The organism is Martelella sp. FOR1707 (assembly GCF_053484265.1).
This window is the reverse complement of the sequence record NZ_JBAKFP010000009.1, coordinates 173,015-222,627: the sequence shown is the minus strand read 5'-3', so window position 1 is coordinate 222,627 and position 49,613 is coordinate 173,015. Positions and strand designations below refer to the sequence as shown.

Genomic DNA, 49,613 nt, shown 5'->3' with positions numbered 1-49,613 from the left:
TCCCGGCCAGCGATCCCGTTTCCGCCAGCATCACCACGACGCTTCCCAAAGGCCATACGGGCAGGAACTGATTTGCGCTCAATGCCAGGAACAATTGCCCGGACGCCTGGTTAGGGGCGGGTCAACACGCCAGTAAGGGAGTGGGTGCGCCACTTCGAAGCCCGTCGCTTGCGAGCGGCGGGCTTTTTCGTCGCCGGTTGGTCTCAGCAACAGCGCTGGTGGAATCGGGCCTCAGGAAAACCGGCTACTGCACCTCGCCAAGCTCTTCCAGAAGCAGTTGACGCGCGCGGTTTACCCGACTTTTCACGGTTCCGATCGCGCAGTCGCAAATCTCCGCAGCATCGATATAGCTCTCGCCGAGCACCATCACCAGAACGAACATTTCGCGGTAATGGGGGGGAATGCGCGACAGCGCATCCAGCAGTTCCTGCCCCCTGACCGACCAGTCCTGCGTGGCGTCATTCTGCGGAAGACTGGCGACGCAATCTTCCTCCCCGGGCGCTTCACGGTTCCTCACCTTGATCTGGGTGTAGAAGGTATTGCGCATGATCGTGAACAGCCAGGATTTCAACCTTGTTCCCGGCTTGAACTTATCGAGGTTGGCGATGCCCTTCAGCATCGTCTCCTGAACCAGGTCATCGGCGTCGTTGGGATTGCGGCAGAAGGTTCGGGCGAACGCACGGAGCGCCGGGATGAGGTCCACAATCTCCTGACGTTGCCGGCTCCTCAGTCTCACTTCTTGCTGGTTCATCGTGGACTCCGTCTGGATTTGGTCCCTCTAAAGCTAACGAAGCTGACGGGGCGGCGGTTCCTCTCTTTCTGTCCAAACCGGTGATATTTGCGCGTTCGGCTGCTGACATACCATATGGCCTGCCACATGGCCTGCGATGTGCCGGAGCAGGAGCTGGATGTTTCGCTGAGAACAGCGCCGACCGGCCCTGCAAGCGGTTTATCCTTGAGAATGTGCAAAACGCCGAGAAGCGTCGCATGCCGGAGCGACGACTTTGCCGGCCGGCCGCAAGAATTTCCGGAGCGCCGGGCAATGTTCACCCGCCGCGCCGGAACAAGCAATCTAGAGGATCGGGGAATGATGCGGCCCGGGACTGGTGGCGCCCGGCACGAAATTGCGGGAATGCCTGGAGTGACCGCTGAAAAGCCCGGCCTCCAGGGCGGCGGCGATGAAGGCCTCTCTCGACATCTCTAGCCATCCAGGCTGTGCAACGGCGTGCTCGCAGCAGTTCACGGCCGCATGGTAGTGCCGCCCGCGCCGGTGCGGCCAGTTTTCCGCGAGCAGGTTGCGGGCCTGGGAGGGCCCTTTGACGGCAAGCGGGCCGTCTTCGCCGAAGCCAAGATATACCGGCGCAACCCACCTTGCGAAATGTCCCATTGTGGTTTCCTCCTTCATTTGTCTTCGGCCGGGCCTTCGGAGGGCCGGTCTCTATCGTCACGTCTTGTTTTCATGGCATCGGAAAGATCGCGCTTGCGGGGATGATCGAGATTTTCCCGCATGGCATCGCGGTCCTTGCCGGGGTCGTCCTTGGCGGGCTTGTACGCGCTCGGCCGGCTTTCTTCGGGGCCTTCCCAGCGGGGCCGCTCATCGCTGGTGCCCGGAGCGGCGCCGGATGGTTTATCGGTCATGGTGTGTCCTCGTGTTTCTCCAACCAGCGCCAAACCAATTCAGGCGGGTTTTGTTCCGGTCTCTTTTGCGGGAACAAGCATTGGACGCGCGGGTTGGGCGTCCATGAACGAAGGCACCAGAGAGACACAGGCACCCACGGAAATGCGAACGACCTGACATGCAACCAGAGCACCCAAGCGCTGACGGATATGGCCAGCCAAGCGGTCTTATGGCCGGTGATCCCGGCTATTCGTGGGTTCCGCCGGCCCGAAAACGAAGGGACAGCCCCGCGCGTGCAGATTTGCTTCTGCCAACCGATCGTGCGAAACAGTTTAAATCCACCGGTGCTCCAGAAGCGTAGTGTCATATGACAACCAAAAACATGCCCGGGAAAAGCAAGGCAATAAGATGACGAAAGACAATGACAAGGATCTCGTCTCGGCGGACCGTTCCGACGCGTTTCTGGATAGCAAGACCTCTGAGCTCCTCTCCCAGATCAGGCAGGAGCCGATACCCGACCGGTTGCTCGAGCTTGCCATGAAGCTGCAGCAGGCGCTGAATGAACGGGAAGAAAAACCTTCATAGGGGTCTTTTACCGGTAATATCGGACCAACGCCGTGCAAGCCGCGCGGCGTTTTTTTGTGCCTGGAACTCTTGATTCAAACTTGAAGGGCGCCAGGCGGGCGAGACCGACGCATGTTTCAGCCGCGAACAAAAAGCCGTTTCAGACGTTTGGTCACACGATCGATTGAAAAGTTCGAGAGGACATCCCCATGGCCGACAGTCGCAACAATCAACAGGAAGACCCTCTGCATTCACCGGTTGGCGGAGAAGCCGATGTGGAGAGCCTCGCCGAGGACATCACCTCGCGCCAGATCACCGCGCAAACCTATGGCGGCGACCCGGTTGAGGACCGCCTCAAGCGCCTGAAGGATATCATAACGGAGCTGGAAAGCCGAACAGAGGCCAGCGAACGCGGACAGGATCTCGAACCGCTGCTTCAGGAAGCCCGTTCATCGCTTGAGATCGTCGAGAAACAGGCGGAGAAGGGAGAGCGCTGACGGGTCGAGGCGCTCTGAGCAGCGTTCTGCCGCATTGGCGGCGATTGACGCGCGCCCTTTACCGGTATCGGCTCTCAGTTCTGCCCAATGTTTACTTCATGTCGGCCGGTGGCCGCCGCGACGTGCGGCCGGACCGCGTTTTGGTCCGGCCTCTCTCGGTCACCCCACCGGCTTGAGTACGGCGCAGGCGAGGCGGTCGCCCGCGTCGCCCGACGGCTGCGTGCTGTCGTCGTCGGGACCTGCGTGAATGGTCACCACCGATCCGTCATCATCGAGGATGCGCTGATTGCCGGTCCGCCCGAGCGTGAAGCCGCGGACGAAAACGTCGGCCTTGGCGCTCGGTTCGACATAGGGACAGCCGGAAATCAGTTTCTGGGCCTGATAGAGCGTGGTCTCAAAGCGCCGGGCTACCGGGGAAGACGATGCCGGTCTGAAGGACTCTAATCTGCAGCGCCGAGGGGATAATGGCAGGCCACCTGATGGCCGTCGCCGAAATCCCGCAGTTTTGGGCGCTCGGTGCGGCAGCGATCGGTAGTGAACGGACAGCGGGTACAGAACTTGCAGCCTTTCGGCGGGTCGAGCGGGCTTGGAATTTCGCCTTCCAGCAGGATTCGCTGGCGTTTCCCGCGGTTTTCCGCCTGCGGCACGGCAGATAGCAATGCCTGGGTATAGGGATGCCGGGGCGCGCGATAGAGCGCATCGGTTTTTCCGATTTCCACCAGCGAGCCGAGATACATGACCGCGACGCGTGACGATACCTGGCGGACCACGGCCAGATCATGCGCGATGAAGATGTAGGTGAGGTTCAGCCGTTCGCGCAGGTCCGAAAACAGGTTGACGATCTGGGCCTGAACGGAAACATCCAGCGCGGAGACGGGCTCGTCGGCAACGATCAGCTCCGGCTCAACCGCCAGCGCGCGGGCAATGCCGATACGCTGGCGCTGTCCGCCGGAAAATTCATGCGGATAGCGATCGAGATATTCCGCGCGGAGACCAACGATATCCATCAGCTCCTCGAGCCAGTGATCAACCGCGTTGCCCTTGCGGATGCCATGCACCCGCACCGCCTCGCCAACGATATCGCGCACGCGCCGTTTCGGGTTGAGCGAGGCCGAGGGATCCTGAAAGATCATCTGCATGCGCCGGCGCACCGGCAGGAGGCCGCGCTCGCCGGTGCGGGTGATGTCCCTGCCGTCAAATTCCAGCGTCCCGGAGGTCGGGTCGTAAAGCCGCGTGAGGCAGCGGCCGAGGGTGGATTTGCCTGATCCGGACTCCCCCACGAGCCCGAGCGTTTCGCCCTGATGGACTTCAAGCGTGATGTCGTCCACGGCATTAAGCGTCCGGCCCGAACCGGGCCGCATGGTCTTGCCGACGGTGAAGTGCTTGGAAAGGTCGCGGGTTGCGATCAGCGGCGTCTTCGCCGGCGCCGTCTCGCGGCCCGTCATCTCGCTCATGCGACCACCTCATGCCCCAAAACCGCCCGTCGCGCCGTCGCGCGCTCTTCGCCATCGAGCACGCAGAGCGCGGTATGGTCTCCGTCCCGGCGGGTCGGCGGACGGGCCTCGCATTCCGGCCTTGCAAACCGGCAGCGCGGCGCGAAACCGCAGCCGGTCGGGGCCTGCTGCGGGGTCGGCGGCATGCCGGGAATGGAGGGAAGTCGCGACAGCTTTTCACCGTAAAGCGGCGGGATGGAGGCCATCAGACCCCAGCTATAGGGATGCATCGGCCGGTCGAAGACCTCCGCCGTCGTTCCCTTTTCCACCATACGTCCGGCATACATGACATGCACCCGGTCCGCGACTTCGGCGACCACGCCCATATCATGGGTAATGAGGATGATCGCGGAGCCGAACTCGTCGCGCAGCTTCAAAAGCAGATCCAGAACCTGTGCCTGCACGGTCACGTCCAGCGCCGTCGTCGGCTCGTCGGCCACCAGAAGCGAGGGGCTGCAGGACAGCGCCATGGCGATGACGGCGCGCTGGCGCATGCCGCCGGAAAGCTGATGCGGATAGCGGTCGACGGCCTCGTTCGGATTGGGAAGGCCGACGGATGCGAGGAGTTCGACAGCGCGCAGACGTGCGGCCTTCTTCGAAACATTCTCATGGGTGCGGATCTGCTCGGCAATCTGCCAGCCGATCGTATAGACCGGTGTCAGCGCCGTCATCGGATCCTGCGAAATCAGGCCGATTTCCTTGCCGCGCAAGCGGCGCAGCGCCCGGTCCGGCATTTCGAGCAGGCGCTTGCCCTGAAACGCGACGGAGCCCTCGACGAAGGTGGTCTTCGGATCGTTGAGGCCGAGCAGCGACAGCAAGGTCACCGATTTGCCAGATCCGGATTCGCCGACGATCGACAGGATCTCTCCCTTTTCGACACGGAAGGATACGTCGTCGATTGCCTTTACCCGTCCCCGGTCGGTGGCGAAGGATACCGACAGGCCCTGTACATCGAGCAGCGGCGCGTTTTCGCTCTTGTCCATCAGCGGCCCCTCACGCGCGGATCGATGACGACATAGATGATGTCGACAATGGCATTGGTGACCACGACAAAGAACGAAGCGTACATCACGGTCGCGAGGATCATCGGCAGATCAAGGTTGAGCATGGCCTGATAGGTCAGGCGGCCGACGCCATTGAGACCGAACACGACCTCCGTCAACAGCGCGGCGCCGCCGACGAGAACGCCGAAATCGAGGCCGAACATGGTGACGAACGGGATCATCGACATTCTGAGCGCGTGACGCAGCATGACGCGGCCGGGCGACAGGCCCTTGGCGCGGGCGGTGCGGACGTAATCCTCCTGGTAGGCCTCCACCAGATTGGCCCTCAGAACCCGCCCATAAATGCCGATATAAAGGGCGGCCAGCGTAAACCACGGGATCACGAGCGTCTTGAACCACATCCAGGGACCGTCAAAGAACGGCTTGTAGCCGAGACCCGGCACCCAGGAGAAAAGCCAGGTGTCATGAAACCGGCTCTGGGAAACCAGGTTCATCAGTTCGCCGAGCCAGAACACCGGCATCGACACGCCGATCAGCGCCAGGATCATCAGCCCCTTGTCGATCACCGTACCGCGGTACATCGCCGCCAGAACCCCGACCGCGATCGAGCCGAACACCCATAGCACCGCCGCGCCGAACACCAGCGACAGCGTGATCGGGGCGGCGCGCATCACCTGCGGTACCACTTCGAGTCCGCGATTGACGAAGGAGGTGAGATCGCGGGTGACGAACAGCTTCTTCATCATGACCACATATTGGACGGGCAGCGGCTTGTCGAAGCCGAAATCCTTGCGGATCGCCTGAACCGTTTCCTGGGCGGCGTTGCGCCCTGCAATGCGCGCGGCGGGATCGGAACCGGGCGTTGCAAAGAAGATCAGGAACACGAGCGCCGAAATGCCGAACATCACGAAGATCATCTGGCCGAGGCGCTGGAGGATGGCAAAAAACATCGGATCGGCCCTCAGCGCATCTTGGTTCTGGGATCGAGCGCATCGCGCACGCTGTCGCCGAGCACATTCAGCGCCAGCACGGTCAGCACGATCGCGATACCGGGAGCGAGCGCGACCATTGGCCGGGTGTAGAGCAGGCCCTGGCCGTCCTGAATGATCGTACCCCAGCTCGCATCGGGCGGCTGGACGCCGATGGACAGGAAGGAGAGCGCCGATTCCGTGACGATGTTGAGCGCCATCATGATCGGGATATAGACGATCAGCGTGGTCGTCACATTCGGCAGGATATCCTTGACGAGGATTCGCCAGCGCGGAATGCCAAGGCCGCGGGCGGCAAGCACGAACTCGCTTTCGCGCAGAGACAGAACCCGCCCGCGGATCGGCCTTGCGATATAGGGAACGTAGATGATGCCGATGATCACGATCGGCAGCGCGAGGCTTCCCGAACTGATCTCGATCGGGCCGAGAACGATCGTCTGCGACAGCAGCACGATCGACAGCGAGATGGCGAGAAGATAGACCGGAAACGCCCACAGCACTTCCAGTATCCGCGACAGGACCATATCGACCCAGCCGCCGAAGAAGCCGGCTGAAATGCCTATGGCCGCCGCCAGAACCAGACAGATCAGCGTTGCCGCCGATGAGATCAGCAGCGAGTTGCGCCCGCCGTAAAGCAGGCGGGCTGCGACATCGCGGCCCTGATTATCGGCGCCGAGCATGTATTGGCCATGCCAGGTGGGGCCGATCGGCGTGACGCCGAGGCCGAGGCCGGTGGTCGAGGCCTGCATGATCTTTTCCGCCTTGCCATCAATCTCGATCGTCCCGGAAAGGTTGGAGCGAAACGGATCGGACTTTGCGACATATTTCGCATAGAGCGGCGCGGCGAGACAGGCGAGCACGATCACCACCAGCACGGCGAAGGCAGCGATGGCGGCCTTGTCGCGCGACAGGATCAGCCAGGCGCGCCGCATCGGGCTCTGTCCGGCGCGGCGTGCGGGTTCCGCCGTTGTTGCTGGTATCGCGGCGTCTGTCATGGGCATGAATCTCGTCTGGTCGGCGGCAGGGCGCAAACGCCCTGCCTGTCATGTCTTCCGGGCCCTGCCGTCGCCGGTCGCCGGCCTTGAGGCCATCAGACCGGGAGCGGCAAAGCCGTCCTTGTTACTGCACCCAGGACTGGTCGATGAGCCAGCGGAACTGGTTGGAGAAGATGAAATTGCCAACGCGCTTGGAGGTGAAATCGACATTCTTCGGCGTGAACAGCGGTGCAACCGGCGCCTGTTCCATGAATGCCTTGTCAATCTCGGCCCACATCTTGTTGGCGCTTTCCGGATCGGTCACAGCCGTCTGCATGGCTTCTGCCATCCTGGCGTCGATCTCTTCGTTGCAATAGCCCGCGATGTTGATCGAGGCGTCCGAGCCCTCGTTGAACGAAGCGCAAGACAGGAGAACGTTCAGGAAGTTCGAAGCCTGCGGATAGTCCATGAACCACTGCGAGACCGAGATCTGCACATTGTTGTCGGTGTTCTGGATATAGGTGAACTGGATGTTCGGCGAGATCGCCTGCATCGTGGCATCATAGCCGAGTTCGGCCAGAACGCTCTGCAGATAGGTGCCGACCGCCCGCGAGGTCGCGGTGTCTTCGGCAACCACCGTCACCTTCTGTCCGGCTGTGCCGGATTCCTCGACAAGCTGCTTGGCCTTCTCCATATCGGGCGCCGTCCATGTCGTACCCGGATTTTCGGTATAGAGGCAGCTCTCCTCAAAGCCGGGGAACTCCGGCGGCAGGATCTGGCAGGTGGGCTGGGCGAGAACCGGACCGCCATAGATGTTGACCAGCGCATTGCGGTCGATGGCGTAGTTGACGGCCTGGCGCACCTTGACGTTGTCGAACGGCGCAAGGTTGGTGTTCATCGGCGCGTACCAGAAGGCGGCCAGCGGATTGACGTGAACCTGGTCGGCATATTGCGTGCCGAGTTCGTTCAGCCGGTCTGCCGGCGGCGGATCGAACATCCAGTCGAGCTGTCCGTTCTGGATCGCGTTGATCATCGATTCTTCATTCATGCCGAAGCGGTAGACGATCTCGTCCGGGTAACCCTGCGGCTGGGCGTCGACGCTCCATTCGGAAAATTCCGGATTGCGCTTCATCACCATCTTGTCGTTCGGATCGTAGCTCTCGATCATGTAGGGACCGGTGCCCGGAATATAACTGGTGCCGGCATCCGTCGCAGCCGTTTCGGCGGGCAGGATTGCCGCATGGGGAACGGCGAGCTTGTCGAAGAATTCCGAATCCGGCGCGACCAGATGGAAGGTCACGGTGCCGGCTTCTTCGTCAGCGACAACACCGCCTTCCAGCGTGCAGCTTGCCGCCTCGGCAAGGCATTTGTCGGCGCCGACGATGTTGTTGTAGAACGAGCCGGAGGTCGGGCCGTTGATCTTGAAGATGCGCTGGAACGATGCAACGACATCTTCCGCCGTCACATCTGTGCCATCGGCGAACTTGATGCCGTCACGCAGCTTGAACACGTAGGTCGTGCCGTCATCCTGCGGTTCCGGGATTGCTTCGGCGAGATCGGGGACGATCTCGTAACCTTCCGCGCGCGAGGCCTGTTTGAACTTCACAAGACCATCATAGAGGATCTGGAACACCTGCCAGAATTCGGCGGTGTAGTTGACATGCGGGTCGATGGTGCCGGCTGCCGAAACCGCGCCCAGCATCATGGTGCCGCCGCTGTGCTCTTTCAGAAGCGCGTCGCGATCCTGCGCCTGGGCAAGGCCGCCAAGCGCGGTCTGCGCAAGAAGGCCGACGGCGAGCGCGGCTCCTGCTGTCTTCAAATGCCTGATTGTCTTCATCACTGCTGTTCCTCTTTTGCTTTCTGGTTCAGGGTTGATCGCGCGCCGCTCAGGGGGCCTTTTCATCGAGATAGGCGCAAACCGCCGCCATGCAGGCGTCCCGCTCCTCGACATGCGGCATGTGGGACGACGCGCCGAACACGGTCCAGCGGACATCCGGGATTTCTTCAAGGTAAGGTGTGACGCAGGCCTGGGTCGCCTCGTCGAAACGGCCGGAGATCAGATAGGTCGGGGCTGCGATGGCTGAGAGCTTACCGACCACGGACCAGTTCTTCATCGTTCCGACGACATGGAACTCGTTCGGCCCGTTCATGGTGTGATAGACTGTGGGGTCGGCGTCGATCTGATCGAATGTGTGCTGGACCTCCGGCGGCATCGGCACGATGCGGCAGACATGGTTCTGGTTGAACACGTCGGTGGCGGCCTTGTACTCGGCGCTGTCGGTCGTGCCGGCCTGTTCGTGCTTCAAAAGCGTTTCGTGAACGCCGCCCGGAAGCGCCTTGCGCAGCCGGTTGGCTTCGGAAATCCAGGTTTCCATCGCGGCCGGGGAGTTGGCAATCACCAGCGCCTTGAGGCCTTCGGGGCAATCGATTGCGAATTCCGCCCCCAGCATGCCGCCCCACGACTGGCCAAGCACGCAATAGCCATCGCGAATGCCGAGATGGTCGATCAGATTGTGCAGTTCCTTCTTGAAGAAATCGACGGTCCAGAAATCGGCGCCCTTTTCCGGCAGATGCGTGGACTTGCCGTTTCCGACCTGATCGTAGTGAACGACGGCGCGCCCGTTTTCGGCGACATCCTTGTAGCTGTCGACATAATCATGGGTGCAGCCAGGACCGCCATGGACCACGATCAGCGGCGACTTGCCCGATTTCAGATCGCCGGTGATCCGGTACCAGGTCCGATAGTCGCCATAGGGTGCAAAGCCTTCCGTCACTGACACGTCTTTCTCCTTGTCTTTCATGCGCCGCGTTTGGTGCGGCCCTCATTGTTGCAGATGGCTTCCGCCGCTTCCTCGATCGTCATCCGCCAGGTCATGGCAATGGCGCGCAGGGTCTTCATGGCCGCTTCCTGGTCGCGCGCGCCCTCTTCCATCAGCAGGAGAACGGCATGGACGACCGACGGGCGCTGGCGCAGCCGCCCTTCAAGGGCGCGAATATCATCCGTCTGCCGGCGCATTGTCTCGAAAGCGTGGCTTGCGACAAGCAGCGCGCTGTAAACGCCGGTGGAACCGATCGGCTTCAGGAGATGGGCATCGGCACCCTGTGCAATCGCCCATTCGATCCGGCCGGGCGCTTCAGAGCCGATCAGCGCGATGGTGGGCATGGGGGCACGACCCGGCTCCCAGGGAAACTGGCCTTCATGGCCGCCATCGACATCGAAAAACACGAAGTCGGCCTCGGCATCCGCCAGATCGAGCTGCGGCCAGACCACCCGCGCGGAGATCCTCAGAAGCGCCAGTTGCCGCGCCAGCGCATCGGCGGTTGCATGCGGCGGGTGGAGAATGAGAGCCTTCGTGCCGGCGAGATCCGGTCGCTTGAACGTCTTCATCTGACCACCTTCAAACCTGCGGCGCCTTCGGCGAGCGGCATCGGCCGGAAGGCTTCGCGTGCGGGGTCACCGGAAAGATAGGGGTCGGCCACGATCGGTCCGATGCTGCGGTCGAACAGGCGGAACCGTCCGTCTTGCCCGACCTCCGCCATATGGCACGAAAGCGCTGCGTGCTGTGTCGCGGGATCGACCGTGAGCGCCCCGATCGGCGTATCGAACCGGCGCGAAGTCACGACCCGGCGCACGATCCGCGGATCGTCCGTACCGGCCTCGGCAATGGCATGACCGAGCACCGAAACGGCGGAGTAGACCGAAGCGAAACATGACGAGATCGCCTTGCGGTGGCCCTGACGATCGGCAATCCGGGCCTTGAATGCCCGATTTTCAGGGGTGTCGAGCCCGTCGAAATAACTCGACGTGGTGATGTGTCCGCCGGCGGTCGCGCCAAGCACCTCGATGTCCGCCTCGGTCACGTTGCACGAGACGACCGGACAGCGCTCCGGCGCGAACCGTTCATCCTCCTGCGCAAGCGCATGAAAGGCGCGGACAAAGGCATGAAGGCTTTCGCCAACCAGATTTGACAGGATGAAATCCGGACGGCGCTCGCGGATTTCCGCAATCAGATGGTCGCAGGATGTGTAGCCGAGCGGAAGATAGCGTTCACCGGCAAGGGAGCCGCCGCGCGCTTCCGCAAGCTCGCGGGCGATGCGCGCCACCTCCCAGCCCCAGATATAGTTGGAGCCGATGACGAAGGGCCGGTTGCCATGGCGCGGCATCACATATTCGAACAGCGGCAACAGGTGCTGGTTGGGACACGCGCCGAAATAGAGCGTGCTGTCGCTGGCCTCGTAACCTTCATACGGGAAGGCGTACCATAACAGGCCGCCCTGCCTCTCCACCACCGGAATCACTTCCTTGCGGCCGGACGACGTGATCGTTCCGACGATATGCCGGGCGCCTTCGCCAAGCGCGCCCTCCGCCAGATGCGCGTAGTTCTGGCCCTGCGGATCGGCGATCGAAGGCGCGAGACGAACGGGCAGGCTCTCGTCAGCGTTGATCTCGGCGATGGCCGCAAGCGCGCCGGCAACCGCTTCCCGGCCGAGCGAGGCATAGGTGCCCCCGGCCGAAAACAGCAGCGCAACAGGATAAACAGGGCCTGATCTGGACACGTGCCTGCGATTCCCCAGTCAAAAAATAAAAAACCCCGTCGCGTCCTTGAAGGACGTTCAACGGGGCGCGGTTGCCGATGGCCAGAGGGCCTATATCTAACCCGAAGCCTAAGCATGGATTAAAATTCAGTCAATAGCCGAGATTGCACATTTGTTGATCTTTTGCCGTTTTCACCGCGCGCGTCGACAACCCTTCGGCTTGGAGTATCGGCCCGTTTTCCGGGTTGTTCGGGTCGGCCAGCTTGTTGACATCCCGCCATCACCTGTTTATTTCCAAACGGTCGGAAATAAACAGGTGATGGATGGCGCGACCAAGGAAACATGATCAAGGCAAGATACTGGACGCGGTCGAGCGGGTCGTGGCACGCGATGGCGTGCTGACCGTCGACGCTGTCGCCAAAGAAGCCGGCGTTTCGAAGGCGACCGTGCTTTACGAACATGCCAGCAAGCGCGACCTCATTGCGGCGCTGGTGGATCGCACGATCCGGGCGGACAATGCGTTCAACGAAGCCTGCGCGGCGCCGTTTGAGGGCAAACCCGACGCACCTCTGAAGGGTCGCATCGAGGCAGCCCGACGCAGCCCGCCGGTGCCAGACGGCAACCCGGCGGTGCTGAGCCTCGTCTCCGCCCTGATGCAGGACGCCGAACTGCGTGCCGAATTCCGCCGCAACCAGAAGACACTCTCCCGGCACATTCTGGCCGAGGCGAGCAATCCCCGGACCGCACGGCTCGCCTGGCTGGCGCTTGAAGGCCTGAAATACCAGCAGCACCTCGAACTCCACGACTGGGATGAGGCCGAGCGCGCGGAAATCCTGAGTGATATCGAAACCCTCGCCAGCTTCGGCAAAGACGGCATCGGCACCGACGATGGCTGAGCAACATATTTTCATCACCGGCGCCGCGGGCTATGTCGGCCGCAACCTGCTGCGCCACTTCGTCGCGAACGGCGATCGGGTCACGGGGCTTGTCCGCGGTTCGGAGGCTGCCGAACGTCTTGCCTCCTGGGGCGCTCGTCCGGTTCTGGGCGACATGCTGACCGCCGATCTCGCGCCGCTCTTGGCTGGCGCCGACCGGCTGATCCATGCCGCGGCCAATGTCGATCATGGTGCCGGCTCCGCGGCCGCCTCTGTCAATCCGGCTGGCACGCGGCGTGTCCTGGAGGCATCCGCGGAGGCCGGCATCGATAAGATCGTCCATATCAGCACCGATTCCGTCCTGCAGGACGGCCGTCCGTTGCGCAATGTCGATGAAACAACACCCTATCCGAATCATCCCGCCGGCGCCTATGCGGCGGGCAAGGCCGAGGCGGAGAGGGTCGCGCTGCGCGCCGCGGCCCAGGGACAGCATGTGGTCATCCTGCGCCCGCGCATGGTCTGGGGCCGCGATGACACGACGGCGCTTCCGGTGCTGCTCGAAGCCGTGAAGAGCGGCAGGTTCGCCTGGATTTCCGGCGGCGGCTACCGCTCGTCCAGCCTGCATATCGCCAATCTCTGCCATGCCGTGGATCTGGCTTTCGCCCATGGTCGGCGCGGCGCGATCTATCATGTCACCGACGGCCCGGCCCGCCCGTTTCGCGAAACCGTCAGCGGCCTGCTCGAAAGTCAGGGGCTGGACGCCGGCAGCCGGAGCGTACCGCGCGGTGCGCTCCGCATGATCGCCCGGCTCGGCGATGGCATGCACCGCCTGAGCGGGGGTAGGTTGAAAGGACCGATCAGTTTTCAGGACTATGCGACGAGCGCTGTCGAGATCACGCTCGACACCCAAAAGACAGAACGCGAACTCGGCTATCGACCGGTGATCTCGTTCGAGGAAGGCCTGAGCGAGCTGCGGGCGCGCCGATGATCATGGGGTCGCTGTGGACCTTGCATCAACCCGGACTTCGATCGACGGATCATCAGCATCATCCTGACAGGCCACGCGATCGCGCACGATTTTCACCGGAAGACATGGAGCGCCTTATGCGCCATGCTCCAACCACATTTGGCAACAAGATCGGACGGCTCTGGAGCGCTTGTATGTGGGCTCCTTTGCGCTTTCGTCAGATTCGGGGATCATCTTGACGCAACCGCCTTCACGACCGGCGACAGCCGCCGAAATCACACGGCAATTTTCCGATCTCGGCGTGCGGCCGGGCGACCTGCTCATGGTGCATGCATCGCTCCGATCGGTCGGTCCCGTGGAAGGCGGCGCGGACGCGTTGCTGCATTGCCTGCTGTCGGCGGTCGGGCCCGGCGGGACGCTGATGGGCTACGCCTCGTGGGATCGCTCGCCCTATGAGGAAACGCTGAATGGCGCAACGCTGGCCGACGACGAGCGTTCGAACTGGCCCGCCTTACGGCAAGATCGGCAATGCCGACTGCTTTCTGTTCCCGGCACGCGATATCGTCGACTTCGGCATCGCCTGGCTGGAGCATCGGCACGCTCCACGATAGGCAAAGAGCCTCAAAGGCCGCGATCCCTCCATAGCAAGAGCATTTCGAACAGGCTTCTTCCGCGCGAGGACGATCTCGTGCAACTCAGCTACGCATTGGTCTCGTAAGGACCAATGTCGTCGCCGGGAAACGCTTCAGGATGACGCCACCAATGTGGAGAGCCTTTGGCCGAGGGCGGCCTCAGGGTCGGCAAGGTCGAAGACGACCGAAAGGTGATTGGCGCCGGGTTCCGTTCTGAGCTCCGTTTGCTGCCCGTCCCTGGCGAGCAGGGCATCAAGGGCGATTGCCTGGTCCTGGAAGGGCGCGGTCTCATGTTCCCCGCGCGTGATGATCCGCAGCGGGCCCGGCATGTGCCGGGCGGCGAACGGCGACCATGCCTGCGCCTCATCCGCGCGCATTCCGGCCTCGTCCTTCAGAAAGGAACCGGGAATGTCGGAAAGGTCGTAAATGCCGCTGACCAGCAGCATGCCGCGCAGCGTCGGCACGTCGGGCGGAAGGTTGTCGCCGGGCGCCCTGGAGGCAAGGAGCGACGCCAGATGCGCGCCTGCGGAATGGCCGCTGACGGTGAAGCGTTCCGGGTCCGCGCCGATCTCCGGCGCAAGGTCCACGAGGCGGCAGGCCGCAGCCCGCACTTGCGCAACGATTTCGGCCAGCCGGGTCTGCGGCATCAGATCATAGCCGACCAGCGCCGCGATCCCGCCCGCCGCGACCACGGGTGCTGCGACCAGCGTATGCGTCTCCTTGCTACCCGCGCGCCAGTAGCCGCCGTGAATGAACATGTGCAGCGGCGCGCCGGGAGCGGGCGCCGGCGGAAAGACGAGGTCGAAGCTCTGCCGGGGCGTTTCACCGTAACGCACATTCCGTTCGACGCGCGACCGGTCGGCGAAGGCGCGGCTGCGCGCCTCCGTCTCGGCCATGATCGCGTCGAAATCGGGGATGAAGTCCCGGTTGCGATAGAGATCGCGCTCCGCCATGGTCGTCCTCCCCCTCTCAAAACTCGACGGCGAAATATTTGGGCTCCATGAACTCCAATATGCCGGTAACGCCGCCTTCGCGCCCGAGGCCGCTCTGCTTGGTGCCGCCGAACGGCGCCGCAGGATCGGACATCAAACCGCGATTGATGCCGACCATCCCGGTATCGATCCCGCGCCCGACGCGCATCGCCCGCATGACATCGCCCGAATAGACATAGGCCGCAAGCCCATATTCGGTATCGTTTGCGAGACGCACGGCCTCCTCCTCGGTCTCGAAGCGGTAGACGGCGGCGACGGGACCGAAAATCTCCTCCTGCGCCAGCGCCGCGTCGGTCGGCACGTCCACCAGCACGGTCGGCGGATAATAATATCCGCTACCGTCCGCAGGCGCACCGCCGGTCGTCGCCCTGGCACCGCGGGCCTTGGCCTCCGATACCAGACGGTCGATCTTCTCCACCGCCTTGGTGGTGATCATCGGGCCGCACTGGACATCCGGATCGTAACCCCGCCCCAGTTTCAGCGCCGCCATCCTTTTGGTCAATCCTTCCACGAAAGCGTCGTGAATGCCGGATTGCACGTAGAACCGGTTGGCCGCGGTGCAGGCCTCGCCGCCATTGCGCATCTTGGCAACCATCGCGCCGTCGAGCGCGGCCTCGATATCGGCGTCATCGAACACCAGGAAGGGGGCGTTGCCGCCGAGCTCCATCGAGCAGCTCACCACCGATTTCGCCGCCTCGGCCAGAAGCGTGCGCCCGACGCCGGTGGAGCCGGTGAACGACAGCTTGCGGACCCGCTTGTCGGCGAGCATGGCCGCCGTCACGGGGCCGGGCTTCGAGGTGGTCAGCACGTTCACCACGCCGGGCGGAACGCCGGCCTCCTCGCCGAGCCGGGCCATGGCATAGGCGGTCAGCGGCGTTTCGGAAGCGGGCTTCAGGATCACGGTGCAGCCGGCGGCCAGCGCCGGGCCGATCTTGCGCGTCGCCATCGCGGCCGGGAAATTCCACGGCGTGATGAGAACGGCAATGCCGATCGGCTCGTGATCCACGAGGATATTGTGCGCGCCGGAAGGCGTGTGGCGGAATTCCCCGCCGACCCGCGTCGCCTCTTCGGCATACCAGCGGAAGAACTCGGCGGCATAGGTCACCTCTCCGCGCGCATCCGGAAGCGCCTTGCCGTTTTCGAGCGAAATCAGAAGGGCAAGTTCCTCGGCATGCGCGCGCATCAGCTCGAACCAGCGGCGCAGGATTTCCGAGCGCTCGCGGGAAGACGTGTTGCGCCAGCCTTCGGCGGCAGCCTCCGCGGCATCCACGGCCCGCAAGGCGTCTTCGACGCCGGCATCGGCGACATCGGCAAGCCTGTTTCCCGTCGAGGGGTCATGCACGGAAATAGCTCCGGCGCCGGGCTCCCAGTTGCCGCCGATAAACAGGCCCCTGGCGTGAAGAGCAGGATCGGCATAGCCGGAAAAGGCGGTGGCGTGCGTCATTGGATTTCTCCCTCAATGCGTTGAAAGTGCTGTCAGTTCGCCGTGATAGGCCGCGCCGACCAGCCGCCGCATATCCGGAAGCGGCAGCGGGCGCGGATTGTTCTGGATCAGCCGGGCGATGCCGCAGGACTGCTCGGCCACCCAGTCGAGCCGGTCCTCGGCAAGGCCGAGATCTCTGAGCGTGCGGGGAATGCCGATACGATCGAAAAGCGCGGCGATCGCCGGGATAACCTCCGCCCTGCTCTGCAAGCCGATGACCTCCGCGATCTGGTCGAGCTCGGGTCCGATCGCGGGGGCGTTCCACGCCATCACATAAGGCATCAGGCAGGCCACCCCCGCCCCGTGCGCGGTGTGTGTGAGCGCGCCGACCGGGTACTGGATCGCATGGGCCGCGGCGGTTCCGGCAACGCCGAAGGCGAGACCGGCCGTCGTCGCCCCCAGCATCACATTGGCACGGGCTTCGACATTGCCCCCCTCCGTGCAAGCCTTTTCGAGGCCGTTCCAGAGCAGGCCGATCGCCGTCAGCGCGAAATGATCGGAGGTCGCGTTCTTGCCGACGAAGACCCGTTCCTGCGCCAGCCCCGGCACCGGATCGCGGCGGAGCGCCGTGAAGGCTTCGATGGCGTGGGTCAGGGCGTCGGCGCCGGCAATGGCGGTCAGCGCGGGCGGGCAGGTCAGCGTCAGGTCCGGATCGCAGATCGACACCGTCGGGATAATATAGGGCGAGGAGATCCCGACCTTGAGCTGCCGTTCGGAATCCGAGAGCACCGCGACCGGCGTCGCCTCGGAACCCGTCCCCGCCGTGGTCGGAATGGCGATCAGCGGCATCACCGGGCCGGGCACCTTGAACTCGCCGTAATAATCCTGCGGCCTGCCGCCATGTGTCAGCAGCACCGCCACGCATTTGGCCATGTCGAGGCAGGACCCGCCGCCGACGCCGATCACGAGATCGGGCGCGAAGTCACAGGCCTTGACGGCGCTGGCGGCCGCGGCTTCGACGGGCACATCCGGAAGCGCCGAACCGTCGACCTCTACGGCAAGGCCCGCCGCCTCCAGTTGAGCCACCATGCGTTTGAAATCGCCATCGCCGGCCAGCCGCTCGTCAGTCACCACCAGGGCGCGCTGCCCGAGTTTCGCGGCCACCGCCCCCAGTGCTTCTCGCTGGCCCGAGCCGAAGATCAATTCTCTCGGGGCTCTGATCGTGCCGAATAGGGTCATCCTGTCTCCTTTGATTTTTCCTCAGCCTTCCGAGAGGGCCCGGATTTCTTCATGCAGCGGATCGGACAGGTCGATGCCCTCGGCGAGCGCCCTCATCCTGCGGGCGCGCATCCCGTCGCCTGGAACAGCCACCGGCCGCGAAGGGTCGGCCGCGCGAGAGGCGCGCAGACGATTAAGGTAAGCGGCCAGTCCGGAGGGATGCCCTTCCCCTGCCGCGGGATCGATCAGAATGATGATGTCGCCCTTGTTCGCTTGTCTGGTGGCGTCCAGCGTGCCGCCGACCTCGGGCGCGAAGGCCGATCCCGCCAGCGATGCGACCAGCAGTTCCACGGCGAGACCGAGGCCGTATCCCTTGGCCTCGCCGAAGGGCGCGATCGCGCCGGTCCGCGCCGCTTCGGGATCGGTGGTGCGGCGGCCGTCGGCATCGACGGCCCAGTCATCCGGGATCGGCGCGCCGGTCAGGGCATGGTGATGGATTTTTCCCATAGAAACGCGACTGGTGGCGATGTCGAGGATGAAGGGCTCGGCGTCGGTGGGAATGCCGATGGCGACCGGGTTGGTTCCAAGCATCGCTTCCGTGCCGCCATAGGGATGCACCAGCGCCTCGCTGGTGGTCATCACGATGCCGATCAATCCCCGCTCGGCCGCCGCCTCGACATAATAGGCGAGCATTCCGATGTGATTGGCGTTGCGGATAGATGCCAGCGCGATGCCCTGTTCGGGCGTCACCGCCGCAAGCCGCTCCATGGCGCGCATCATGACGACCGGGCCGAGCCCGCGCTCTCCATCGATGGTGAAAGCACCGGCACCGGCTCTGCGCGCCTTGCCGCCAGCGGCCGGATCGGCAAGGCCGGCGCGCAGGCGCGCAATGAGCCGGGGCAATCTCTGGACGCCATGAGAGGGCAGCCCCCGCAGTTCCGCCTCAATCAGGAGGTCGGCCTGAAGCGATGCGTTGGCGGGCTCGACCTTCTGCGCCAGCAGCGCTTTCTCCGCAATCGCGCGCAGATAATCGGCCGAAACCAACAAATGCCAACCCTCCCAGATCAAATCGTATATGATATTGTATTTGACATTCGATATCATATCGACGATAAAGCGAAGCATGTCAAGAATGCAGCCCGGGGAGGTTCAGATGGCGGTAACGACGGATCACGACCAGAAAGGCGGGTTCGCACGGCCCCTGAGCATTTCCGAAAGCGTCCACGAACAGATTTACCAGCGCATCATGTCACTGGAGATCCTGCCCGGTGCGCGAATCCCGATCGACCAGCTGGCGCGGGAGCTGAATGTCTCCCAGACCCCGGTGCGCGACGCCCTCACCCGGCTGGAACGCGAGGGGCTGGTGCGCAAGGCCCACCTGATCGGCTACTCGGCCGCGCCCCAGCTAACGCCCAAGGAGTTCGACGACCTCTACAGGTTCCGGCTGATGCTGGAGCCGGAGAGCGCCCGGCAGGCCTGCCTCAGGCTGACCCCCGAAAAGCTCGAGCAGCTGGAAAAGGCGGCGGCCGACATGGAGAAGGGCGAGCAGCCCGTGAGCCGCAACAGCCGCTATTCCCGCTTTGCTCGGGCGGATGCGCATTTTCACGAGGAGATCCTGAAGGTCGCGGACAACGAGTTCGCCCGCCAGGCGCTGACCGACAGGCACATCCACCTGCACATTTTCCGCCTGATGTTCCACAGCCGCGTGACCCAGGAAGCGCTGGAGGAGCATGAGCGCCTGCTCGCCGCGTTCCGCGCCGGCGATGCGGATGCGGCCTACCACGCAATGCACGATCACATCGAGCGGTCGCGGGACCGGCTCGCGGCGGCCTTCGAATGAGCTTCGCCGTGACCGATACCGCCGTTGACCGCCCGGCGCAGGAAACGCCTGTGCTGCGCGCCGAGGACCTTTCCAAGGCCTATGGCCCGATCACGGTCTTGAGCGATGTGACGCTGGATATAGTCGCGGGCGAGGTGCACGCGATCATCGGAGAGAACGGCGCCGGCAAGTCGACCCTGATGAAGCTTCTCTCGGGCCACGCCACGCCGACGGGCGGCGCGATGTCGATGGCGGGAACACCGGTCGCCTTCGCCAACGCCGTTCAGGCCGAGGATGCCGGCGTCGTTCTGGTGCATCAGGAAATCCTGCTCGCGCCCGACCTCACCGTAGCGGAGAACCTTTTCCTGGGGCGCGAACTGTCGCGCGGGCTTGCCGTGGATGACCGCATGATGAACCGCCGCACAGCCGAGGTGCTGGCGCGGGTCGGCTCCACCGCGCGCCCGACCACGCTTGTGGGTGATCTGCCGCTCGCGCAGCGCCAGCTCGTGCAGATCGCCCGCGCCCTGCTCGACGATCGCAAGGTCGTGATCCTGGATGAACCGACGGCGATGCTGGCCAATGACGAGGTCGACGCGCTTCTGGAGATTGTCCGGAACCTGCGCGCCCATGGCGTGGCGGTGCTCTACATCTCCCACCGGCTGGAAGAGGTCGAGGCGGTGGCCGATCGCGTCACCGTTCTGCGTGACGGCAAGATGATCGGCACCTGGCCCGCAAGCGAGCTCGACCAGCGCCAGATGGCCGAACTGATGGTCGGGCGGGAACTCTCGATGTTGTACCCGCCGAAACGGGAGCCGGCGACCGCTGAACCGATTCTGAGCGTCGAAGAGCTCTCGGTCGACCACGGCAAGTTCTCAGGTTCCTTCAGAGTCCGACCGGGCGAAGTGCTCGGCATCGGCGGCATGATCGGGGCCGGCCGCACGGAACTGATCGAGGGCTTGATGGGACTTCGCCCCGCACAGGCGCGCGCGATCTCGGTCAACGGCACGCCCGTCGTCAAGCCCGATGTCGGCTCGATGATGGCCGCGGGCGTCGTCTACCTGACCGAGGACCGCAAGGGCAAAGGCCTCCTTCTCAACGAGGGACTGGGCCCGAACCTGACACTCCAGGCGCTCGACATGATCCTTCCCGGCCTGCGCCTCAACCGCAGGAAGGAAGCCGGCGCCGTGCAGTCGGCCGTGCAGGACTACGACATCCGGGTTCGCACGCTCTCGGTGGAGGCCGGGCAGCTTTCGGGCGGCAACCAGCAGAAGCTGCTGCTGGCCAAGGTGATGCTCGCCGAACCCTCGATCGTCATCATCGACGAGCCGACGCGGGGCATCGACATCGGCAACAAGAGCCAAATCTACCACTTCATCGACGAACTCGTCCGGGCCGACAAGGCCTGCGTCGTGATCTCATCCGAACTGCCAGAGCTCGTCGGCCTGTCCGACCGCGTGCTGGTGATGCGTGGAGGACGCTTCGTTGCCGAGCTGACGGGCGACGACATCACCGAGCAGAACGTCGTCTATGCCGCCGCGAGCAGCAGACATGATACCGAGGGGAGGAACCGCGCATGAGCAGCGCAGACATAACAACGCTTCCGGAAAGAGAAGGCTTCAAGATCCGCTGGAGCGATCTCGCTCCGTTCATCGCCCTGGCATTGATCGTGCTTTTGGGCACGATGATCAATTCCAATTTCATGGCGACGAACAACATCCTGAACGTCATCACGCGCAGCGCCTTCATCGCCATTATCGGCGTCGGCGCAACCTTCGTGATCGCGACCGGCGGACTGGATCTGTCGGTGGGTTCGATGCTGGCCTTCGTCGTCGGCATCATGATCATGGCGATGAACGCGCTCGTCCCTTACCTTGGGCCCTGGGCGATCCCGGCGGGCGCGCTGGTCGCGCTGGTCGTGGGTTCGCTCTGCGGCCTGCTGAACGGGTTGATCATCACCGTGGGGCGCATCGAGCCCTTCATCGTCACCCTCGGCACGATGGGGATTTTCCGGGCCTTCATCACCTACATGACCGACGGCGGCTCACTGTCCATCGATCGCAGCCTCAGGAGTGCCTACCGGCCCGTCTATTTCGGCGATTTCCTCGGCATTCCCTATCCGGTGCTGATCACCATCGTGATCGCCCTGCTCGGCGCGTTCATCCTCTACCGGACGAAATACGGCCGCCGCGTTACTGCCGTCGGCTCGAATTCCGACGTTGCGCGGTTTTCCGGCGTTCATGTCGGCCGGATCAGGACCATGGCTTTCGTCATACAAGGCTTCTGCGTCGCCGTTGCCGCCATCTGCTACGTCCCGCGCCTCGGCGCGGCCACGCCGACCACCGGTCAGCTCTGGGAGCTCCAGGTCATCACCGCCGTCGTCATCGGCGGCACGCTTCTGCGTGGCGGCAAGGCCCATATCTGGGGCACCGTTGCCGGCGCGCTCATTCTCGAGGTTATCGCCAACGTCATGGTTCTTTCGGACATGGTGTCGGAATACCTCGTGGCCGCGGTCCAGGGGGCGATCATCATCATCGCCATGCTGGCTCACCGCTTCACCAGCTCTCGCTGAAACGGCGAGGCTCACATCTAAACTGAGGAGGAGGAAACTATGACAATCAAGACCGGAAGGCTGGCGCTCCTGTCGGCCACAGTGGCGGCGGGAACGCTGCTCGGGCAGGCCGCTTTTGCCCAGGACAAGGAATTCACCATCGCCGTTTCCGTGCCGGCGGCCACGCATGGCTGGACCGGTGGCGTGGTCTACCATGCCGAGCAGGCGGAAAAGCAGATCGAGGCCGCTTTCCCGAACATCGACATCATCGTCTCGACGGCCTCTTCGGCGACGGCGCAGGTGTCGTCCCTAGAGGACCTGTCGGCGACGAACGAGCTCGACGCGCTTGTCATCCTGCCCTTCACGTCGGAGGAGCTGACGGGGCCGGTGGAGCAGGTCGCCTCGAACGGCACCTTCATCACCGTGGTCGACCGGGGTCTTTCCGATCCGTCGATCCAGGACCTCTATGTCGCCGGCGACAACATCGCCGTCGGCGCGAACACGGCGAAATGGCTGGTCGACAAGCTCGGCGGCGAAGGCGAGATTGTCGTGCTGCGCGGCATCCCCACCGTGATCGATGACGAACGCATTCAGGGCTTCAAGGATGTCATCGACCAGACCGACATCGAAATCCTCGACATGCAATATGCCAACTGGAATCAGGACGAAGCCTTCACCCTGATGCAGGATTATCTCGCCCGCTATCCGAATATCGATGCGGTCTGGGCCAATGATGATGACATGCTGCTCGGCGTGATCGAGGCTGTCGATCAGGCCGGACGGGAAGACGTCCAGTACGCGCTTGGCGGCAACGGCATGAAACAGGTGATCGAGATGGTGCAGGCGGGCGATGAGCGCACGCCCATTTCCACCCCCTACCCGCCGTCGATGATCGCCTCGGCCATGTACATGACCGCGGCGCAGTTTGCCGGCCAGGCGCCGATGCGCGGATCGTTCAAGCTGGACGCTCCGCTGATCACGCCCGAGAACGCGGACCAGTTCTACTTCCCCGACTCCCCGTTCTGAGCCGAAACACCCTGTCCGGCCGTCTTGCGGCGGCCGGACGGATCAATCCCACAATCAGGAGATCGAGATGAGCGGCAAGAAAATCCTCATGCTCACCGGCGAATTCACCGAAGAATATGAAATCTACGTCTATCAACAGGGCATGGAAGCCGTCGGCCACACGGTTCACGTCGTCTGCCCGGACAAGAACGAAGGCGACCTGATCAAGACGTCGCTTCACGATTTCGAGGGCGATCAGACCTATACCGAAAAGCCCGGCCATTTCGCCGAGATCAACAAGACCTTCTCCGAAGCCGAGGCCGAGCTCGACAGCTATGACGCGGTCTATGCCGCGGGCGGCCGCGGGCCGGAATATATCCGGACCGACCCGCGCATCCAGGCGATGGTCCGGCATTTCCACGAGGCCGGCAAGCCGATCTTCACGATCTGCCACGGCGTGCAGATCCTGATGGCGGTGCCCGGCGTGCTCAAGGGCCGCAAGGTCGCCGGTCTCGGCGCCTGCGCCCCGGAAGTCGCGGCGGTCGGCGGCACCTATATCGACGTCGAGCCGAAAGAGGCCTATGTCGACGGCACGATGGTATCGGCCAAGGGTTGGACCGGGCTCGCCGCCTTCATGCGGGAATGCCTCAAGGTCCTCGGCACGGAAATCCGCCATAGCTGAGTGATAGGCAAGCAAAGCGCAGGGTCGCAGCAATGCGGCCCGCGCGAACGGCCCTGTTTCGGCCCGAAAAGAGCCGAGCTCAGTCGGCAAGAAGTCCCGACGCCAGTGCGGTGAAAGCCTCGATGGCCCCGGCAAGGGTTTCCTCCGGCCTGTCGCTGGCCGACACCCAGAGCGCCGCATTGAGCGCCGCTCCGTTCAGCAATCGCGCGGCCGCATCGACATCGACCTTTTTGACGATGCCGGCGTCGATCAGCCCAATGAGGACCGATTTGGTTTCCTCGAGGCAGGCGCTTTGGCTTGGCCAGTGCGACGGATCGCCGAGAAAGGCGGGCCCGTCCAGCAGGACAATGCGTTGCACCTCGGGTTCGAGTGAAAGTTCGATATAGGCGACGCCCTCGGCCAGAAGCGCATCCCAAGCCCCCTCCACATGCCGGCTCGCCTCCCGGGCCCGCGCCGCGATCTCGCCGTCCACCTGCGCCACCACGGCCGCCAGCAGCCCCTTCTTGTCTCCGAAATTGTGGTAGAGCGCGCCGCGTGTCAGTCCCGCGGCCGCCGTCAGATCGTCCATGGATGCGGCGGCGAAGCCTTTTTCCGCAAAGGCCCGCCGCGCCGCGGCAATCAGCTTGGCACGGGTCTCTTCCATCATCTCCGATCGGGTCCTCGAGGGCATATCGTGCTCCACCTTCCAACGCTGGCGCACGCCTGTTGACATACGCCGCGTATGTATACTACTTGACATACGCTGCGTATATCATTTCACGCGCAGACTGAGAAGTCCGAAACACGCCAGCCAATGGAGCCAAGACAATGACCAAGCCAGAACCCGTCTTCCCCGCCAACCGACACGCCCTTTACGAGGCGCACGGCTATTCCGCGGCCATTCGGTCGGGCGATCTGCTTTTCGTATCCGGCCAGGTCGGCAGCCGTGCCGATGGCACCCCGGAACCGGATTACCGGCAACAGGCGCGGCAGGCTTTCGCGAACCTGAAGGCGGTCCTGGCGTCCGCCGGGTGCGGACTTGCCGACATCGTCGATGTGACCAGCTTTCACACCGACCCAGAAGGCCAGTTCGCGGACTTCATGGAGGTCAAGAACGAGGTGTTTCCCGAAGCGCCCTACCCGAACTGGACCGCTATCGGCGTCAACTGGCTTGCCGGCTTCGACCTGGAAATCAAGGTGATTGCCCGCATCCCGGAGACGGCGGCTTAGAACCCCTCAGGATTAAACGGAAGCGTTCTGCGAGCGTGTTCATTTCATGTTCTGAAGACCATGAAACGCCACCCTTGCGGGCTTGCCGCGGTGACCCTGGATCAACTCATGCCGGAACGGCCCCCGCAATAAGGAAAGCGCCCGGCAACCACCTTGGTGACGAGCGGTTGGACGGCAAAAGAGTTCGTCGATGACGGCGTTCACATGATTGCGTGATGTCGGATTTCTTCAAGACGTGTCATGTCCCTGGGGTTTACTGCAAATGTGAACCAACCCAGAGTGAGGCTCCTGAAATGATATTTCGCTACACAATCTTGTACGTGGATGACGTCCCGGCATCCGTGGACTTCTTCGAGAAGGCGTTCGGCTTTGAACGCGCATTTCTCCATGAAAGCGGTGACTACGGCGAACTGGCGACCGGCGAGACCAAGCTCGCCTTTTCCTCGAAAGCGCTGATGCGCCAGCTCGGCAAGAACCCGGCTTCACCAAGGCCGGATGCCCCCACATTCGAGATCGCCTTCGAAACGGATGACGTCGCGAGCGCCTTGAAAAGGGCGGTCGACGCCGGCGCCACGCTCGTTCAGGACGTGCGGGACGAGCCATGGGGGCAGACGACCTCTTATGTGGCTGATCCGAACGGGTACCTGATCGAGATCTGCTCCGCAGTGCAACTGCCGGGGTGAGGATGATGGAGGAAATCATCGAACGGCTGAAGGCCGCAATCCTGAAGGTCGAACCCAGCGCTGCATGCCTTGAAAAATATGGCGGCCTCGTCTTCGAGAGCATCCCCGGACAGCCCAAATCGCAGTTCTGCGGCATCTTTGCCCATACAAACCACGTTTCGCTGGAATTCACCCATGGCGCGCGATTGAACGATCCGGACCGAATTCTGGAAGGCAGCGGCAAATATCGCCGTCACATCACAATCAGGCGCCTGTCGGACATTACCGAAAAGCGGTGCGAAGCCTTTCTCAGCCAGGCGGTCAGACCTCAGGGCGAAACCCTTTCACCAGTTGCCCAGGCCGGGTTGCGCCAGATCGTTCATGACGCCTGAGTGTTGGCGAAGCTGCACGGGCGTGCGTCCAAACCACCGGACGAACTCCCGCGTCATATGCGCCTGATCACTGTAGCCATATTCGAGCGCAATCTCCGCGATCGGAACCCGACAAGGCAAGGCCTGCACCGCCCGCCTGGCGCGTCCCAGCTGTCGCCAGAAGGCCGGAGTCGGCAAAGAGAGGCGCCTGAAATGACGTTGCAGGCTTCGCTCCGAGACACCTTGCTGCCTGGCCGCCCATTCCACGCTGCTGTCTGGAAGGCCGAGAATATCGATGATCTCGGAGGCTTCCTGGTTATAGCTGACCCTGTCGTCGATCTCCGCTTCCAGACCGCAGAGGTCGCCATGTCCGAACTGGACGTCGTCGAGACGGATGGTGGCACCGGGCCGCAACCGATAGCCGATCAAAGACGTTCCCGCCGGAAGCTTCACTTGCCTTGGCGCGAAGTCCAAATCGGTGACGCCAATCAGCGCGTGTCCAGTCCTGTCGCTGGAGGAGACGAGGATATCGATGCATCCATCAGGCAGAACGAGCGCCACTTCGTCTGCCTCGGCGGTATAGGTCCAGCGATGAACACGCGGACCACTCTCATCGGCGGGATGGTACATGAGTCTACGATAGGACCGAAACCGCCATCGATCCAGCGCAAAAGTAACGCCTGGCCGGCGGTTGCCGCGGTCGACAGCGTCTCGAGCTGGCGGTCGCGCTTATGGACCGCCGGGGGTGACACTGCGCAACAACGATTCCGAAGGCGATGCGCCTGCGGGCCTGGCCATCAGCTGATCTCCTGAAGGTTGATCTGGACCTTCGAGTTTCGGGCCCGATCAAGCGCCGCATCAAGCGCTTCCTGAACCTGGGACAGGGGCCAGGCGCCGGTGATCATCGGCGCGACGTCGATCGTCTGATCGGCAATCATCCTGGCGGCTTCCTGAAATTCCCGGTCGAAGCGATGGGTTCCGATCATGACGATCTCCTTGGCGACCAACCGCCCAAGCGGAAGCGACGTGCTGCCGGCAACCCCGACTTCGACGAGAACGCCGCATGGTTTGAGCGCCTCGACCGCATCCGCGATTGCACTTGCGGCCGCCGAGCATTCGAATGCCACATCCACCTCGCCCAGCGACGTTCTCCAGCTCTCGTTCGTTCCGACGCGGAATGTCTGGTCGACACCCATTTGCGTCGCGATCGCAAGCGGCTTCTCCTGCACATCCGTTATCGCAACGAAGGCCGCTCCCTTCGCTTTGGCGGCTGCCGCCGTCAAAAGGCCAATGGGCCCGGCTCCTGTCACCAGAACCCGCTTTCCGCCAAGATCGCCCGGAACCCGCGATAGCGCATGAAGGCAAACGGCGAGCGGTTCCGTGCATGCGGCCGCGCCGGGATCCGCGCCTTCCGGGAAGGCAACACATTGCGCTGCCGGCACGGTCAACTGGCTGCGATAAAGGCCCTGCTCGTGGGGCATGTACATGGCGCTGCCACGAAAGCGCATGTTCCGGCAGTGCCGCGGCAGTCCGGCGGCGCAACGGTCGCAGCGACCGCAGGGCTGACTGGGATTGATCGCAACCAGCGTACCGACGGCAATATCCGCGCCCCGACCCGCTGCTTCGACATAGCCCGAAGCTTCGTGACCAAGGATGATCGGTTCGCAGACGCGGATCGTACCCACCCCGCCATGGTCGTAATAATGTAGATCCGATCCGCATATCCCGCCCCTCGCCATACGAAGGCGAACCTCGCCATCGCCGGGCTGGGCCGCAACGCCGGCTTCCACCCTGATGTCATGAATGCCGTGAAGGCGAGCGAAGTACGATTCCACGTTGCACATAACTTTCTCCTGAGCACCACGACCTGGGAGCCGCCGCAGCGCGTATAAAGTTCAGATATTTTGGATTGTCGGGACCGGAGCGGCAGGTGTTCCAAAGAAACGCGGAACGGCTTCAGCTGTCGGTTCTAAGCAATTCCGGACCGTGAACCGGCATCCACTTCACCCGGAATTGCTCCGGGCGGCGGGTGGCGACATCAGCTTTTCGAACGCCGACCAGCCGATGTCCTCGTAAAAGCGGTGACCCTCTTCGCCCTGTGCGAAGACAATATCATCCGGCCGTCCCTGCGCGGCAAAGATTGTCCGTGCTTGCGCGAAAGCCTCGTCGACGCCCTGATGCGGGAATAGCGGATCGTGCCGTCCCATTACGACCGCGACCCGCGCCGTCTCGATAGCGCCGGCTATATCGGCGAAGTCGAACCATTCGAGCATACCCGGCAGGTAGTTGTCAGTGCAGTGATCGATTGCGCCGATGCTCTTTCCGACCGTGCAGAAGCACGAGGCCACAATCGCGCCCTTGATCCGCTGCTCGACGGCGGCGGCATACCACGCGACGGTGCCGCCGCCGGAGTTTCCCATCACGTTGATGGCATCGGCATTGACCCCCTCGATTTCCGCAATGGCATCGCAGGCGCGGACGATATCGAATACCCGCTCGCCGAGGATCGTGCGACCAAGCAGCAGCGCGGTCATCGCGGTATGCTTGCAGGTGTGATTGTCGTCGTTGACCTCCAGGTCCAGGGTCCTGCGGCAGCAATCGGCGCGTCCGTCGGAGCGCAAGCCGAAGGCGCGCTGCTCCATGGCAATGGCCGCATAGCCTCGCCGCACCGCCTGAAGCGCAAAATCACGATCGCCGCCGAGATCTTCCACGTCGCGATCATGCACCACTTCTCCAATCGAGATGTGCATGCCGGTGGTATGCCCCTGCAGGCAGATCATGACCGGCAAGGGACCGCGCGTGTTCTTCGGCAACAGCAGACGGCAGGGGACTTCGACGCCGGGCTCGCTCTCGAAGACGAGATCCTGCGCGAGATGATCGCCCATGTCCTTGCGTTCGCCGAGCATCTCGACACGCGGCGCGTCCGCCGGTCGCTCGGGCATGCGCAGGAGTTCGATCAGCTTTGCGCGCAACTGTCGCGACCAGTCCTGATAACTCGCCTCGCCCGTGAAGGCGAGCTTTCGCGGCGCCGCGGCGATCAGCCGCTGATGCAGGGCCTGCGAGGCGAATTTTTCCGGGCGCTGTTCGGCGAAGGTGAAACGATCGGGAACTCTGGTCATGCAAGACGTCCTTCTTCGATGGCGTGGCATGCGACGTGACCGCCGGAGACCGGTGTTGGAACCGGCCGTTCGGCGCGACAGCGATCGTTCGCAAACGAGCATCGGGGATTAAACGGGCACCCGGCCGGCGGTGAAATCGGGTTCGGCACTTCGCCGGTCATCACGGCGGGCCGGCGTCCGGGTTTGTCGGCGCGTGGAATCGTGTCGAGCAGCATCCGCGTGTAAGGGTGAGCGGGGGCAGCGAAGAGGTCGCCGGCTTCGCGGTCTTCCACCAACTGCCCGAGATACATCACGCCAACATGGTCGGCCATATGATGCACGACCGAAAGGTCATGCGTGATAAGAAGGAAAGCAAGGCCACGCTCAGCCTGCACATCCTTGAGCACGTTGAGAATCTGCGCCTGGACGGACACGTCCAGAGCCGAAGTCGGCTCGTCGCATATGAGAAACTGCGGCTCGCACGCAAGCGCGCGGGCGATCGAGATGCGCTGCCGCTGCCCGCCGGAGAACTCGTGCGGGAACTTGGCCGCCGCATTGCCGGGCAAGCCGACCGCCGAAAGCGCCGCGAGCGTGGCTTCACGCATGTCCCGCCGCGACACGGTTCCCGATGCCTTAAACGCCTCCTGGAGAATCCTGGCCACCGTCCAGCGCGGATTGAGGCTGGCATAGGGATCCTGGAATATCATCTGGATGCGGCGACCCCTGCGCCAGGCGGCAAGCCGCGCCGAAGGCTTTGCCAGGTCCTTGCCGTCAAGCGTGATCTCGCCTTCTGTGGGAGGTTCCAGCCCGGAGAGCATTTTCGCAATGGTCGATTTTCCGCACCCGCTTTCGCCCACAAGCGCCATCGTTCGACCGGGTTTCAGGGTCAGGCTGACGTCGCGAACCGCCTTCACGGTCAGAGACCCTGAGCGGCCTGGCGGCGGCGGCAAATGGTAGGTCTTGGAAAGCGCGTGCGCTTCCAGAGCGTCGTTCGGCGCGTTGGTGGGTTCGGCCATCAGATCAACTCCTCGGCGTAGTGGCAGGCCACGTCGCGCCCGTCCAGTCGCCTCAGGGCAGGCCGTTCGAGCGCACAGCGTTCGGTGGCGTGGTTGCAGCGCGTTCGGTAGGCACAGCCCGACGGGATCGCGGTCAACGAAGGCATGCTTCCGGCGATCTGCGGCAGCCTTGCTTCCTTTTTCACGATCGAGGGGATGGAGGCGAGAAGGCCGCGCGTATAGGGATGGCGCGGTTCCATCAACACGTCTTCAACCTTTCCGACCTCGACAATACGCCCGGCATAGAGAACCGCGACACGATCCGCCGTCTCGGCGACCACGCCCATATCGTGCGTGACGAGAATGATGGAGGTGCCATGATCCCGGCTGAGACCACGCAGCAGTTCGAGAATCTGCGCCTGGATTGACACGTCGAGCGCCGTGGTCGGCTCGTCGGCGATGATCAGCTTGGGACGCAGCGCGATCGCCAGCGCGATCACCACGCGCTGCCGCATGCCGCCGGAGAACTCATGCGGGTACTGGTGCAAACGGTCAGCCGGCGCGGGAATGCCGACTTCTTCAAGGAGTTTCAGGGCGCGCGCCTCCGCAGCCTCTCTGGAAATCGCCTCATGCGTCCGAATGGTCCGTATGAGTTGCTGTGCGACGGTATAGAGCGGATTGAGGCTGGTCAGCGGATCCTGAAAGATCGTGCCGATCTCGGCGCCTCTGAGACGCTGCATCTCACGCTCGGAAAGCGTATCGATGCGCCTGCCTTCAAAGCGGATTTCTCCGCCGGTGACGCGACAGCGGGCGGGCAATAGTCCGTTGATCGCCGAACCGGTCAAGGATTTGCCGGCGCCGGATTCACCCACGAGCGCGACGATTTCGCCTTCGCCGATTTCAAGATGAATATCCGAAAGAACCTGCAACTCCCCGCGGCGCGTTTTGAAGGCCGCGTTCAGGTGATCGATCTCGAGGAGATTGCTGACGGTCATTTGGCGATCCTTGGATTGAGGGCCTCACGAAGCCAGTCGCCGAAAACATTGACCGACAATGCCAGGAGTACCAGCGCCAGCGCCGGAAACACCGTCATCCACCACTCGCCGGAGAACAGGTAATCATTGCCTGTCCTGATCAGTGTGCCGAGCGAGGGCTGGGTTGGCGGCATGCCAACGCCGAGGAAAGACAGCGTGGCCTCGGCGATAATCGCGCTGGCCAGGCCAAGCGTCGCGATGACGATGATCGGTCCGAGGATATTGGGAAGGATGTGGCGGAACAGAATGGTGGGCGCTGCCACATGCATGATGCGCGCCGCCTTCACATATTCCCGGTTCCTTTCGACCAGCGTCGAACCGCGCGCGGTGCGGGCATATTGCACCCAGTCGGACAGCCCGATCGAAAAGACCAGCACAGGCAGGGCCAGAAGGTTCTGCGTATCGCGTTCGAAAGTGGCCGAGACGACGCCGCTGATCAAAAGAGCGACCAGAATGGCGGGGAAGCTCAACTGAATGTCGGCAAAACGCATGACGACGGATTCGATCCAACCACTCACATAGCCGGCCAACAGTCCCAGGAACAGGCCGATCGCGATGGCGAGAATCACGGCTGCGAAGCCAACAAGGAGGGACATCCGCGTTCCGTACATGATCAGCGAAAGCACGTCGCGCCCCTGATCGTCGGTGCCGAGTGGAAATGCCCAACTCCCCCCGGGCGCCCAGGCCGGCGGCATCAGCCCGTTCATCAGATCAGGCGGCAGAAAGGGATTGTGAGGCGCCAGAAGAGGTGCGCCCACTGCCGCGATCAGGATGATCGCGAAGACGAGGGCCGACACCACGGCGCGCGGAGAATGTGCGAAGGCGTGGACGAGATCGCTGTCGAGAAAACGCGACATGGCGCTCCGGTGGTCAATGTCCTGGTTGTGCAAGGTCATTTGGCGGCTCCGGGAGCGCGAAGCCTCGGATCGACGCGGTAATAGAGAAGGTCGACACAGAGATTCAGCGTGACAAAGAAGATCGAGACGAGCACGAGATAGGTCGCCAGAACGGGCACATCGGCGTAATTGACCGCCTGAATGAACATCAGGCCGATACCGGGCCACTGGAAAACGGTTTCCGTAATGATCGAGAAAGCGACGACAGCGCCCATCTGCAGACCGATAATGGTCATAACCGGGATCAACGTATTCTTGAGCGCCTCGCGGAACCAGATGGTTTTCTGGCGCAATCCGCGCGCGCGGGCAAAACGAATATAATCAGTCTCAAGCACTTCCTGCATTTCGGCGCGCACGAGGCGAACAATGAGTGTTGCCTGGAAGAAAGCGAGGGTGATCGAGGGCAGTATGAAGGAGGCCAGCCCGCTGCGGGTCAGGAAGCCCGTATGCCACCAGCCGATCGCCACGGTCTCTCCGCGCCCGAAGGAGGGCAGCCAGCCGAGTTCGACCGAGAAAATCAGGATCAGGAACATGCCGATGAGGAAGGTGGGAAGCGAAACGCCGACGAGCGAGCCCATCAGCAGGCCTTGGGCGATCCAGCTCTTTCCCCGGATCGCGGTGTAGATGCCAAGCGGAATGCCGACAAATATGGCGAGTAGGATACCGCAGGCCGCCAGTTCGACGGTCGCCGGCAGCCGCTCGGCCAGCATTGTGGAAACGGGCATGTTCAGGCGGTAGGATACCCCGAAATCGCCCTGGAAAAACTTGACGAGAAAATCGAAGTAGCGAACCGGCAAGGGCCGGTCGAGGCCAAGGCTTGCGCGCATCTGCGCGCGCTCGGCGAGCGAGGTTTCGGGACCCGCCATATTGGCGACGGGGTCACCGATGAAATTGAACATCAGGAAAGCAATAAAGGCAACGCACAGAACGACGAAGACCGCCTGAAGCACGCGCTTGAGCAGATATTGCATCATTGGGGGACTACCTTTTTGCGGCGGAAAATGCCCGGAGCGAAGCCTCTCCGCTCCGGGCCGGCATATCAGTCGACATGCGCCCACTTCCAGACGAACACATCGTCCGGACGCTGGACGACCGTCACATCGTCGGCCACGCCCCAGGACAGGTTCTGCTGGTGCAGCGGCACAAAGTAGACCTCGTCATTCAGGCGGCGCTGCGCATCGTAAAGCAGTCCGTCGCGGGCGTCCGGATCGGTCTCGGTGATCGCGGCCTCGATCATTGCATCGAGTTCGGGATCGGACAGGTTTCCGGCGTTCCAGGTACCCCACGCGCCCGTTCGCGTGTGAACCAGTTCCTGCATCAGGCCGTTGGCGTCGATATTGCCCGGCGACAGCCCGAGGAACCACATTCCGCGACGCTTGCCGGTGTCCGATAGGCTGGTCAGAAGCGGACCGATCGGCATGGAGGCGAGGTCCACCTCGATGCCGACCTTTTCGAGCATGCCGACAATGGCGGTGCAGATTGCCTCATCGTTGACATAACGGTTGTTCGGGCATTCCATCGTGGTGGAAAAGCCATCGGCATAGCCCGCCTCGTCGAGCAGCGCCTCGGCTGCTTCCGGATCATAGGGATAGCGCTCGAGATCCTTCATGAAACCGTGAAATTCCTGCGGGATCATGGAAGCTGTCGGCGTCGCCTGACCGCGCATCACGACCCGCGCGATCGCATCCTCGTTGATGGCGCGGTAGACCGCTTCCCGCACGTCGCGGTTGGACAGCGGATTGGTGTCGAGCTTGCTGCCCGGCAGCGGCTCGGGGCTTACGTCCATGCCGAGAAACACGACGCGCAGCTCCGGACCGGTCAAAAGTTCCACGCCGGGCGCCTGCTCGATGCGCTTTTGATCCTGCACCGGCACCGGAATGGCGAGGTCGAGCTCGCCGGAAAGCAATGCGGCCGTGCGCGTTGCGTCCGATTCGATCGGGCGGAAGGTCACGCGCGTCAGATTGTGATCGGCCTCGCCCCACCATTTGTCGAATGGCTCCGCCACAGTGCGGTTGTCGGGCTGACGCTCGACGATGCGGAAAGGACCGGTGCCGTTGGCATGCGTGTTGGAATAGGCGTTTGCCATTTCCTCGGCCGTGGCTTCGGCCTTGATGCCGTGTTCCTCAGCCCATTCGTGGGAGATGATCAGCCAGTTGCTCCAGTTGTTGATCAGGATCGGATCAGGCCGGCTCATCAAAACGTCGACGGTATAATCATCGACCTTTTCAGCGCCGACGACCACTGCCATCTTGGAGCTCTTGATGCGCGAGCCTTCGGCCAGCGAACGCTCCAGCGAAAACACGACATCGTCGGCGGTAAAATGCTGACCTTCGTGGAAATAGACGTCATCGCGCAGTTTGAAACGCCAGCGGGTGGGCTCGACAAGCTCCCACGAGGTCGCAAGCGCAGGTTCGAGCTGCATATCCGGGCCACGTTGCACAAGGCCCTCGTAAATATTACCCAGGAACCCCAGGTTGAATGTCTGGTCGAGCGCGTGCGGGTCGAGCGTCGTCACATCAGCGGAGTACGACCACGTCAACTCCTTGGCGAATGCGGGCGCCGCAGCCGTGGCCATTGCCGCGGCCAACAGCACGGCGAGTGTTTTCTTCTTGATCATCTTGGTCCCTTTATAACCTTCCAGTCTCTGCGGATTTTGTCTTCCGGTCATGAGCAAGCTTCTGATCTGCTTGTCTTTTTCTTGCGCCTAGCCCCGCCTGATCAGCGAGCGGCTCAGCGAGGAAAGAATTTCGAGTTCGCCGTTGCGGACATGCACGATGTCCTCGAGACGAATACCGAACCGGCCCGGGTAGTAGACCCCCGGTTCGATTGAGAACACGCTGCCTTCCTGCAAGGTGTCCGACGACGTCGAGGCCAGGTAGGGCGGTTCATGAATGTCGAGCCCAAGCCCGTGTCCAAGACGATGGAGAAAGGCTTTGCCATGGCCGGCTTCGGCTAGCGAAATGCGCGCGGCGTGATCCATTTCGCGGCCAGTGGTCCCGGCGCGGAAGGTCGCAAGGGCCGCCTGCACCGCGGCCTCGACCGCATCAAAGGCCGCGAGAAATTCCGCCGAGGGCTCGCCGAAAACGCCGGTTCTCGTCATGTCGGAAGGATAGTTTTCCCACCAGCAGCCGGCGTCGATCAGCACGGGCGTGTTGACCGCAAGCGGAGTATTGCCGCTATGGTGGTGCGGCATGGCGGCATTGGCGCCAAACGCGACCTGACAGAAGCCGGGACGCGCACCCTGTTTCTTCATTTCATTATAGATCGTGTCAACGATCTCCGCTTCGGTTACGCCTTCGCGCAGCGCATCAAAACCGGCCATAATGGCGGCGTCGTTGATCTGTGCGCTCTTGCCAAGCGCGGCGCGTTCTTCCGGATCCTTACGCTGGCGAAGCGCGCCGACCGTGCTTTCGGTGAAGGTGATGCGGGGATTGTCGAACAGGCCCGTAAGCAGATACGCAAAATCAGTGCGCATGGTCTCGTCAACCGCGATGGCAACATCCGAGCGCCGTTTGACGAGGCTTGAAAGGGCGGCATCGAGGGCATCGGACGGGCCATCGCCATCCGACCAGACGAAGAAAGGCAGGTCGGTGCCTTTTCGCGCGGCCTCTGCATTCATTTCCGGCATCAGGAACGCCGCGCCCTCGGCGCTGACGAGCACGAGCACCGGGCGCTCATCGCCGTGCGGGTCCACGCCGGTCAACCAGCGCATATGGCTTGAGGGGCCGAGAGCTACGAGGTCCAGCCCCGAGCGGGCCATGGCGTCACGCAACATCGCCAGCCGGCTTTCATATCTCGTATTGGTCATGGAGAAATTCTCGATCCGTGGGGAATAAACTGGTTTTCGGGCTTGGCGACGTCAGTCGTCGTCCTGCCTGGCGGCGACCGGTGGCGTCACATCCTCCGAGGGCGGGAACATGTAGCCATCGAAAAGCGGATCATCGTGGTCAGAAAGGCCGAGCAGCCGATTGTAGACATTGGCCAGATGCCGCGACATGGCCGCATGGGCCTCATCGGGATTTCGGCGAACCATTGCCGCCACGATGGCTTCGTGATCCTGGATCCATTGCAGGCGATGATCGCTGTCGCGCACCCGCTTGTGCAGCGTGTGCCACATCGGGCTGATCTTGCGCTTCTCCCACAAGCGGTAGACTGCATCGATCAGCGCGCTGTTCTGCGTGGCCTCGGCAATCCGGTGATGAAACAGTTCGTCGCCGGGATAATCCAATCCGCCCTCATCCATGCTGCGGCGATCCATTTCGATGGCCTCGCGCAGACCTTGAATATCTTTCTTGCTGACCCGCGTTGCCGCGAACCGGGCGACTTCGCTTTCAATCACCTGACGGGCCTGGAGCAGTTCGAAGGGCCCGACATCGAGCCCGTCATCTGCAGTCGACTGATGGTGGGCCGGCTCCAGCAGGAACACCCCCGCGCCCTGACGCACCTCCACCTTTCGCTCGATCTCCAGCTTGATGAGCGCCTCACGCACAACGGCACGGGTTACGGAAAGCTGGTCGGCCAGTTTTCGCTCTGTGGGAATTCTGCTTCCAGCGCGCAAGCCCATATCCCGCACGATCGCCTCAATGTCTTCCGCGACTTCCTGGTATCTGCGTTGCTTCATATTGGCCACCCAAAAACGAAAATTGGCTGACCAATATTGAGTGCAGGTGTTGGTATTGTCAATTCGACTGTCGAAAATAATCGAAAACAGGGAGGAATAGCGGGATAAGGGTTCCCGGATCCGAAAATTGATCGCCCAATTTTTCAGCTCTGGGATTTCGGGTTGTTGGTGTCGAAGCGCTATGTCCAAGCGCGAGGATTCCAGGAATCCGCAACGACCTGAAGCCGCCGGGCATGTGCTCTTTATTGTCCGGAGACTATACACCGGTGAGGCTGGCGCGCTCCCGTGCCCTCGCGGGAGGCGAGCCGGTTGCGCGAAATACCCGCAACCGTGAAGATCCCGGCGCCAGCCTTAATAACCGCTGGAAGACAAACACATTGATGCCTTTCGTCGGGACTGACGAAGGAGGATAAAGCGGGCGTATTCCCCACAATACGTCGTCAGGCCGAGCGTTTTCGGCGCGTTTCGAGCATGTCGAGCGCGACATCGACGATCATGTCTTCCTGGCCGCCGATCATCCGGCGCTCGCCGAGTTCGATCAGGATGTCACGCGCATCGACGCCGTAGGTCTTCGAGGCGTTTTCGGCATGGCGCAGGAAGCTGGAATAGACGCCGGCATAGCCGAGCGACAGGCTTTCGCGATCGACGCGGACGGGGCGTTCCTGCAACGGACGCACCAGATCGTCGGCGGCATCCATCAGCGCGAACAGATCGCAGCCCGTATCGACCGCCATCCGGTTGAGGACGGCGATCAGCACTTCGAGCGGCGCATTGCCGGCGCCGGCGCCCATGCCCGCAAGCGAAGCATCGACGCGCGCCGCACCCGCTTCGATGCCGGCAACGGCATTGGCAACGCCCAGCGACAGATTGTGATGGGTGTGGACGCCAACCTCGGTTTCAGGCTTCAGCGCCGCGCGCAGCGCCGTCACGCGCTCGCGATACTGATCCGCCAGCAGCGCGCCGGCGGAATCGGTCACGTAGACGCATTCCGCGCCATAGCTTTCCATGAGCTTCGCCTGCTCGGCAAGCTTTGCAGGCTCCGCCATATGCGCCATCATCAGGAAGCCGACCGTATCCATGCCGAGCGCGCGCGCCGCCTCGATATGCTGGCGCGAGACATCCGCCTCGGTGCAATGGGTCGCGATCCGCACCGAACGCGCGCCGGCCTGATAGGCCTGTTCGAGCTCATGCACGGTTCCGATGCCGGGCAGCAGCAGAACGGTGACGGCGGCGTTTTCGCACACCTCGGCAACCGCCGCGATCCATTCGACATCATCATGGCGGCCGAAGCCGTAATTGAAGGTCGAGCCCGCCAGACCGTCGCCATGGGTGATCTCGAGCGCGTCAACCCCGGCCCGGTCCAGCGCGCGGGCGATATCGCGGACATCGTCGAGGCTGTATTGATGGCGCATCGCGTGCATGCCGTCCCGCAGCGTCACGTCCTGAATATAGAGTTTGTCCTTGTTGGCTCGGCTCATCACGCAGCCCTTTCCCTGATGTTTTTCGCGGCCCAGTGATTGGCGGTTCTGAGCGCCGCGGACGTCATGATGTCGAGGTTTCCGGCATAGGCGGGCAGATAATGGGCCGCCCCTTCCACCTCCAGAAAGATCGTGGTCTTCAGCCCCGTGGCAAGGCCAATGCCCGGTATCCGCACCGGCTGGTTGTCGCCGATCTCCTCAAACTGCACGCGTTGCTTCAGCCGGTATCCCGGCACATATTCACGGACCGTCTCGGCCATCTCGGCGACGGAACGCTCGATATCGTCCCGCGAGGCCCCCTGCGACAGCACGAAAACGGTATCGCGCATGATCAGCGGCGGTTCGGCCGGGTTGAGAATGATAATCGCCTTGCCGCGTTCGGCCCCGCCCAGAAGCTCGATCGCCTTCGAGGTGGTTTCGGTGAACTCGTCGATATTCGCGCGGGTTCCGGGGCCGGCGGATTTCGAGGCGATCGAGGCGACGATTTCGCCATAGACGGTGCGGCGCGAAACCCGCGACACGGCATGGACCATCGGGATCGTCGCCTGTCCGCCGCAGGTGACCATGTTGACATTGGGCTCGTCGATATTCGCGTCGCCATTGATCGCCGGAATGGTGAACGGACCGATCGCGGCCGGCGTCAGGTCGATGACCTTCTTGCCATCCTTTTGCAGGATCGCGTTGTTGGAAACATGGGCGCGCGCCGAGGTCGCGTCGAAAACGACCTGGATATCCCTGTATTCCGGCATTCTCAGAAGGCCTTCAATGCCTTCATGGGTGGTCGCCACGCCGAGCCGCTGTGCCCGGGCCAGACCGTCGGACTGCGGGTCAATGCCCACCATCGCGCCCATTTCAATCACGTCCGAGGTTCGCATCACCTTGATCATCAGGTCCGAGCCGATATTCCCGGAGCCGATGATCGCGCATTTGATCTTTTCCGTCATGACATGTCCTTTTCCGTCAATCCTTCGTCCGCCCGGTCAGGCGGCGACCGCCACGAGGCGGCTCAGCTTTTCGTCATCATCGAGGAGTTCCGCGCTTGTCGACTGATGGACGATCCGTCCGCGATCGAGCACGATGGCGCGCGCCGTCATCGACAGCGCCAGACGCGCATGTTGCTCGACGACGATCACCGAAAGCCCTCGCTCGCGGATCAGCCCCCGCACGACATCGGCCAGTTCCTGAATGATGATCGGCGCAAGGCCCTCCATCGGCTCGTCTAGCAGGAGCAGGCGCGGATTAGTCATCAGCGCGCGGGCAATCGCCAGCATCTGCTGTTCGCCGCCGGAAAGCTGGTTGCCCATATTGGCGCGGCGCTCCTTGAGGCGCGGAAACACCTCGTAGACCGCGCCGAGATACCAATCCCCCGGCCGCGCCACCGTCGTCAGGTGCTCCTCGACGGTAAGCGAGGGAAACATCGCCCGTTCCTGCGGCACCCAGCCGAGACCGGCATGGGCGCGTTTGTGCGTAGCAAGCGAGGTGATATCGGCGCCGTTGAAACGGATCACGCCCGCTTGATGGCGCGTCAGCCCCATCAGCGTGCGCATCAGCGTCGACTTGCCGACGCCGTTGCGCCCTAAAAGCGCGACACTGTCGCCGCCAGCCATGGAAAACGAGATATTGTCGAGCACGCTGGCCTCGCCATAACCGGCGCAAACGCCCTCAAGGGTCAGAAGATCAGTCATGGCCGCCCTCCCCGAGATAGACTTCGCGCACGCGGCGATCGCTCATGATCTCGTCCGGCGTTCCCTCGGTCAGCACCCTGCCCGACACCAGAACGGTGATGCGTTCGGCAAAGCGGCGCACCAGCTCCATGTCGTGCTCGATGAACAGAATGCTGACATCGGCGGGCAGTCTGGCAATGACGTTGAAGACCTCGGTGCTTTCGCCCGCCGGAATGCCGGCCGCCGGCTCGTCGAGCAGCAGAATGTGCGGTCTGGACGCCAGCGCCAGCGCTATCTCGACCAGCCGCTGCTTGCCATAGGCAAGCGTCTCCACCGTGCTGCCGGCCTGGTTTTCGAGCCCGAGATCCTGAATCAGATCGAGCGCCTCCTCGATTTCGACCGTATGGCTTTGCAGCGGCCGGAACCAGTGGCGCGCAAGCCCCTTGCGCTCCAGTATCGCCAGCAGCACGGTTTCGAGAACCGTGAGCTTGGGAAACAGCGTGTTGATCTGGAACGTGCGGGCCATGCCCTTGCGCACGCGCTCTTCCTGCGAGGTCTGCGTCACATCCTCGCCGCCGATGAACACCTTGCCGGCGGTCGGTTGCAACACGCCGGTCAGCATGTTGATGAAGGTTGTCTTTCCCGCGCCGTTGGGCCCGATCAGCGCATGACGCGCGCCGGTGGGCAGAGCGAAGCTGATATCGCTGTTGGCCTGAAAACCGCCCCAGCTTTTCGACAACCCCTCGGTTGCCAGCGCAAAGCCCGCGCTTTTGGAAAGGAAACTGGTATCGTGTTTCATTCCGCCGGCTCCCTCTTGCGCAAGATCGGAAGGCCTTTCGATGCGATGAAGCGCGCCAGGTCGCTGGCGCCGCCGGTGAGACCGCCGCGCAGGAAAAACACCACCGCCATCAGCAGAACGCCCATCCAGAACTCCCAGTAGACGGGATCGACATCATTGAGGAAATCATGGGCGACCACGAACACGGCCGTGCCGATCACCGCGCCGTAAAGCCTGCCCGTGCCGCCAAGAACCAGCATCACCAGGAATTCGGCCGAACGGGTAACGGAAAGGGAATCGACGCCGACGAATTGCGTCGTCTGCGCCATGAGACCGCCCGCAATGCCGGCGATCCCGGCCGAAAGGGTGAAGGCGACCTGCAGCCGGTTGTTGACCGACGCGCCAAGGGCGGACATCCGGTCAACGCCCTCGCGGATGGCGCGCAGCGACAGGCCGAGCGGTGAGGCGGCAAAAAACTTCAGCGCGACAAAGACGATCACGACGACCGCATAGGCATACCAATAGGCGGTGTTGCCGAAGAAATCGAACTCGAAGAGGCCGAGAAGCGGCGCCATCTCGATGCCGGAAAGCCCGTCCACGCCGCCGGTCACGCCGCTCATGCGATTGGCGATTTCATAGGCGACGAGACAGATGCCGAGCGTCACCATCAACCGGGTCAGATCCTTGCCGCGCACCACGAGGAAGCTTGTCAGATAGCCAATGGCGAGCGTCAGCGCGCCTGCGATCAGAAGCCCGCTCAGAGGCTCGCGCCAGCCATGGACGGACAGAAGCCCCGCCGTATAGGCGCCGATGCCGAAAAAGGCGGCATGGCCGAGCGACACGATCCCGGCATAGCCGAGCACCAGATCGAGGCCCAGAACCGCGATGGCATAGGTCATCAGCGACAGGGCGAGCGCCCGGTCGTAGGGGAACAGGAAATAGAGGGCGGCCGGCAGCAGCCAGAAGACAATTTCGGCAAGGCGCGGACGCGGCGACGCCAGCCTCTGGACGGCCTGAAAACGGATCGTCATGCGCGCTTACCCCCGAGACCGGAGGGAAATGCGATCAGCAGCACGATCATCATGACATAGATGATGAAGGCGCCGATTTCCGGCACGAAATACTTGCCCGCGACATCGAAAACGCCAAGGAGCAATGCGGCGATCAATGGCCCCTTGATCGAGCCGGCACCGCCGACAACCACGACCAGCAGGAAATAGACCATGTATTTCAGAGGGAAGGTCGGATCGAGGCCAAGCACCTCCACGCCCAGCGCGCCGCCAAGACCGGCAAGGCCGGTGCCCAGCGCGAAGCACAGTGCAAACACCAGATTGACATTGATGCCGAGGCCCGCCGCCGCATCCTGATTATCGACGGCGGCGCGGATTTCCGCGCCGAAGCGGGTCTTCGACAGCATCAGGTGCAGCGCGAGCGTGACGACGGCGACGAACGCGATCAGCAGCAGCCTATATTTGCCGAAGTCGACGCCCATGAACCGGACCTGCCCTTGCAGCATGTCCGGGATTGCGACCAATTGCTGAGAGGCGCCGAAGAAATAGTGCGCGGCCGCAATCGAGGAGAACACGAAACCGACGGTGAACAGCATCTGGTCGAGATGCGGCGCCTTGTAGAGCCGTTGAAACAGAAGCCTCTCGGCGATGATACCGCAGAGCCCCGCAGCCACAAAGGCGAGCGGCAGGGTGGCGAGAAAGGGAATGCCCGCCCTGTTGGCCAGATAGACGCTCGCATAACCGCCGATCATGGCGAACGATCCATGGGCCAGATTGATGAAATTCATCAGTCCCATGGTGATGGAAAGCCCGACGCCGACCAGAAACAGCAAGCTGCCATAGGCCAGTCCGTCGAAGAGAATGCCGACAATATTACCTGCCATTCAAAGCTCCGAAAAAGGAAGGCGGGCGGCAAAGCCGCCCCGCCCCTGGCCTCAAGGCGTCATGTCCCGGCTTTCGGGAAATTCGAAGAACTCGACATTCGAAAGCTGCCCGTCGACCGCCTCGACCTTGCGGACATAGATGGTCTGAACGATGTCGCGGTTTTCCGAATCGACGGTGATCGGTCCGCGCGGGCTTTCTATCGTCGCGCCCTTCAGCGCCTCGGCAATAGCCGGCCCCGAGGCATCGCCGCCGGTCTTTTCCAGCGCATAGTAAAGCGCGGCCATGCCATCATAGGCGGACACCGAGAGGAAGTTCGGCCAGGGATCATCGGGGTAGGCGGCAAGATAGGCTTTCACGAACTCCCGATTGAGGTCGGAATCATGCGCCATCGCATAATGTCCGGTAGTCACCACGCCGAGCCCGGCCTCGCCGGTCTGGCGGATGGTCAGTTCGTCGGTGAGATCGCCCGTGCCGAACATGGTGATGCCCGCTTCCTTGAGGCCGCGCTGATCGAACTCCTTGATGAAGTTGATCGTCGCCTCGCCCGGCGGCAGCCAGACGAACACCGCGTCCGGCTGGGCATCCTTGATCCGCTGGATGAACGGCGCGAAATCCGGGTTCTGCGCCGGAACGCGCAGGCTTCCCGCAACAGTGCCGCCATTGGTCGTCAGCCCGCGAATGAAGGCGGTTTCCGCATCGTGACCGGCGGTGATGTCGGCCACCAGCGTATAGACGTTTTCATAGCCCTGTTCGGCGGCAAAGCGGCCGGCCGGCTCGGTGATCTGCGGCAGCGTCTGGCCAACGCGGATCATGTAGGGATTGGCATCGGTGATATGCGACGACGATGCGTTCATCACGATCATTGCCGTTTTGGTTTTCTCGGCCAACGGCGCAGACGCCATCGCCGAAGCGGTGAAGGTGAAGCCTGCCAGAACGTCGACGCGATCGCGCACCAGAAGATCCTGAACGGCGCGGCGGGCGCGATCGGGGGTGATGCCGCCGTCATCCTTGACGATCAGTTCGATCTTCTTGCCCGCAACCTCATCGCCATGCTGCTTCATGAACAGGTCGATGCCGTTCTGCATCTGGGTGCCGTAAATGCTGAACGGCCCGGACAGCGACAGAACCACGCCTACCTTGACGGTATCATCCGCGGCGAAGGCGGGAAGCCCCGCGGTCAATGCGGTCGCGGCCAATGCCGCGCCGAGAAAATGTCTGCGTTTGATCATTTCGGTCTTCCTCCTCAAAAAATATGATGGCGGCAGCCGGGTCTCCTCCTTGAGAACCCCGGGCCGGCTTGCTGTTCAGTCCTGATTGTTGCCGAAAGCGGCGCGAACCGATCCAAGGCCTTCAATGTCGGCCTCAAACTGGTCTCCGGGCGAAACCGGAACCATGGGCCCGAGCGCGCCGGTCATGATGAGATCGCCGGCCAGAAGCGGTGTGCCGAAGGCGGCCATCTTGCGCGCCAGCCACAGCGCCGCGTTGAGCGGATGGCCGAGGCAGGCCGCCCCGGAACCTGTCGAAACCGTTTCGCCGTTGCGGGTCATGGCCATTGACAGCGTCTTGAGATCAAGGCCGGCAAGCGGCATCGGAACGCCGCCCAGAACCACGAGCCCGGACGATGCATTGTCGGCAACCGTGTCGTTGAAGCGGATATTCCAGTCCGCGATCCGGCTGCCGACGACCTCGATGGCGGGAAGGGCGAAATCGACGGCGCGGATCAATTCGACCAGCGTCGTGTCGACCGCCGGAAGGTCGGCCTTCAGCACCAGCGCGATTTCCGCCTCCGCCTTCGGCTGCATTACCCGCGCAAACGGAATTTCCTCATCATCGCCGTAGATCATGTCGGCGAAAAGCGTGCCGAAATCCGGTTGGTCGACGCCAAGCTGCGCCTGCACGGCCTTGGCCGTCAACCCAATCTTGCGGCCGACGATCCGGCGACCGGTCGACACCCAATGTTCGACATTGGCGCGCTGCACCGCATAGGCAGTCTCGCCGCCATCATCGGGCATGGCATCACGGATCGGGGCGATGGGTTTTGCCGTTTCCTCGGCGGCAAGAAGCGCGCCCGCGAGTTGCCGGACCAGTGCGGCGTCGACCATGATCACGCCTCCTTCGCCAGCGCCATCGGCTGCGGCTTGCCGGGATAGGACATGGCGCGCGCCAGAGAACGCGAGACCTCGGTCACCGTCAGCGGCGTGGCCGTGGCCGCCACCACGCGGTCGGGCCGCAGGAAGACCACGGATTCCGGCCAGTTGCCGAACCATTCCTTCAGCCGCCCCTGCTGATCGCCGATCTCGATAACGCCGTTCATCGCGTCGGTTCCGAAACCGAGCGCCTCATCGGGCCGGACGCCGAGCTGCACGTCCGGCTTCACACAGATGAACACCGCGCCGAGGGCCTGCCACATCGCGATCTGGTCGGCATCCATATATTGCAGCGGATTGTTGCCCCAGGAGAGGATTGCGAAATTGGGACCGATCAGATCGTCCATGCGCCTGACCTCGCCCGTGGTGGTGCGCACCCGCGGCTGGATGAACAGGCGACCGACCGGGCTTTCCTTGCTTTTGATCCGGCTCGGCACCAGCGCGCCTTCGGTAAAGCGCGGCATCGGCTTGAAGCGCATCTCGACGAAGTAGCGTTTGACAGCGGGGAACAGGTTTAAAAACCAGGTGACGCCATCGCGCACCGTGCCGAGAAACGCATAGGGCGGGTTGAACACCTTGCCGACCATGACCGAAAGGTCGATCATCGCCTTGGCATGGCTGCGCCGCTCGCTCTCATAGGTATCGAGAAGGTCCGGGCCCAGGCGGCCGTTTACCACCATTGCCAGCTTCCAGCCGAGATTGGCGGCGTCGCGAATGCCGCTGTTATAGCCCTGCCCCTGCCAGACCGGCATGATGTGGGCGGCATCTCCGGCAAGCACGACCCGCCCGACGCGGAAGCGATTGGCAAGCCGTGCATTGTGATTGTAGATCCGGCGGCGGATCAGCTTGGCCTCTTCCGGCTTTTCCAGCACCTTGGCCAGCAGGCTGCGCATGACGTCGGGGCGTTCGAAATGCGCGTCGTCCTCGTCCTTCATCACCATGAATTCGAAACGGCGCACGCCGTGCGGCAGGGCGGCGGAAACGTAGGGCCGCTTCGGATCGCAGACCAGGTAGATATTGGGCGTGCCGACGGGATCATTCTCGACATCAACGACCATCCACTTGTTGGCGGCGGTCTTGCCCTCGAAGGCAAGTCCCAGCGCGCTGCGCACCGGACTGCGGCCGCCATCGGCGCCGACCAGGTAGTCCGCCTCGATGGTGAACGGCCCGTCCGGGCCTTCCACCGTCGCGACCACGCCGTCGGCGTCCTGCTTCAGGCTTTTGAATTCTGTCGAGAACAGGACCTTCACGTGGCTGTAGCGGGAAAGCCCTTCATAAAGAATCCGGTCGGCCTGCGGTTGGATGAAGGCGTTGCGGCGCGACCAGCCGAACTCGTCGGTTTTCGGTTCGAGAGATGCCCAGCAGCGGCCCTTCGCGGTCAAGAACCGCATCCAGTGCAGCGGCGTGGTGTGCGGCTCGATCCTGTCGGCAAGCCCTATGCCCTGCATCGTGCGCATCGCCTCGTCATCAATGCCGATGGCGCGCGGATATTCGATCAGCTCCGGCAGCGCCTCGATCACGATCGTCTCGACGCCGTAGCCGCCGAGAAAATTGGCGAGCGTCAGGCCGACGGGACCCGCGCCGGCGATCAGCACCCGCGTCTTCATCGGGGTCGCGCGCGCAGTCGCAGCGGCCGCACCGGCATCGTGATGTGAACTGGCGGGAATTGTCATGATCTGGCTCCTCGGTCTCATCGTCCGGGAGACGTTCTCCTCCGCGCCCCGGCAACGCAGATGAGCTACCAGCAGGCTTGCCAAGTGAACAATGATCATGAGAGATATGTGCACATAGTGCACAAAACCGGAGGCCAAAATGGGAGAGGCAAGCCAAACGCCGTACAAGCCCGTTCAGGGTCTGTCGCGAGGCCTCGCTTTGTTGCGGTCGCTTAACCAGGCCGAGGGCGGGTGGGCCACCGTGCGGGAGTTGAGCACGGCGACAGGGCTGCATCGCACGACGGTGCGCCGGCTTCTGGAAACGCTTCAGAACGAGGGTCTGGTGCGCCGGTCGACGTCCGACGACAGCTACAGGCTGACGGCCGGGGTCTACGGCCTGAGCGACGGCTACAATGAAGACGAGTGGATTTCGGAAGCAGCCTCCGCCGTGCTCGGCGAACTGCTTGTCAAGGTGGTCTGGCCCTCGGACCTGGCAACGCTTGACGGGCTTTCCATGCAGGTGCGCGAGACCACGCACCGTTTCAGCCCGCTGTCTTTTCACAAGGTCACGGTGCGCCGCCGCCTGCCGTTGACCACGACGGCGCTTGGGCGGGCCTATCTTGCCTTCTGTCCGGATGAGGAGCGTGAAGCGCTGCTTGCGGGCCTTGCGCGGCAGCCGGGCTCGCTTCTGGCGGAACCAGCGGCGCGAAGCGCCTTCGAGGCGCAGCTCGCTGACTACCGGAAAAACGGCTACGCATTTGCCAATGGCGACTGGACCCGCGAGCAGAAGATCATGGCGCTCGCGGTGCCGGTCATGCATGGCGACAAGGTGGCCGGATGCCTGAATGTCGTGATGCTGCGCTCGGCCATGAGCCTGTCGCAGGCATGCGAGAAATATCTCGCGCCGCTTCGGGAAGCGGCGCGCAAGGTCGAAGACTACTTGGCCAATGCCGGGGCCGGGTCATTGCGGTAGAGCCCGGCGCAGCCGGTGGTGTGGCGCCCGCGGCTGCCTGTCGACGTATCGATGGGATCGCCATACCATGTCATGCCATCGGGAAATGCTTCCTGTTCCCATTCGATGGGCTTCCAATCGGGATCGAAAATCAGGTAGCCGCCGGCATAAAGTTCGACGCGGTGGTCGGACCCCGGATCGTGAATATAAAGATACATCGCTTGACCGATACCATGCTTGCCCGGCCCGACGCCGTAGGAAACATCGAGATCGCGCAGCGTATCGGCCGCCGTCAATACGTCGGAAAAATCCTGCAGATTGAAAGCGATGTGATGAAGCTGGGCCGTCTTGTTCAGGCCGTTGGCGACAATCGCCAGGTCGTGTACCTGCGGCGTCACCGACATCCACGAGGCCAGCACGGTGCCCGGCCGGTGCGGCAGATGGGCAAATTCGCGACGCTTGAAGCCGAGCGTATCGCGCACCCAGCTTTCGGCCTGATTGATGGTGTCCGGCGAGGTCTGGATGTTGAAATGGTCGATCCGGCGCACGCCGAGGCCACGGCGTTTCGAGCTGTTGGACGGCAGGCGCGAGCGCATGCTTTCCGGCGCCAGCGGCTTTTCCATGTCGTAATAAAGTTCGAACGGATGACCGCCGCCGGGCAGAAGGAAACGGATCGCTTCGCCGCGTCCGGCTTCGGCGCCGGCCGGAACCTCGAGAACCTCGATGCCCTGCCGGGTCAGCTCCTCATGGAACAGCGCGACATCCTGCGGGCGCTTGACGCGGAATGAGAACGCATTGACGACGGCCTCTTCCTGTTCGGTCAGAACCAGGGAATGATGTCCCAGTTCCTGATAGCAGCGCAGATAGGACACATTGCCCTTGCGCTCGACCTCTTCCATGCCGAGCGTGTCGCGGAAGAAGAACAGCGACTTTTCGATATCTTTCGTGCCGAGATTGACGGTGCCGCACTGGGCAATCTGCGGGCCGGGGTCAAATTGATCTGAAAATGCCATGGAAAGCCTCCCTGAAAATGGCAACACTCTTCCGGCCGGGAAACCGCCTGCGGGCTTCCTGGACATTCCGTCCCGGCCGCGACATGCGCGGCGCTGGCCTTCGATCATGAAAACGGTGCGCGAACGCCGCTCCTCACAGCATTGGGTCCGCGTCGTCTGCTTTTCACTGGCTAACAGAGGCAAAACGAACCGGACAATCGCCAAATCGGCTCCGTGCACAATGTGCACAGCATGGGCTGGCCGTTTGCGCACGCCGGGACGAGATCGCTAGTTTCGCCTCGAAGAAAGCGCCATCACCGGAGGAGACTTCATGGCCCAGATATTCACGGCGGAAGCGACCAGCCGTTTCGCCGAGATCGCCCACGGCGACAGCACGTTGAAAATTCATCACAATGATTGCGACCCTGGCCTCGGCGGCGAGGCCGTGGTCATGCTCCACGGTTCCGGCCCCGGGGCAACGGGCTGGGCGAATTTCAATCGCAATATCCAACCCCTGACCGACGCCGGCTATCGCGTCGTGCTGATGGATTGCCCCGGCTGGGGAGAGAGCGACACGGTCATCTCCGAAGGCTCCCGCTCCGACCTGAACGCCCGGATGCTGAACGGTCTTGTCGAAAAACTGGCGCTTGAGAAGATACACATCATCGGAAACTCGATGGGCGGCCACAGCGCGGTTGCCTTCGCGCTCGCGCATCCCGAAAAGGTCGGCAAGCTGATCCTGATGGGCGGCGGCACCGGCGGCGTGAGCCTGTTCACGCCGCAGCCCGCCGAAGGCATCAAGCTAATCGGCGCGCTTTATCGCAATCCTACCATCGAGAACCTGAAGAAGATGATGGATGTTTTCGTCTTCGATTCCAGCGATCTCACCGAAGAGCTGTTCGAGACCCGGTTGAAGAACATCCTGGCGCGCCGCGACCACCTAGAAAATTTCGTCAAGAGCCTGGCGATCAATCCGCGCCAGTTCCCCAATGTCGACCACCGGCTGCACGAAATCACCGCCGAAACGCTGATCGTCTGGGGTCGCAACGACCGCTTCGTGCCGGTGGACACCGGCCTCAGGCTGGTGGCGGGCATAGAGAACTCCGAACTGCACGTCTTCAACCGATGCGGCCACTGGGTTCAGTGGGAACACGCCGACAAGTTCAACCGAATGGTGCTCGACTTTCTGGCGTGAGCGATGTCCTTGGTCTTTGTTGGCAAGCTGGCTCGCGGTCGCGGTCAGAGCCTTTCCCGCCATCAGCGCCGTCGGGATGTCGGGGCGGGCGGGAACGCTGATCGGCGCGGCGATATGCGCGATGTCCGGGCCTTCTTT

General features: G+C 62.8%; 51 protein-coding genes and 1 pseudogene. 15 read left to right on the top strand and 37 right to left on the bottom strand.

The genetic code is table 11. The annotated features are described in order from the left end of the window. Window positions 1-244: 244 nt before the first annotated feature. The 3 genes from V6765_RS22125 to V6765_RS22115 all read right to left on the bottom strand — a co-directional run bounded on the left by V6765_RS22125 (window position 245) and on the right by V6765_RS22115 (window position 1,638). Entirely contained in the window at window positions 245-751 is a 507-nt protein-coding gene (locus V6765_RS22125) for a sigma-70 family RNA polymerase sigma factor (protein WP_448432773.1), read from the bottom strand. Between the two features lie 321 nt (window positions 752-1,072). Continuing rightward, entirely contained in the window at window positions 1,073-1,387 is a 315-nt protein-coding gene (locus V6765_RS22120) for a DUF982 domain-containing protein (RefSeq protein WP_448432772.1), read from the bottom strand. A 14-nt stretch (window positions 1,388-1,401) separates the two neighbouring features. Further along, complete coding sequence (locus tag V6765_RS22115) at window positions 1,402-1,638, bottom strand: hypothetical protein (protein WP_448432771.1); 237 nt, start codon at window positions 1,636-1,638, stop codon at window positions 1,402-1,404. A gap of 388 nt (window positions 1,639-2,026) precedes the next feature. Here V6765_RS22115 and V6765_RS22110 point away from each other — a divergent pair, with 388 nt between their 5' ends. After that, entirely contained in the window at window positions 2,027-2,203 is a 177-nt protein-coding gene (locus tag V6765_RS22110; protein ID WP_448432770.1) for a hypothetical protein, read from the top strand. A 188-nt stretch (window positions 2,204-2,391) separates the two neighbouring features. After that, a complete protein-coding gene (locus V6765_RS22105; protein WP_448432769.1) occupies window positions 2,392-2,679 on the top strand; it encodes a hypothetical protein in 288 nt (95 codons plus the stop codon). 159 nt (window positions 2,680-2,838) lie between these two features. Here V6765_RS22105 and V6765_RS22100 read toward each other — a convergent pair whose 3' ends face one another. From V6765_RS22100 to V6765_RS22060, 9 genes are all read right to left on the bottom strand, one after another. Beyond that, entirely contained in the window at window positions 2,839-3,045 is a 207-nt protein-coding gene (locus tag V6765_RS22100) for a superoxide dismutase family protein (RefSeq protein ID WP_448432780.1), read from the bottom strand. A gap of 74 nt (window positions 3,046-3,119) precedes the next feature. Continuing rightward, the gene (locus V6765_RS22095) at window positions 3,120-4,133 is read right to left on the bottom strand and encodes an ABC transporter ATP-binding protein (RefSeq protein WP_448432768.1); all 1,014 of its coding nucleotides are present in this window, start codon (window positions 4,131-4,133) and stop codon (window positions 3,120-3,122) included. Beyond that, a complete protein-coding gene (locus tag V6765_RS22090) occupies window positions 4,130-5,155 on the bottom strand; it encodes an ABC transporter ATP-binding protein (protein WP_448432767.1) in 1,026 nt (341 codons plus the stop codon). The genes V6765_RS22095 and V6765_RS22090 overlap by 4 nt, the downstream gene beginning before the upstream one ends. Beyond that, window positions 5,155-6,126, bottom strand: a complete 972-nt coding sequence (locus tag V6765_RS22085) for an ABC transporter permease (RefSeq protein ID WP_448432766.1) — start codon at window positions 6,124-6,126, stop codon at window positions 5,155-5,157. The genes V6765_RS22090 and V6765_RS22085 overlap by 1 nt, the downstream gene beginning before the upstream one ends. 11 nt (window positions 6,127-6,137) lie before the next feature. Beyond that, window positions 6,138-7,166, bottom strand: a complete 1,029-nt coding sequence (locus V6765_RS22080) for an ABC transporter permease (RefSeq protein ID WP_448432765.1) — start codon at window positions 7,164-7,166, stop codon at window positions 6,138-6,140. 118 nt (window positions 7,167-7,284) lie between these two features. Next, the gene (locus tag V6765_RS22075) at window positions 7,285-8,976 is read right to left on the bottom strand and encodes an ABC transporter substrate-binding protein (RefSeq protein ID WP_448432764.1); all 1,692 of its coding nucleotides are present in this window, start codon (window positions 8,974-8,976) and stop codon (window positions 7,285-7,287) included. A gap of 49 nt (window positions 8,977-9,025) precedes the next feature. Beyond that, window positions 9,026-9,940, bottom strand: coding sequence for a proline iminopeptidase-family hydrolase (locus V6765_RS22070; RefSeq protein ID WP_448432763.1), 915 nt, complete (start codon window positions 9,938-9,940; stop codon window positions 9,026-9,028). After that, a complete protein-coding gene (locus tag V6765_RS22065; protein WP_448432762.1) occupies window positions 9,937-10,527 on the bottom strand; it encodes an ANTAR domain-containing response regulator in 591 nt (196 codons plus the stop codon). Before V6765_RS22065 ends, V6765_RS22070 begins: the two co-directional genes overlap by 4 nt. Beyond that, the gene (locus V6765_RS22060; protein WP_448432761.1) at window positions 10,524-11,696 is read right to left on the bottom strand and encodes a transporter substrate-binding protein; all 1,173 of its coding nucleotides are present in this window, start codon (window positions 11,694-11,696) and stop codon (window positions 10,524-10,526) included. The genes V6765_RS22065 and V6765_RS22060 overlap by 4 nt, the downstream gene beginning before the upstream one ends. Window positions 11,697-11,998: 302 nt before the next feature. On the opposite strand from V6765_RS22060, the gene V6765_RS22055 reads away from it, so the two are divergent. The 3 genes and pseudogenes from V6765_RS22055 to V6765_RS22045 form a co-directional block, all read left to right on the top strand. Then, window positions 11,999-12,571 (top strand): TetR family transcriptional regulator, encoded by a 573-nt coding sequence (locus V6765_RS22055; protein ID WP_448432760.1) that lies wholly within the window; start codon window positions 11,999-12,001, stop codon window positions 12,569-12,571. Continuing rightward, entirely contained in the window at window positions 12,564-13,538 is a 975-nt protein-coding gene (locus tag V6765_RS22050; RefSeq protein WP_448432759.1) for an NAD-dependent epimerase/dehydratase family protein, read from the top strand. Before V6765_RS22055 ends, V6765_RS22050 begins: the two co-directional genes overlap by 8 nt. A gap of 214 nt (window positions 13,539-13,752) precedes the next feature. After that, window positions 13,753-14,022: pseudogene (locus V6765_RS22045) on the top strand (AAC(3) family N-acetyltransferase); the annotation flags it as partial. Between the two features lie 240 nt (window positions 14,023-14,262). Here the strand turns inward: V6765_RS22045 and V6765_RS22040 are convergent. Genes V6765_RS22040 through V6765_RS22025 form a run of 4 tightly spaced genes read right to left on the bottom strand, consistent with a single transcriptional unit; the run spans window position 14,263 to window position 18,829 of the window. Continuing rightward, window positions 14,263-15,102 carry an alpha/beta hydrolase gene (locus V6765_RS22040; protein WP_448432758.1) on the bottom strand — a complete coding sequence of 280 codons (840 nt, stop codon included), beginning with the start codon at window positions 15,100-15,102 and terminating at the stop codon, window positions 14,263-14,265. A 16-nt stretch (window positions 15,103-15,118) separates the two neighbouring features. Continuing rightward, entirely contained in the window at window positions 15,119-16,585 is a 1,467-nt protein-coding gene (locus V6765_RS22035) for an NAD-dependent succinate-semialdehyde dehydrogenase (RefSeq protein ID WP_448432757.1), read from the bottom strand. Window positions 16,586-16,597: 12 nt separating this feature from the next. Then, window positions 16,598-17,803, bottom strand: a complete 1,206-nt coding sequence (locus tag V6765_RS22030) for an iron-containing alcohol dehydrogenase (protein ID WP_448432756.1) — start codon at window positions 17,801-17,803, stop codon at window positions 16,598-16,600. A gap of 21 nt (window positions 17,804-17,824) precedes the next feature. Next, entirely contained in the window at window positions 17,825-18,829 is a 1,005-nt protein-coding gene (locus tag V6765_RS22025; RefSeq protein ID WP_448432755.1) for an Ldh family oxidoreductase, read from the bottom strand. 106 nt (window positions 18,830-18,935) lie between these two features. Between V6765_RS22025 and V6765_RS22020 the strand changes: the two genes are divergently transcribed. The 5 genes from V6765_RS22020 to V6765_RS22000 all read left to right on the top strand — a co-directional run bounded on the left by V6765_RS22020 (window position 18,936) and on the right by V6765_RS22000 (window position 23,836). Next, a complete protein-coding gene (locus tag V6765_RS22020; protein WP_448432754.1) occupies window positions 18,936-19,622 on the top strand; it encodes a GntR family transcriptional regulator in 687 nt (228 codons plus the stop codon). Beyond that, window positions 19,619-21,178: a sugar ABC transporter ATP-binding protein gene (locus tag V6765_RS22015; protein WP_448432753.1), complete on the top strand. Its 1,560-nt coding sequence runs from the start codon at window positions 19,619-19,621 to the stop codon at window positions 21,176-21,178. The genes V6765_RS22020 and V6765_RS22015 overlap by 4 nt, the downstream gene beginning before the upstream one ends. After that, window positions 21,175-22,170 (top strand): ABC transporter permease, encoded by a 996-nt coding sequence (locus V6765_RS22010; RefSeq protein ID WP_230718540.1) that lies wholly within the window; start codon window positions 21,175-21,177, stop codon window positions 22,168-22,170. The genes V6765_RS22015 and V6765_RS22010 overlap by 4 nt, the downstream gene beginning before the upstream one ends. A gap of 39 nt (window positions 22,171-22,209) precedes the next feature. Next, window positions 22,210-23,175: a substrate-binding domain-containing protein gene (locus tag V6765_RS22005; protein WP_448432752.1), complete on the top strand. Its 966-nt coding sequence runs from the start codon at window positions 22,210-22,212 to the stop codon at window positions 23,173-23,175. Between the two features lie 67 nt (window positions 23,176-23,242). Continuing rightward, on the top strand, window positions 23,243-23,836 hold the full coding sequence (locus V6765_RS22000) for a DJ-1/PfpI family protein (RefSeq protein ID WP_132313804.1): 594 nt from the start codon (window positions 23,243-23,245) through the stop codon (window positions 23,834-23,836). A 79-nt stretch (window positions 23,837-23,915) separates the two neighbouring features. Here the strand turns inward: V6765_RS22000 and V6765_RS21995 are convergent, their stop codons facing one another. Further along, window positions 23,916-24,479, bottom strand: coding sequence for a TetR/AcrR family transcriptional regulator (locus V6765_RS21995; protein ID WP_448432751.1), 564 nt, complete (start codon window positions 24,477-24,479; stop codon window positions 23,916-23,918). Between the two features lie 164 nt (window positions 24,480-24,643). Here V6765_RS21995 and V6765_RS21990 point away from each other — a divergent pair, with 164 nt between their 5' ends. From V6765_RS21990 to V6765_RS21980, 3 genes are all read left to right on the top strand, one after another. After that, window positions 24,644-25,045 carry a RidA family protein gene (locus V6765_RS21990; RefSeq protein WP_448432750.1) on the top strand — a complete coding sequence of 134 codons (402 nt, stop codon included), beginning with the start codon at window positions 24,644-24,646 and terminating at the stop codon, window positions 25,043-25,045. Window positions 25,046-25,260: 215 nt separating this feature from the next. Next, window positions 25,261-25,728, top strand: a complete 468-nt coding sequence (locus V6765_RS21985) for a VOC family protein (RefSeq protein ID WP_448432749.1) — start codon at window positions 25,261-25,263, stop codon at window positions 25,726-25,728. Between the two features lie 5 nt (window positions 25,729-25,733). Next, window positions 25,734-26,099, top strand: a complete 366-nt coding sequence (locus tag V6765_RS21980; protein ID WP_448432748.1) for a DUF1801 domain-containing protein — start codon at window positions 25,734-25,736, stop codon at window positions 26,097-26,099. Here V6765_RS21980 and V6765_RS21975 read toward each other — a convergent pair. From V6765_RS21975 to V6765_RS21885, 19 genes are all read right to left on the bottom strand, one after another. Further along, window positions 26,052-26,639: a helix-turn-helix domain-containing protein gene (locus V6765_RS21975; protein ID WP_448432747.1), complete on the bottom strand. Its 588-nt coding sequence runs from the start codon at window positions 26,637-26,639 to the stop codon at window positions 26,052-26,054. The two genes, V6765_RS21980 and V6765_RS21975, sit on opposite strands and share 48 nt — an antisense overlap. Window positions 26,640-26,875: 236 nt before the next feature. After that, complete coding sequence (locus V6765_RS21970) at window positions 26,876-27,922, bottom strand: L-idonate 5-dehydrogenase (RefSeq protein WP_448432746.1); 1,047 nt, start codon at window positions 27,920-27,922, stop codon at window positions 26,876-26,878. Between the two features lie 159 nt (window positions 27,923-28,081). Further along, window positions 28,082-29,197, bottom strand: a complete 1,116-nt coding sequence (locus tag V6765_RS21965; RefSeq protein ID WP_448432745.1) for an alpha/beta hydrolase family protein — start codon at window positions 29,195-29,197, stop codon at window positions 28,082-28,084. After that, window positions 29,194-30,192, bottom strand: a complete 999-nt coding sequence (locus V6765_RS21960) for an ABC transporter ATP-binding protein (RefSeq protein WP_448432744.1) — start codon at window positions 30,190-30,192, stop codon at window positions 29,194-29,196. Before V6765_RS21960 ends, V6765_RS21965 begins: the two co-directional genes overlap by 4 nt. After that, window positions 30,192-31,166, bottom strand: a complete 975-nt coding sequence (locus tag V6765_RS21955; RefSeq protein ID WP_448432743.1) for an ABC transporter ATP-binding protein — start codon at window positions 31,164-31,166, stop codon at window positions 30,192-30,194. The genes V6765_RS21960 and V6765_RS21955 overlap by 1 nt, the downstream gene beginning before the upstream one ends. Beyond that, the gene (locus V6765_RS21950) at window positions 31,163-32,101 is read right to left on the bottom strand and encodes an ABC transporter permease (RefSeq protein WP_448432742.1); all 939 of its coding nucleotides are present in this window, start codon (window positions 32,099-32,101) and stop codon (window positions 31,163-31,165) included. The genes V6765_RS21955 and V6765_RS21950 overlap by 4 nt, the downstream gene beginning before the upstream one ends. Next, a complete protein-coding gene (locus tag V6765_RS21945) occupies window positions 32,098-33,075 on the bottom strand; it encodes an ABC transporter permease (protein WP_448432741.1) in 978 nt (325 codons plus the stop codon). Before V6765_RS21945 ends, V6765_RS21950 begins: the two co-directional genes overlap by 4 nt. Window positions 33,076-33,140: 65 nt before the next feature. Beyond that, window positions 33,141-34,718: an ABC transporter substrate-binding protein gene (locus V6765_RS21940; RefSeq protein WP_448432740.1), complete on the bottom strand. Its 1,578-nt coding sequence runs from the start codon at window positions 34,716-34,718 to the stop codon at window positions 33,141-33,143. 87 nt (window positions 34,719-34,805) lie between these two features. Continuing rightward, window positions 34,806-35,909, bottom strand: a complete 1,104-nt coding sequence (locus V6765_RS21935) for a M24 family metallopeptidase (RefSeq protein ID WP_448432739.1) — start codon at window positions 35,907-35,909, stop codon at window positions 34,806-34,808. A 51-nt stretch (window positions 35,910-35,960) separates the two neighbouring features. Further along, entirely contained in the window at window positions 35,961-36,911 is a 951-nt protein-coding gene (locus V6765_RS21930; RefSeq protein ID WP_448432738.1) for an FCD domain-containing protein, read from the bottom strand. A 251-nt stretch (window positions 36,912-37,162) separates the two neighbouring features. Beyond that, window positions 37,163-38,200, bottom strand: a complete 1,038-nt coding sequence (gene dmpG / locus V6765_RS21925; protein WP_448432737.1) for a 4-hydroxy-2-oxovalerate aldolase — start codon at window positions 38,198-38,200, stop codon at window positions 37,163-37,165. Continuing rightward, entirely contained in the window at window positions 38,200-39,144 is a 945-nt protein-coding gene (locus tag V6765_RS21920; RefSeq protein ID WP_448432736.1) for an acetaldehyde dehydrogenase (acetylating), read from the bottom strand. The genes dmpG and V6765_RS21920 overlap by 1 nt, the downstream gene beginning before the upstream one ends. Window positions 39,145-39,180: 36 nt before the next feature. Further along, a complete protein-coding gene (locus V6765_RS21915) occupies window positions 39,181-39,885 on the bottom strand; it encodes an ABC transporter ATP-binding protein (RefSeq protein WP_448432735.1) in 705 nt (234 codons plus the stop codon). Continuing rightward, window positions 39,878-40,663, bottom strand: a complete 786-nt coding sequence (locus V6765_RS21910) for an ABC transporter ATP-binding protein (RefSeq protein ID WP_448432734.1) — start codon at window positions 40,661-40,663, stop codon at window positions 39,878-39,880. Before V6765_RS21910 ends, V6765_RS21915 begins: the two co-directional genes overlap by 8 nt. Further along, complete coding sequence (locus V6765_RS21905) at window positions 40,660-41,673, bottom strand: branched-chain amino acid ABC transporter permease (RefSeq protein ID WP_448432733.1); 1,014 nt, start codon at window positions 41,671-41,673, stop codon at window positions 40,660-40,662. Before V6765_RS21905 ends, V6765_RS21910 begins: the two co-directional genes overlap by 4 nt. Continuing rightward, a complete protein-coding gene (locus V6765_RS21900; RefSeq protein WP_448432732.1) occupies window positions 41,670-42,536 on the bottom strand; it encodes a branched-chain amino acid ABC transporter permease in 867 nt (288 codons plus the stop codon). The genes V6765_RS21905 and V6765_RS21900 overlap by 4 nt, the downstream gene beginning before the upstream one ends. A gap of 51 nt (window positions 42,537-42,587) precedes the next feature. Further along, on the bottom strand, window positions 42,588-43,766 hold the full coding sequence (locus V6765_RS21895; RefSeq protein ID WP_448432731.1) for an ABC transporter substrate-binding protein: 1,179 nt from the start codon (window positions 43,764-43,766) through the stop codon (window positions 42,588-42,590). 75 nt (window positions 43,767-43,841) lie between these two features. Beyond that, entirely contained in the window at window positions 43,842-44,639 is a 798-nt protein-coding gene (gene mhpD / locus V6765_RS21890; protein WP_448432730.1) for a 2-keto-4-pentenoate hydratase, read from the bottom strand. A gap of 2 nt (window positions 44,640-44,641) precedes the next feature. Beyond that, on the bottom strand, window positions 44,642-46,357 hold the full coding sequence (locus V6765_RS21885) for a bifunctional 3-(3-hydroxy-phenyl)propionate/3-hydroxycinnamic acid hydroxylase (protein ID WP_448432729.1): 1,716 nt from the start codon (window positions 46,355-46,357) through the stop codon (window positions 44,642-44,644). A gap of 139 nt (window positions 46,358-46,496) precedes the next feature. Between V6765_RS21885 and V6765_RS21880 the strand changes: the two genes are divergently transcribed. Further along, window positions 46,497-47,309 carry a DNA-binding transcriptional regulator gene (locus tag V6765_RS21880; RefSeq protein WP_448432728.1) on the top strand — a complete coding sequence of 271 codons (813 nt, stop codon included), beginning with the start codon at window positions 46,497-46,499 and terminating at the stop codon, window positions 47,307-47,309. Here the strand turns inward: V6765_RS21880 and V6765_RS21875 are convergent. Beyond that, on the bottom strand, window positions 47,273-48,301 hold the full coding sequence (locus V6765_RS21875; RefSeq protein WP_448432727.1) for a VOC family protein: 1,029 nt from the start codon (window positions 48,299-48,301) through the stop codon (window positions 47,273-47,275). The two genes, V6765_RS21880 and V6765_RS21875, sit on opposite strands and share 37 nt — an antisense overlap. 310 nt (window positions 48,302-48,611) lie before the next feature. Between V6765_RS21875 and V6765_RS21870 the strand changes: the two genes are divergently transcribed. After that, window positions 48,612-49,475 carry an alpha/beta fold hydrolase gene (locus V6765_RS21870; protein WP_448432726.1) on the top strand — a complete coding sequence of 288 codons (864 nt, stop codon included), beginning with the start codon at window positions 48,612-48,614 and terminating at the stop codon, window positions 49,473-49,475. Window positions 49,476-49,613: the final 138 nt, after the last annotated feature.

Excerpts from the sequence above, each read along its gene's own strand:
- V6765_RS22125 (WP_448432773.1), bottom strand. The coding sequence starts at position 751 with ATGAACCAGCAAGAAGTGAGACTGAGGAGCCGGCAACGTCAGGAGATT.
- V6765_RS22120 (WP_448432772.1), bottom strand. The coding sequence starts at position 1,387 with ATGGGACATTTCGCAAGGTGGGTTGCGCCGGTATATCTTGGCTTCGGC.
- V6765_RS22115 (WP_448432771.1), bottom strand. The coding sequence starts at position 1,638 with ATGACCGATAAACCATCCGGCGCCGCTCCGGGCACCAGCGATGAGCGG.
- V6765_RS22110 (WP_448432770.1), top strand. The coding sequence starts at position 2,027 with ATGACGAAAGACAATGACAAGGATCTCGTCTCGGCGGACCGTTCCGAC.
- V6765_RS22105 (WP_448432769.1), top strand. The coding sequence starts at position 2,392 with ATGGCCGACAGTCGCAACAATCAACAGGAAGACCCTCTGCATTCACCG.
- V6765_RS22095 (WP_448432768.1), bottom strand. The coding sequence starts at position 4,133 with ATGAGCGAGATGACGGGCCGCGAGACGGCGCCGGCGAAGACGCCGCTG.
- V6765_RS22090 (WP_448432767.1), bottom strand. The coding sequence starts at position 5,155 with ATGGACAAGAGCGAAAACGCGCCGCTGCTCGATGTACAGGGCCTGTCG.
- V6765_RS22085 (WP_448432766.1), bottom strand. The coding sequence starts at position 6,126 with ATGTTTTTTGCCATCCTCCAGCGCCTCGGCCAGATGATCTTCGTGATG.
- V6765_RS22080 (WP_448432765.1), bottom strand. The coding sequence starts at position 7,166 with ATGCCCATGACAGACGCCGCGATACCAGCAACAACGGCGGAACCCGCA.
- V6765_RS22075 (WP_448432764.1), bottom strand. The coding sequence starts at position 8,976 with ATGAAGACAATCAGGCATTTGAAGACAGCAGGAGCCGCGCTCGCCGTC.
- V6765_RS22070 (WP_448432763.1), bottom strand. The coding sequence starts at position 9,940 with ATGAAAGACAAGGAGAAAGACGTGTCAGTGACGGAAGGCTTTGCACCC.
- V6765_RS22065 (WP_448432762.1), bottom strand. The coding sequence starts at position 10,527 with ATGAAGACGTTCAAGCGACCGGATCTCGCCGGCACGAAGGCTCTCATT.
- V6765_RS22055 (WP_448432760.1), top strand. The coding sequence starts at position 11,999 with ATGGCGCGACCAAGGAAACATGATCAAGGCAAGATACTGGACGCGGTC.
- V6765_RS22050 (WP_448432759.1), top strand. The coding sequence starts at position 12,564 with ATGGCTGAGCAACATATTTTCATCACCGGCGCCGCGGGCTATGTCGGC.
- V6765_RS22040 (WP_448432758.1), bottom strand. The coding sequence starts at position 15,102 with ATGGCGGAGCGCGATCTCTATCGCAACCGGGACTTCATCCCCGATTTC.
- V6765_RS22035 (WP_448432757.1), bottom strand. The coding sequence starts at position 16,585 with ATGACGCACGCCACCGCCTTTTCCGGCTATGCCGATCCTGCTCTTCAC.
- V6765_RS22030 (WP_448432756.1), bottom strand. The coding sequence starts at position 17,803 with ATGACCCTATTCGGCACGATCAGAGCCCCGAGAGAATTGATCTTCGGC.
- V6765_RS22020 (WP_448432754.1), top strand. The coding sequence starts at position 18,936 with ATGGCGGTAACGACGGATCACGACCAGAAAGGCGGGTTCGCACGGCCC.
- V6765_RS22015 (WP_448432753.1), top strand. The coding sequence starts at position 19,619 with ATGAGCTTCGCCGTGACCGATACCGCCGTTGACCGCCCGGCGCAGGAA.
- V6765_RS22010 (WP_230718540.1), top strand. The coding sequence starts at position 21,175 with ATGAGCAGCGCAGACATAACAACGCTTCCGGAAAGAGAAGGCTTCAAG.
- V6765_RS22005 (WP_448432752.1), top strand. The coding sequence starts at position 22,210 with ATGACAATCAAGACCGGAAGGCTGGCGCTCCTGTCGGCCACAGTGGCG.
- V6765_RS22000 (WP_132313804.1), top strand. The coding sequence starts at position 23,243 with ATGAGCGGCAAGAAAATCCTCATGCTCACCGGCGAATTCACCGAAGAA.
- V6765_RS21995 (WP_448432751.1), bottom strand. The coding sequence starts at position 24,479 with ATGGAAGAGACCCGTGCCAAGCTGATTGCCGCGGCGCGGCGGGCCTTT.
- V6765_RS21990 (WP_448432750.1), top strand. The coding sequence starts at position 24,644 with ATGACCAAGCCAGAACCCGTCTTCCCCGCCAACCGACACGCCCTTTAC.
- V6765_RS21985 (WP_448432749.1), top strand. The coding sequence starts at position 25,261 with ATGTCGGATTTCTTCAAGACGTGTCATGTCCCTGGGGTTTACTGCAAA.
- V6765_RS21980 (WP_448432748.1), top strand. The coding sequence starts at position 25,734 with ATGGAGGAAATCATCGAACGGCTGAAGGCCGCAATCCTGAAGGTCGAA.
- V6765_RS21970 (WP_448432746.1), bottom strand. The coding sequence starts at position 27,922 with ATGTGCAACGTGGAATCGTACTTCGCTCGCCTTCACGGCATTCATGAC.
- V6765_RS21965 (WP_448432745.1), bottom strand. The coding sequence starts at position 29,197 with ATGACCAGAGTTCCCGATCGTTTCACCTTCGCCGAACAGCGCCCGGAA.
- V6765_RS21960 (WP_448432744.1), bottom strand. The coding sequence starts at position 30,192 with ATGGCCGAACCCACCAACGCGCCGAACGACGCTCTGGAAGCGCACGCG.
- V6765_RS21955 (WP_448432743.1), bottom strand. The coding sequence starts at position 31,166 with ATGACCGTCAGCAATCTCCTCGAGATCGATCACCTGAACGCGGCCTTC.
- V6765_RS21950 (WP_448432742.1), bottom strand. The coding sequence starts at position 32,101 with ATGACCTTGCACAACCAGGACATTGACCACCGGAGCGCCATGTCGCGT.
- V6765_RS21945 (WP_448432741.1), bottom strand. The coding sequence starts at position 33,075 with ATGATGCAATATCTGCTCAAGCGCGTGCTTCAGGCGGTCTTCGTCGTT.
- V6765_RS21940 (WP_448432740.1), bottom strand. The coding sequence starts at position 34,718 with ATGATCAAGAAGAAAACACTCGCCGTGCTGTTGGCCGCGGCAATGGCC.
- V6765_RS21935 (WP_448432739.1), bottom strand. The coding sequence starts at position 35,909 with ATGACCAATACGAGATATGAAAGCCGGCTGGCGATGTTGCGTGACGCC.
- dmpG (WP_448432737.1), bottom strand. The coding sequence starts at position 38,200 with ATGAGCCGAGCCAACAAGGACAAACTCTATATTCAGGACGTGACGCTG.
- V6765_RS21920 (WP_448432736.1), bottom strand. The coding sequence starts at position 39,144 with ATGACGGAAAAGATCAAATGCGCGATCATCGGCTCCGGGAATATCGGC.
- V6765_RS21915 (WP_448432735.1), bottom strand. The coding sequence starts at position 39,885 with ATGACTGATCTTCTGACCCTTGAGGGCGTTTGCGCCGGTTATGGCGAG.
- V6765_RS21910 (WP_448432734.1), bottom strand. The coding sequence starts at position 40,663 with ATGAAACACGATACCAGTTTCCTTTCCAAAAGCGCGGGCTTTGCGCTG.
- V6765_RS21905 (WP_448432733.1), bottom strand. The coding sequence starts at position 41,673 with ATGACGATCCGTTTTCAGGCCGTCCAGAGGCTGGCGTCGCCGCGTCCG.
- V6765_RS21900 (WP_448432732.1), bottom strand. The coding sequence starts at position 42,536 with ATGGCAGGTAATATTGTCGGCATTCTCTTCGACGGACTGGCCTATGGC.
- V6765_RS21895 (WP_448432731.1), bottom strand. The coding sequence starts at position 43,766 with ATGATCAAACGCAGACATTTTCTCGGCGCGGCATTGGCCGCGACCGCA.
- mhpD (WP_448432730.1), bottom strand. The coding sequence starts at position 44,639 with ATGGTCGACGCCGCACTGGTCCGGCAACTCGCGGGCGCGCTTCTTGCC.
- V6765_RS21885 (WP_448432729.1), bottom strand. The coding sequence starts at position 46,357 with ATGACAATTCCCGCCAGTTCACATCACGATGCCGGTGCGGCCGCTGCG.
- V6765_RS21880 (WP_448432728.1), top strand. The coding sequence starts at position 46,497 with ATGGGAGAGGCAAGCCAAACGCCGTACAAGCCCGTTCAGGGTCTGTCG.
- V6765_RS21875 (WP_448432727.1), bottom strand. The coding sequence starts at position 48,301 with ATGGCATTTTCAGATCAATTTGACCCCGGCCCGCAGATTGCCCAGTGC.
- V6765_RS21870 (WP_448432726.1), top strand. The coding sequence starts at position 48,612 with ATGGCCCAGATATTCACGGCGGAAGCGACCAGCCGTTTCGCCGAGATC.